At 69.0% G+C, this 55,151-nt stretch carries 54 protein-coding genes (2 of these 54 only partly in view); 36 read left to right on the top strand and 18 right to left on the bottom strand.

What is annotated here, in order from left to right; all coding sequences use genetic code 11:
* Together N5I32_RS01090 and N5I32_RS01095 are read left to right on the top strand one after the other, a co-directional pair.
* A protein-coding gene (locus N5I32_RS01090; RefSeq protein WP_261493547.1) for a serine hydrolase domain-containing protein crosses the window boundary here: on the top strand, positions 1 to 1,182 show its 3' portion. The gene continues 51 nt to the left of window position 1, outside the view; only the last 1,182 of its 1,233 coding nucleotides appear in the window; its start codon lies beyond the left edge, outside the window; the stop codon is at positions 1,180 to 1,182.
* A gap of 91 nt (positions 1,183 to 1,273) precedes the next feature.
* Positions 1,274 to 1,876, top strand: coding sequence for a superoxide dismutase (locus tag N5I32_RS01095; protein ID WP_261493548.1), 603 nt, complete (start codon positions 1,274 to 1,276; stop codon positions 1,874 to 1,876).
* A 70-nt stretch (positions 1,877 to 1,946) separates the two neighbouring features.
* Here N5I32_RS01095 and N5I32_RS01100 read toward each other — a convergent pair whose 3' ends face one another.
* The gene (locus N5I32_RS01100; protein WP_261493549.1) at positions 1,947 to 2,504 is read right to left on the bottom strand and encodes an LOG family protein; all 558 of its coding nucleotides are present in this window, start codon (positions 2,502 to 2,504) and stop codon (positions 1,947 to 1,949) included.
* Between the two features lie 96 nt (positions 2,505 to 2,600).
* Between N5I32_RS01100 and N5I32_RS01105 the strand changes: the two genes are divergently transcribed.
* Positions 2,601 to 4,067 carry a LysM peptidoglycan-binding domain-containing protein gene (locus N5I32_RS01105; protein ID WP_261493550.1) on the top strand — a complete coding sequence of 489 codons (1,467 nt, stop codon included), beginning with the start codon at positions 2,601 to 2,603 and terminating at the stop codon, positions 4,065 to 4,067.
* On the opposite strand, the gene N5I32_RS01110 is transcribed toward N5I32_RS01105, so the two are convergent.
* Positions 4,042 to 4,383 (bottom strand): ArsR/SmtB family transcription factor, encoded by a 342-nt coding sequence (locus N5I32_RS01110; RefSeq protein WP_261493551.1) that lies wholly within the window; start codon positions 4,381 to 4,383, stop codon positions 4,042 to 4,044. The genes N5I32_RS01105 and N5I32_RS01110 overlap by 26 nt on opposite strands.
* Positions 4,384 to 4,475: 92 nt before the next feature.
* Between N5I32_RS01110 and N5I32_RS01115 the strand changes: the two genes are divergently transcribed.
* Positions 4,476 to 6,389, top strand: a complete 1,914-nt coding sequence (locus tag N5I32_RS01115) for an ABCB family ABC transporter ATP-binding protein/permease (protein ID WP_261493552.1) — start codon at positions 4,476 to 4,478, stop codon at positions 6,387 to 6,389.
* 11 nt (positions 6,390 to 6,400) lie between these two features.
* Here N5I32_RS01115 and N5I32_RS01120 read toward each other — a convergent pair whose 3' ends face one another.
* Positions 6,401 to 9,982, bottom strand: coding sequence for an efflux RND transporter permease subunit (locus N5I32_RS01120; protein WP_261493553.1), 3,582 nt, complete (start codon positions 9,980 to 9,982; stop codon positions 6,401 to 6,403).
* Positions 9,979 to 11,082, bottom strand: a complete 1,104-nt coding sequence (locus tag N5I32_RS01125) for an efflux RND transporter periplasmic adaptor subunit (RefSeq protein WP_261493554.1) — start codon at positions 11,080 to 11,082, stop codon at positions 9,979 to 9,981. Before N5I32_RS01125 ends, N5I32_RS01120 begins: the two co-directional genes overlap by 4 nt.
* 243 nt (positions 11,083 to 11,325) lie before the next feature.
* Here N5I32_RS01125 and N5I32_RS01130 point away from each other — a divergent pair, with 243 nt between their 5' ends.
* Genes N5I32_RS01130 through der form a run of 3 tightly spaced genes read left to right on the top strand, consistent with a single transcriptional unit; the run spans position 11,326 to position 14,901 of the window.
* Positions 11,326 to 11,982 carry a tetratricopeptide repeat protein gene (locus N5I32_RS01130; RefSeq protein ID WP_261493555.1) on the top strand — a complete coding sequence of 219 codons (657 nt, stop codon included), beginning with the start codon at positions 11,326 to 11,328 and terminating at the stop codon, positions 11,980 to 11,982.
* Between the two features lie 44 nt (positions 11,983 to 12,026).
* A complete protein-coding gene (locus tag N5I32_RS01135) occupies positions 12,027 to 13,382 on the top strand; it encodes an outer membrane protein assembly factor BamB family protein (protein WP_261493556.1) in 1,356 nt (451 codons plus the stop codon).
* A gap of 52 nt (positions 13,383 to 13,434) precedes the next feature.
* Complete coding sequence (der, locus tag N5I32_RS01140) at positions 13,435 to 14,901, top strand: ribosome biogenesis GTPase Der (protein ID WP_261493557.1); 1,467 nt, start codon at positions 13,435 to 13,437, stop codon at positions 14,899 to 14,901.
* An 81-nt stretch (positions 14,902 to 14,982) separates the two neighbouring features.
* On the opposite strand, the gene serS is transcribed toward der, so the two are convergent.
* Positions 14,983 to 16,275, bottom strand: coding sequence for a serine--tRNA ligase (gene serS / locus N5I32_RS01145; protein WP_261493558.1), 1,293 nt, complete (start codon positions 16,273 to 16,275; stop codon positions 14,983 to 14,985).
* Between the two features lie 153 nt (positions 16,276 to 16,428).
* Here serS and N5I32_RS01150 point away from each other — a divergent pair, with 153 nt between their 5' ends.
* From N5I32_RS01150 to N5I32_RS01170, 5 genes are all read left to right on the top strand, one after another.
* The gene (locus tag N5I32_RS01150; protein WP_261493559.1) at positions 16,429 to 16,731 is read left to right on the top strand and encodes an antibiotic biosynthesis monooxygenase; all 303 of its coding nucleotides are present in this window, start codon (positions 16,429 to 16,431) and stop codon (positions 16,729 to 16,731) included.
* Between the two features lie 175 nt (positions 16,732 to 16,906).
* Complete coding sequence (yajC, locus tag N5I32_RS01155) at positions 16,907 to 17,248, top strand: preprotein translocase subunit YajC (RefSeq protein WP_261493560.1); 342 nt, start codon at positions 16,907 to 16,909, stop codon at positions 17,246 to 17,248.
* 6 nt (positions 17,249 to 17,254) lie between these two features.
* Positions 17,255 to 18,913, top strand: coding sequence for a protein translocase subunit SecD (gene secD, locus N5I32_RS01160; RefSeq protein ID WP_261493561.1), 1,659 nt, complete (start codon positions 17,255 to 17,257; stop codon positions 18,911 to 18,913).
* A gap of 10 nt (positions 18,914 to 18,923) precedes the next feature.
* Complete coding sequence (gene secF / locus N5I32_RS01165) at positions 18,924 to 19,904, top strand: protein translocase subunit SecF (protein WP_261493562.1); 981 nt, start codon at positions 18,924 to 18,926, stop codon at positions 19,902 to 19,904.
* A gap of 8 nt (positions 19,905 to 19,912) precedes the next feature.
* Positions 19,913 to 20,665, top strand: coding sequence for a sulfite exporter TauE/SafE family protein (locus tag N5I32_RS01170; protein WP_261493563.1), 753 nt, complete (start codon positions 19,913 to 19,915; stop codon positions 20,663 to 20,665).
* Here the strand turns inward: N5I32_RS01170 and N5I32_RS01175 are convergent.
* A complete protein-coding gene (locus N5I32_RS01175) occupies positions 20,640 to 21,401 on the bottom strand; it encodes a FadR/GntR family transcriptional regulator (RefSeq protein ID WP_261493564.1) in 762 nt (253 codons plus the stop codon). The genes N5I32_RS01170 and N5I32_RS01175 overlap by 26 nt on opposite strands.
* Before the next feature lie 114 nt (positions 21,402 to 21,515).
* Here N5I32_RS01175 and N5I32_RS01180 point away from each other — a divergent pair, with 114 nt between their 5' ends.
* From N5I32_RS01180 to N5I32_RS01200, 5 genes are read left to right on the top strand one after another with little or no spacing between them, the layout of a single operon-like run.
* Positions 21,516 to 22,322 carry a DUF2182 domain-containing protein gene (locus tag N5I32_RS01180; RefSeq protein WP_261493565.1) on the top strand — a complete coding sequence of 269 codons (807 nt, stop codon included), beginning with the start codon at positions 21,516 to 21,518 and terminating at the stop codon, positions 22,320 to 22,322.
* Between the two features lie 12 nt (positions 22,323 to 22,334).
* The gene (locus N5I32_RS01185) at positions 22,335 to 22,955 is read left to right on the top strand and encodes a DUF1326 domain-containing protein (protein ID WP_261493566.1); all 621 of its coding nucleotides are present in this window, start codon (positions 22,335 to 22,337) and stop codon (positions 22,953 to 22,955) included.
* Between the two features lie 42 nt (positions 22,956 to 22,997).
* Complete coding sequence (locus N5I32_RS01190; RefSeq protein ID WP_261493567.1) at positions 22,998 to 24,086, top strand: dimethylsulfoniopropionate demethylase; 1,089 nt, start codon at positions 22,998 to 23,000, stop codon at positions 24,084 to 24,086.
* 53 nt (positions 24,087 to 24,139) lie between these two features.
* Positions 24,140 to 25,132 (top strand): acryloyl-CoA reductase, encoded by a 993-nt coding sequence (gene acuI / locus N5I32_RS01195; RefSeq protein ID WP_261493568.1) that lies wholly within the window; start codon positions 24,140 to 24,142, stop codon positions 25,130 to 25,132.
* Entirely contained in the window at positions 25,129 to 25,416 is a 288-nt protein-coding gene (locus N5I32_RS01200) for a cupin domain-containing protein (RefSeq protein ID WP_261493569.1), read from the top strand. Before acuI ends, N5I32_RS01200 begins: the two co-directional genes overlap by 4 nt.
* A 4-nt stretch (positions 25,417 to 25,420) precedes the next feature.
* Here the strand turns inward: N5I32_RS01200 and N5I32_RS01205 are convergent, their stop codons facing one another.
* The 5 genes from N5I32_RS01205 to N5I32_RS01225 are packed head-to-tail and all read right to left on the bottom strand — an operon-like array spanning position 25,421 to position 30,224.
* Complete coding sequence (locus tag N5I32_RS01205) at positions 25,421 to 26,212, bottom strand: SDR family NAD(P)-dependent oxidoreductase (protein WP_439648167.1); 792 nt, start codon at positions 26,210 to 26,212, stop codon at positions 25,421 to 25,423.
* Positions 26,209 to 27,021: an ABC transporter permease gene (locus N5I32_RS01210; RefSeq protein WP_261493570.1), complete on the bottom strand. Its 813-nt coding sequence runs from the start codon at positions 27,019 to 27,021 to the stop codon at positions 26,209 to 26,211. Before N5I32_RS01210 ends, N5I32_RS01205 begins: the two co-directional genes overlap by 4 nt.
* 7 nt (positions 27,022 to 27,028) lie before the next feature.
* Positions 27,029 to 27,880 carry an ABC transporter permease gene (locus N5I32_RS01215; RefSeq protein ID WP_261493571.1) on the bottom strand — a complete coding sequence of 284 codons (852 nt, stop codon included), beginning with the start codon at positions 27,878 to 27,880 and terminating at the stop codon, positions 27,029 to 27,031.
* Between the two features lie 17 nt (positions 27,881 to 27,897).
* Complete coding sequence (locus tag N5I32_RS01220) at positions 27,898 to 29,061, bottom strand: ABC transporter substrate-binding protein (RefSeq protein WP_261493572.1); 1,164 nt, start codon at positions 29,059 to 29,061, stop codon at positions 27,898 to 27,900.
* Positions 29,062 to 29,072: 11 nt separating this feature from the next.
* Complete coding sequence (locus N5I32_RS01225; RefSeq protein ID WP_261493573.1) at positions 29,073 to 30,224, bottom strand: ABC transporter ATP-binding protein; 1,152 nt, start codon at positions 30,222 to 30,224, stop codon at positions 29,073 to 29,075.
* Between the two features lie 122 nt (positions 30,225 to 30,346).
* Here N5I32_RS01225 and N5I32_RS21305 point away from each other — a divergent pair, with 122 nt between their 5' ends.
* Complete coding sequence (locus tag N5I32_RS21305; RefSeq protein ID WP_261493574.1) at positions 30,347 to 31,144, top strand: helix-turn-helix transcriptional regulator; 798 nt, start codon at positions 30,347 to 30,349, stop codon at positions 31,142 to 31,144.
* Positions 31,145 to 31,169: 25 nt separating this feature from the next.
* Here the strand turns inward: N5I32_RS21305 and N5I32_RS01235 are convergent, their stop codons facing one another.
* The 3 genes from N5I32_RS01235 to N5I32_RS01245 form a co-directional block, all read right to left on the bottom strand.
* Positions 31,170 to 32,327, bottom strand: coding sequence for a mandelate racemase/muconate lactonizing enzyme family protein (locus N5I32_RS01235; RefSeq protein ID WP_261493575.1), 1,158 nt, complete (start codon positions 32,325 to 32,327; stop codon positions 31,170 to 31,172).
* A 69-nt stretch (positions 32,328 to 32,396) separates the two neighbouring features.
* Positions 32,397 to 33,878, bottom strand: coding sequence for an aldo/keto reductase (locus N5I32_RS01240; protein WP_261493576.1), 1,482 nt, complete (start codon positions 33,876 to 33,878; stop codon positions 32,397 to 32,399).
* Positions 33,875 to 34,546: a GntR family transcriptional regulator gene (locus N5I32_RS01245; RefSeq protein ID WP_261493577.1), complete on the bottom strand. Its 672-nt coding sequence runs from the start codon at positions 34,544 to 34,546 to the stop codon at positions 33,875 to 33,877. Before N5I32_RS01245 ends, N5I32_RS01240 begins: the two co-directional genes overlap by 4 nt.
* A 113-nt stretch (positions 34,547 to 34,659) precedes the next feature.
* Between N5I32_RS01245 and N5I32_RS01250 the strand changes: the two genes are divergently transcribed.
* The 16 genes from N5I32_RS01250 (at position 34,660) to N5I32_RS01325 (ending at position 48,676) form a co-directional block, all read left to right on the top strand.
* Positions 34,660 to 35,037, top strand: a complete 378-nt coding sequence (locus tag N5I32_RS01250; RefSeq protein ID WP_261493578.1) for a TIGR04076 family protein — start codon at positions 34,660 to 34,662, stop codon at positions 35,035 to 35,037.
* Entirely contained in the window at positions 35,034 to 36,119 is a 1,086-nt protein-coding gene (locus N5I32_RS01255) for an aldo/keto reductase (RefSeq protein WP_261493579.1), read from the top strand. Before N5I32_RS01250 ends, N5I32_RS01255 begins: the two co-directional genes overlap by 4 nt.
* Positions 36,112 to 36,885, top strand: a complete 774-nt coding sequence (locus tag N5I32_RS01260) for an ABC transporter ATP-binding protein (RefSeq protein WP_261493580.1) — start codon at positions 36,112 to 36,114, stop codon at positions 36,883 to 36,885. Before N5I32_RS01255 ends, N5I32_RS01260 begins: the two co-directional genes overlap by 8 nt.
* A complete protein-coding gene (locus tag N5I32_RS01265; protein WP_261493581.1) occupies positions 36,878 to 37,609 on the top strand; it encodes an ABC transporter ATP-binding protein in 732 nt (243 codons plus the stop codon). Before N5I32_RS01260 ends, N5I32_RS01265 begins: the two co-directional genes overlap by 8 nt.
* The gene (locus N5I32_RS01270; protein WP_261493582.1) at positions 37,606 to 38,520 is read left to right on the top strand and encodes a branched-chain amino acid ABC transporter permease; all 915 of its coding nucleotides are present in this window, start codon (positions 37,606 to 37,608) and stop codon (positions 38,518 to 38,520) included. Before N5I32_RS01265 ends, N5I32_RS01270 begins: the two co-directional genes overlap by 4 nt.
* Positions 38,517 to 39,488, top strand: a complete 972-nt coding sequence (locus N5I32_RS01275; RefSeq protein WP_261493583.1) for a branched-chain amino acid ABC transporter permease — start codon at positions 38,517 to 38,519, stop codon at positions 39,486 to 39,488. The genes N5I32_RS01270 and N5I32_RS01275 overlap by 4 nt, the downstream gene beginning before the upstream one ends.
* A 1-nt stretch (position 39,489) precedes the next feature.
* Positions 39,490 to 40,761, top strand: a complete 1,272-nt coding sequence (locus N5I32_RS01280) for an ABC transporter substrate-binding protein (protein WP_261493584.1) — start codon at positions 39,490 to 39,492, stop codon at positions 40,759 to 40,761.
* Between the two features lie 4 nt (positions 40,762 to 40,765).
* On the top strand, positions 40,766 to 41,467 hold the full coding sequence (locus N5I32_RS01285) for a DUF108 domain-containing protein (protein WP_261493585.1): 702 nt from the start codon (positions 40,766 to 40,768) through the stop codon (positions 41,465 to 41,467).
* Positions 41,468 to 41,543: 76 nt separating this feature from the next.
* A complete protein-coding gene (locus tag N5I32_RS01290; RefSeq protein ID WP_261493586.1) occupies positions 41,544 to 42,254 on the top strand; it encodes a GntR family transcriptional regulator in 711 nt (236 codons plus the stop codon).
* Positions 42,254 to 43,267: an ADP-ribosylglycohydrolase family protein gene (locus N5I32_RS01295; protein WP_261493587.1), complete on the top strand. Its 1,014-nt coding sequence runs from the start codon at positions 42,254 to 42,256 to the stop codon at positions 43,265 to 43,267. Before N5I32_RS01290 ends, N5I32_RS01295 begins: the two co-directional genes overlap by 1 nt.
* On the top strand, positions 43,264 to 44,241 hold the full coding sequence (locus N5I32_RS01300; protein ID WP_261493588.1) for a PfkB family carbohydrate kinase: 978 nt from the start codon (positions 43,264 to 43,266) through the stop codon (positions 44,239 to 44,241). The genes N5I32_RS01295 and N5I32_RS01300 overlap by 4 nt, the downstream gene beginning before the upstream one ends.
* Positions 44,238 to 45,269: an ABC transporter substrate-binding protein gene (locus N5I32_RS01305; RefSeq protein WP_261493589.1), complete on the top strand. Its 1,032-nt coding sequence runs from the start codon at positions 44,238 to 44,240 to the stop codon at positions 45,267 to 45,269. Before N5I32_RS01300 ends, N5I32_RS01305 begins: the two co-directional genes overlap by 4 nt.
* A 19-nt stretch (positions 45,270 to 45,288) precedes the next feature.
* Positions 45,289 to 46,152 carry an ABC transporter permease gene (locus N5I32_RS01310; RefSeq protein WP_261493590.1) on the top strand — a complete coding sequence of 288 codons (864 nt, stop codon included), beginning with the start codon at positions 45,289 to 45,291 and terminating at the stop codon, positions 46,150 to 46,152.
* Positions 46,149 to 46,934: an ABC transporter permease gene (locus tag N5I32_RS01315; RefSeq protein ID WP_261493591.1), complete on the top strand. Its 786-nt coding sequence runs from the start codon at positions 46,149 to 46,151 to the stop codon at positions 46,932 to 46,934. The genes N5I32_RS01310 and N5I32_RS01315 overlap by 4 nt, the downstream gene beginning before the upstream one ends.
* On the top strand, positions 46,934 to 47,962 hold the full coding sequence (locus N5I32_RS01320; RefSeq protein WP_261493592.1) for an ABC transporter ATP-binding protein: 1,029 nt from the start codon (positions 46,934 to 46,936) through the stop codon (positions 47,960 to 47,962). Before N5I32_RS01315 ends, N5I32_RS01320 begins: the two co-directional genes overlap by 1 nt.
* Positions 47,963 to 48,343: 381 nt before the next feature.
* Complete coding sequence (locus N5I32_RS01325) at positions 48,344 to 48,676, top strand: GNAT family N-acetyltransferase (RefSeq protein ID WP_261493593.1); 333 nt, start codon at positions 48,344 to 48,346, stop codon at positions 48,674 to 48,676.
* Here N5I32_RS01325 and N5I32_RS01330 read toward each other — a convergent pair.
* On the bottom strand, positions 48,673 to 49,371 hold the full coding sequence (locus N5I32_RS01330; protein WP_261493594.1) for an HAD family hydrolase: 699 nt from the start codon (positions 49,369 to 49,371) through the stop codon (positions 48,673 to 48,675). The genes N5I32_RS01325 and N5I32_RS01330 overlap by 4 nt on opposite strands.
* A 50-nt stretch (positions 49,372 to 49,421) precedes the next feature.
* Between N5I32_RS01330 and N5I32_RS01335 the strand changes: the two genes are divergently transcribed.
* Positions 49,422 to 50,228: an inositol monophosphatase family protein gene (locus N5I32_RS01335; protein ID WP_261493595.1), complete on the top strand. Its 807-nt coding sequence runs from the start codon at positions 49,422 to 49,424 to the stop codon at positions 50,226 to 50,228.
* A gap of 30 nt (positions 50,229 to 50,258) precedes the next feature.
* Here N5I32_RS01335 and N5I32_RS01340 read toward each other — a convergent pair whose 3' ends face one another.
* Genes N5I32_RS01340 through N5I32_RS01350 form a run of 3 tightly spaced genes read right to left on the bottom strand, consistent with a single transcriptional unit; the run spans position 50,259 to position 54,564 of the window.
* On the bottom strand, positions 50,259 to 51,329 hold the full coding sequence (locus N5I32_RS01340) for an ABC transporter ATP-binding protein (RefSeq protein WP_261493596.1): 1,071 nt from the start codon (positions 51,327 to 51,329) through the stop codon (positions 50,259 to 50,261).
* Positions 51,329 to 53,542, bottom strand: a complete 2,214-nt coding sequence (locus N5I32_RS01345) for an ABC transporter permease (RefSeq protein ID WP_261493597.1) — start codon at positions 53,540 to 53,542, stop codon at positions 51,329 to 51,331. The genes N5I32_RS01340 and N5I32_RS01345 overlap by 1 nt, the downstream gene beginning before the upstream one ends.
* A 5-nt stretch (positions 53,543 to 53,547) precedes the next feature.
* Entirely contained in the window at positions 53,548 to 54,564 is a 1,017-nt protein-coding gene (locus N5I32_RS01350; protein WP_261493598.1) for an ABC transporter substrate-binding protein, read from the bottom strand.
* 315 nt (positions 54,565 to 54,879) lie between these two features.
* Here N5I32_RS01350 and N5I32_RS01355 point away from each other — a divergent pair, with 315 nt between their 5' ends.
* Positions 54,880 to 55,151 carry the start of an LLM class flavin-dependent oxidoreductase gene (locus tag N5I32_RS01355; RefSeq protein ID WP_261493599.1) on the top strand. It continues 757 nt past the right edge of the window, so 272 of the gene's 1,029 nt are visible here — the first part of the coding sequence; it begins with the start codon at positions 54,880 to 54,882; the stop codon falls past the right edge of the window.

Consider the following 55,151-nt stretch of genomic DNA (forward strand, 5'->3'; position numbering starts at 1 on the left):
GAACTGGGGATCATGCAGGGGTTTCCGCCCCCGCCCGAAAAGATTCCGACGGCGTCGAACTGGGACCTGGCCCCGTTCAACCGCCACACCTTCCTGAATGTGCGCAGCTTCGTGCCCACGGTCGACGTGCGCGCCGATCCGGCCGCGGGCCGGCCCCTGCCGCGCGGCGAGCGTGACGTGGCGGACCTGACTTTCCTGGCCCGCGACGGCACGGTGAAGACCGTAGCCCAGATGCTCGCCGAGACCTACACCGACGGGTTCATCGCCCTGTCCCATGGCCGCGTGGTGACGGAGCAGTATTTCAACGACATGACCCCGGCCACGCTGCACCTGTCGCAGTCGGTGGCGAAGTCGGTCGTCGGCATCCTTGCCGGCGTCCTCTGGGGCGAGGGGCTTCTGGACCCCTCCGCGCCGCTGACGGAATACGTCCCCGAACTGGCCCGCTGCGGCTATCTCGGCGCGACGGTGGGCGACGTGCTGGACATGCAGTCGGGGGTGCGTTTCGTCGAGGAATACGCCGACCCGGAGTCCGATATCGGCCAACTGGACATCGCCTCCGGCTGGAAGCCCGCGCCTCCCCACTACACCGGGCCGACGACGTTGCGCGACCAGATCCTCGGCCTGCGCCAGACCCGCCCGCATGGCGAGGTGTTCGAATACCGCTCGATCGAGACCGACGTGCTCGCCTGGGCGATGGAGCGCGCGGCGGGGCAAGGACTGGCGGACCTGCTCAGCGACCGCATCTGGACCCGCATCGGGGCCGAGCGCGACGCCTCCTTCACCGTCGACCGGGCGGGAACCGCCCTGGCCGACGGCGGCTTCAACGCCACCTTGCGCGACTATGCCCGCTTTGCGCTGATGGTCGCCGCGGGGGGGCAGTGGGACGGCCGCCGGATCGTGCCCGAAGCCTGGGTCGAGGATATCGCGCGCTGCGAGCCGGCGAAGTTCCGCGGCGACTACCGGCTGCTCGCCCCCAACGGGGCCTACCGGCGCAAGTGGTGGGTGATGGATGCCGACCACGGCGATTTCACCGCCCGCGGCATCTTCGGCCAGATGATCTACATCGACCGCAGCACCGATTTCGTCGCGGTCAAGCTCTCGACCTGGCCCGACTACCTGATCCCCGCCTTCACCGCCGACGCCCTCGCCGGCATGCGCGCGATCCGCGACATTTGCCGATAGCGCCGGGCAGGCAGCGGCTTCGCCTTGACCTTGCCCCGGCCGGCGCGCTTAAAGGGGGCGACAGTTGTCCCCGCGCGAAAGGAGCACGACCATGGCTTTCACCCTTCCCGACCTTCCCTATGCGCACGACGCGCTGGCGTCGCTTGGCATGTCGAGGGAAACGCTCGAATACCACCACGACCTGCACCACAAGGCCTATGTCGACAACGGCAACAAGCTGATCGCCGGGACCGAGTGGGAGGGCAAGTCGCTGGAGGACATCATCCGCGGCACCTACCAGGCGGGTGCGGTGGCGCAGAACGGCATCTTCAACAACGCCAGCCAGCACTGGAACCACAACCAGTTCTGGGAAATGATGGGCCCGGGCGAGGGCAAGAAGATGCCGGGCGACCTTGAAGGCGCGATCACCGACAGCTTCGGGTCGGTCCAGAAGTTCAAGGACGACTTCGCCGCCGCCGGTGCCGGGCAGTTCGGGTCCGGCTGGTGCTGGCTTGTCAAGGACAAGGATGGCGGCCTCAAGGTCACCAAGACCGAAAACGGCGTCAACCCGCTTTGCTTCGGGCAGACCGCCCTTCTGGGCTGCGACGTGTGGGAACATTCCTACTACATCGACTTCCGCAACAAGCGCCCGGCCTATCTGACCAACTTCCTGGAAAAGCTGGTCAACTGGGAAAACGTCGCCTCGCGCCTCTGAGCCGGGCAGACCCGAACCCCGAAACCGCGGCCCGTCCGGAGCGATCCGGGCGGGCCGTTCCAGTTCGTCGCTAGGCGAATGCCGCCCCCAGGGCCGCCGCCATCGCCGGCACATCGGCCACCACCTGAACGAACCCGCGCAGGCTTGCGTCGGCAAAGCCCTCCTCCACGATCCGGTCCAGCGTGGCGATCAGCGGGTCCCAGTAGCCTTCGGTGTTCAGCACGATGATCGGCTTGGCGTGCAGGCCAAGCTGGCGCCAGGTCAGCACCTCGAAGAACTCGTCCAGCGATCCGCCGCCGCCCGGCAGCACCACGATCGCGTCCGAGTTCATGTACATCACCTTCTTGCGCTCGTGCATCGTCTCGGTCACGACGAAGGCGGTCAGGTCGCGCTTGCCGACCTCGCGCCGGAACAGGTGTTCGGGGATGACGCCGAAGGTCTGGCCGCCGGCCTCCTGCGTGGCGCGGGCGACCTCGCCCATCAGCCCCACGTCGCCCGCCCCGTAGACCAGCCGCCAGCCCCGTGCCGCCAGCAACGCGCCGGTGTCGCGCGCGGCCTGCGCATAGGCGGGCCGCCCCCCGTGGCGGGAGCCGCAGTAGACGCAGACGGATTTCGTGGTCGGGCTCATGGGCGCTCCTCAAGGTTCTTTTGACCGGTGATAGCGGCGTTGCTAAGGTCGCTCAAGCACCGCCCGAGGGGAGGGCGGCAAAGGGGATGGAAGGACATGGGCGAAGAAGGCAATCAGGCGCCGTCGGGCAAGCGGGCGCTGTGGGCGGCGGTGGGGGCAGGGGGCGCGGCGGCGCTGGCGCTGATCTGGTTCCTGATGCTGCGCCCGGAAGAGGCGCCGCCCGCGCCGCTGGCCGATACGACCGCGACCGCCCCGGCGAGCGAGGACGCCGCAACCTCCGCCCCGACGCAGGCCGAGACGACACAGGCCGAGCCCGAACCCGCAACGGCAACCGCCGAACCCGCAACCGCCGAACCTGCCGCCGAACCCGCACCAGAGCCTGCGGCCGACGAAGCTGCGGCGCCCGAGGCCGCGGAGCCGGAGACGCCCGCCTTCGACACCGTGCGGGTGGAGGCTGACGGCGCGACCCTGATCGCCGGGCGCGCGGCGCCGGGCGCCACGGTCGCGATTCTTGCCGACGGGGCCGAGGTCGCGCGGGTCGAGGCCGATGCCGGCGGCAACTTCGCGACCTTCGTGACCCTGCCGCCTTCGGCCGATCCACAGGTTCTGACGCTGTCGGCCGAGGCGGGCGGGGCTGCCGTCGCCTCCGCCCAGAGCGTGATCGTGGCGCCCATTGCCGAGCCCGTGGCCGAGCCCGAGGTTGTGGCCGATGCCGGCAGCGATGCTGCCGCCGGGGCTGCGGCGGAACCCGAAGCCGCCGCCGAAGCCACGCAGGTCGCTGCCTCCGAACCGGCTGCGCAGCCCGAACCCGCCGAGGCGCCGGACGTCCTCGTGGTGGACGACGGCGGGGTGCGCAAGCTGACCGATGGCGCCCCCGTCGCCGATGTCACCATCGACACGATCAGCTACGACACCGAGGGCAATGTCGTCATCGCCGGCCGCGGTACAGCGGATAGTTTCGTGCGCCTCTACCTGGACAACAGGCCGGTGGCGATCGTTCAGGTGGGGCCGGGCGGGACCTGGAGCGCGGGGCTGGCCGATGTCGCACCCGCCGTCTACCGCCTGCGCGCCGACCAGATCGACGCGGGCGGCAAGGTGATGTCGCGCGTCGAAACGCCGTTCCAGCGCGAGGCGCCCGAGGCGGTGGTGGCAGCACTGGACAAGACGGTGCCGCAGGCGCCGGCAACCGAAGCGCCGGCCGTCGCGGAAGTCGCGGCAGCGGCGCCCGCGGCGGAACCGGCCGTGGATGCCGCCCCGGCAGAAGCGGCGCCCTCTGCACCGGCCGCCGAACCGGCGCCCGCCGCGACCGCGGGGGACACGACAGCGGCCGAGGTCGCGGCGGCGCCCGCACCGGCCGCGGACACCGCCGCCGCGCCGGGCAAGGTGACGGGCGCCCGCATCGTGACCGTCCAGCCGGGCTTCACGCTCTGGGGTATCGCCACCGAGAACTACGGCGACGGCTTTCTCTATGTCCGCGTCTACGAGGCGAACCGGGACCAGATCCGCGACCCGGACCTGATCTATCCGGGCCAGATCTTCACGGTGCCTTCGCCCGGGAACTAGCGCCGGGCGCGCAGCAGGCCGAGACCTCGGGGTGCGATCGGCAGCAGTCGTTCAAGAGGTAGCCGATGACGCGGCCCACCTGCGCCGTGTCGACGGCATAGAAGACATGGCGCGATTCGCGGCGGCCGGTGACAAGTCCCGCCATTTCCAGTTGCTGGAGGTGGAACGACAGCCGCGAGGCGGAGATGCCGAGCGTCCCGGCGATGTCGCCGGCCGACATGCCCGCGGGCCCGCGGCCGATCAGCGCCCGGACAAGCTCCAGCCGGGTTTCATTGGCGAGCGCGGACAGGGCGGCGAGGACTCGACTCTGCTCCATCTTTCAACTACTCATGAACTGTTGAAATGTTCAGCCCTTGTTAACCCATGCCCGCCCTGCGATCAAGCGGCGGGATCACAGCGGACGGAACCATGACGGACAAGACCACCCGGAAAGGCAGCCACCTCAGGACCCTGCGCCGGGTCGCGCCCTACCTCTGGCCGAAGGGCGAATCCTGGGTGAAGCGGCGCGTGCTCCTGTCTCTGGTCGCGCTGATGGTGGCGCGCTTCGTGTCGGTGTCGACGCCCTTCTTCTACAAGGCCGCGGTCGACGCCCTAGGTGGCGAGGTGCGGGGCGATGCCTGGCTTCTGGCCGCCGGCGCGGTGGGCCTGACCGTCGCCTACGGTGTCGCAAGGCTGAGCGCGGTCGGCTTCAACGAACTGCGCGACGCGATCTTTGTGCGGGTGGGGCAGCGCGCGCTCAGGAAGCTTGCGCTCGAGACGTTCCGCCACATCCACCGGCTGTCGATGCGCTATCACATCACCCGCAAGACCGGCGGGCTGTCGCGCATCATCGAGAGGGGCGTCAAGGGCGTCGACTTCCTCCTGCGCTTCATGCTGCTGTCGATCGGGCCGCTGATCCTGGAACTGTCACTGGTCACGATCATCTTCGCGCTGGTCTTCGACTGGCGTTATGCGGTCGTCGTGCTGGTGACCATCGCGCTTTACGTCACCTATACGTTCAAGGTCACCGAATGGCGGGTGAAGATCCGCCGCCAGATGAACGAACAGGACACCGACGCGAACCAGAAGGCGATCGATTCGCTCCTGAACTTCGAGACGGTGAAGTATTTCGGCGCCGAGGCGCGCGAGGCCGACCGCTACGATGCCGCGATGGAGGGGTATGAGCGCGCGGCGGTCAAGACCGGCCTGTCGCTCTCGGCGCTGAACTTCGGCCAGTCGCTGATCATCACCACCGGCCTTGTCATCGTCATGGTGATGGCCGCCTTGGGCGTGCAGGCGGGCGTGCTGACCGTGGGTGATTTCGTCATGGTCAACGCCTACATGATCCAGATCACCATGCCCTTGAACTTCCTCGGCACCGTCTACCGCGAGATCCGGCAGGCGCTGGTGGACATGGGCGAGATGTTCGACCTTCTCGGCCAGCCGGCCGAGATCATCGACAGGCCCGGCGCCCCCGACCTGAAGGTGACGGGCGGCGAGGTGGAACTGGACCGGGTCTCCTTCGCCTACGATGCCGCCCGGCCGATCCTGAAAGGCGTCAGCCTGAAGGTCGGCGCGGGGCAGACGGTCGCCATCGTCGGCCCCTCCGGCTCGGGCAAGTCGACCATCGGCCGGCTTCTCTTCCGCTTTTACGACGTCACGGGGGGCGCGCTCCGTATCGACGGGCAGGACGTGCGCGAGGTGACGCAGGACAGCCTGCACCGCCTGATCGGCGTGGTGCCGCAGGACACGGTCCTGTTCAACGACACGGTCCTTTACAACATCGCCTACGGGCGCCCCGACGCCAGCCGCGAGGAGCTGATCGCCGCGGCGAAGGCGGCGAAGATCCACGACTTCATCCTGTCCCTGCCCGATGGCTACGAGACCAAGGTGGGCGAACGCGGGCTGAAGCTGTCGGGCGGCGAAAAGCAGCGCGTCGGCATCGCCCGCACGATCCTGAAGAACCCGCCGATCCTGCTTCTGGACGAGGCGACATCGGCGCTCGACACCCAGACCGAACGCGACATCCAGGAAAGCCTGAAGGAGATGGGGCAGGGCCGCACCGTCATCACCATCGCGCACCGGCTGTCGACCATCGCCGATGCCGACTGCATCGTGGTGCTGGACCGGGGCGAGATCGTCGAGGAGGGCCGGCACGAGGATCTGCTGGCGCGCGGCGGGCGCTATGCGGCGATGTGGGCGCGCCAGTCCGCCGACGAGGACGCGCCGCGCGGTCCCCGGCTCGTCGCGCTGGAAGAGGCCGCGGCGGCGGGCGAGGCGGATATCGACAGCGGCGCAGACCTGCCGCCCGGCCGCAACTGGCGCTTCGCGCCCAAGGTCTGAGCGGGGCCGGCCTACTCGGCCGCCCGGAGCGGCGGAGCCGGGACCCTGTCCCCCGCGGCCGCTTCTGCTGCCGGGTCGCTGGGGGCAGAGGCGTCCACGTCGTCCCAGATCAGTTCCGGCCCGCGCACCCGGCGCGCGGCGCTGGCCAGCGCAAGGTCACGCGCGGCCATGCTGCCCGACCCCATCGACAGCGCCTTGAGCCGGCGCAGCGACCGGAAGGCGCCGGTCTCCACCCAGACGCGCAGCGCCAGGAGCGAGGGCGTCAGCACCAGCGTCAGCACAGTGGCGATGCCAAGGCCGAAGACCACGGCCGTCGCCAGCTGCTTCCACCAGAGCGCGGTGGGGCTGTCGACCGAATAGCCGCCACCCATGAAGTCGAGGCTGAGGCCGAACATCATCGGCGCAAGGCCCGCCATCGTGGTGATCGTGGTCAGCAGGACCGGGCGGATGCGCGCCTCGGCGGTGCGGGTGATTGCCTCGATCCGCGGCATGTACTGGCTGAATTCCTGGTAGGTGTCGATCAGCACGATGTTGTTGTTCACCACGATGCCCGCCAGCGCGACGATGCCCGTCCCGGTCATGATGATGGAAAAGGTCTGGTCCATCACCAGCATGCCGATCAGCACGCCTGTCGTGGACAGGACCACGGCAATCAGCACCAGCGCGGTGTTGTAGAACGAGTTGAACTGCGCCAGCAGGATCACGAACATGAGGCCGAGCGCCCCGGCGAATGCCTTCATCAGGAAGGCCTGGCTTTCGGCCTGCTCCTCCTGGTCGCCGGTCCATTGCCAGTCGACGCCCGCGGGCAGCGGCTTTTCCTCCTCGAGCCAGCGGGTGACAAGCGCGATGCGTTCGTTCGCGTTGATGGGCTGGCCCTCGGCGTTGGTCAGGCCATCCTCGACGCCGGCCTTCACGTCGAAGAACCGTTTCTGGTCGAAGCGGTCGATGCGGCCCAGCTTCGGCACCGGGTGGCGGCTGACGAAGTTCGCCAGCGGCACCAGACCCTCGGCGGTGCGGACCTTCATCGTGTCGAGGGTGGAAAGATAGCGGTCCCCCTCGGGCAGGCGCACGCGGATCTCGATTTCCTCGTCCGAACTGTCCACCCGCATCGTGTCCAGAAGGATGCCGCGCGTCACCAGTTGCACCATCCCCCCCACCGTCGCCACGTCGGCGCCGTAGCGGCCGGCCTTTTCGACGTCGACGTCGATCTGCCAGTCGATGCCGGGCAGGGGGCGGGTATCCTCTATCCCGGTCACGCCCTCAAGCGAGGCGAGCTTTGCCGTCACCGTTTCCACGGCGCTGTCAAGGGCGGCGAAATCGTCCCCGGTCAGGCGCAGATGCAGGGGTTTGCCCGAAGCCGGCCCGCGCGACTGGCTGAGCGATTCCACCCGGATTCCCGGGATCTGGCCCAGCCGCGCCACCAGCCGGTCAAGGACGAGGTCGCCGTCAAGCTCGGGGTTGTCCTTGCGCGTCTCCCAGCGCTGCATCTCCACCTGCACCTGTGCCACGGTGTCGAGGGGGGCCTGCGCGCCGCCGTTGTTCTGGTCAAGCCCGCCCGAGCCGGCAAAGGCGAAGACCGAATGGACGCCAGGCGTGTCGAGCACGATCGCCTCGGCCTCGGCCAGGATCGCGTCCTTTTCCTGAAGCGACAGGTTGCCGCGCGCGCGCAGGTAGATGATCGCCTGCTCGGTCTCGCTTTCGACGAAGAACTCCACCCCCCGCGAATGCTGGCCGTAGTAGCCGAAGACGGAGATGACGACGAAGACCACCCCGGCGATGGTCACGACCGGCATCACCGGGTTGCCGGCGATGAAATGGATCAGGTGGCCGAACGGCGTCCGGCGATAGCCGGCGCGGATGGGCCGGCGCCGCGCCGGCGGGCGCGCCGCCTCGAGCGTGATCGAGCCCAGCATCGTGCCAACGATGAAGACGAGCGCGCCGGGCACCGACTGGACAAGGCCGGCATCGGCCGGGCGCGTGCCCGACAGGTAACCGGGGTTCAGCGTCAGCATCGCGCCCGCGAAGATCGTGGCCATCGCCGGAACGACCAGCGCCGCGCGCACCGCCCAGGGCAGGGGCTTCAGAAGGGCAGCCACCCGCTCCAGCTTGCGCGTCATCCGGCCCGCGACGCCGCCCATCACCGGCAGGTAGATCAGCGCCACGACGAGCGAGGCCGACAGCACGAAGATCAGCGTGACCGGCAGCATCCCCATGAACTCGCCGGGGATGCCGGGCCAGAACAGCATGGGCAGGAAGGCACAGAGCGTCGTCGCGGTCGAGGAGACGACCGGCCAGAACATCCGCCGCGCGGCCTCGGTATAGGCGCGCATCGGCCCCTGGCCCTCGGAGATCCGCTTGTCGGCGTATTCGACAACGATGATCCCGCCGTCGACCAGCATCCCCACGGCAAGGATCAGGCCGAACATCACGATGTTGGAGATCGAGATGCCGAACAGCGCCAGCAGCGCGAAGGCCAGCAGGAACGAGGTCGGGATCGAGAAACCCACCAGCAGCGCCGAGCGGGAACCGAGTGTCGCCAGCACCACGATCATCACCAGCGCGATCGCGGTCAGGACCGAGCCTTCCAGCTGGCTGACCATGGCGCCCACGGTCACCGACTGGTCGAGCGAGGTGCCAAGGTCGACCGCCGCGCGCAATTCCGGCGGCCAGCTTTCGCGCGCCTCTTCGACCGTCTCGCGCACCAGGTTGGCGGTGTCGATGATGTTGTAGCCCTTGCGCTTCACGACCTGCAGCGCCAGCGTCGTCTCGCCGTTGAAGCGCGCGGTGCCGGTCCGGTCCTCGAAGGTCAGGCGGATGTCGGCCAGATCGCCCAGTGTCACCACCCGGTCGCCATTCTTCTTCACCGGCAGGTCGTAGACGTCCTGCGGCGTGTCGAAGGACGAGGGGATCTTGACCGCGAAGGTGCCGGTGGCGCTGTCCACCTCGCCCGCCGCGATCAACTGGTTGTTGTTGCGCACGACGGAAATCAGCTCTCCGGCGGTGACGTTGTAGGCCTCGAGCCGGAGCGGGTCGATCACCACCTCGAGCATTTCGTCGCGCTGCCCGGCAAGGCCCGCCTCCAGCACCGGCTCCAGCGCCTCGAGCCGGTCCTGAAGGTCCTTGGCCAGCCTGATGAGCGTACGTTCCGGCACCTTGCCCGAAAGGTTCACGATGATGATCGGGAACTGGGAAAAGTTGATCTCGTTCAGCGTGTACTTGTCCGCGCCCGAAGGGAACTTCGCCTCGGCCGTGTTCATCGCGTCGCGCACGTCGGCGATGGTCTTGGTCTTGTCCCAGCCGAACTCGAACTCGAGCGCGACGCCGCCGTAGCCTTCGGCGGCGGTGCCGGTCATCTTCTTCAGCCCGTCCAGATCGGACAGTTCGGTTTCCATCACCCGGACCAGCAGCTTTTCGCTGTCGGCGGCCGAAATGCCGGGGAAGGGGACCGAGATGAACAGCGCCGGGATCTCGATGTCCGGCTCGCCCTCCTTGGGCAGGCCGATATAGGCCACCAGTCCCGCCGCGATCGACATGGCGATGAAGGCAAGGACCATCCTTGCCCGCGCGGCGGCCCAGTCGACGATGCCGGTCATTCGGCCGCCTCGCGGAAGGTCGGCGCCACCGGCACGCCGTCGGTGACGTATTCCTGCCCGCGCACGATGATGTCGGCGGTCGCTGGCAGGCCGGCGACATAGACGCCCTCGGCGCTGTCGCGGATGACCTCGACGGGGACGAAGACGGCCCTTGTCTGCGCGTCGATCATGCGCAGGCCCAGCCGGCCGCCGTCATCCAGCGTCAGGGCCGAGGCCGGCACCAGGTGGCCCTCGGTCCCCTCGGCGGCGATCAGAATCTCCACCGTCTGCCCGTCGCGGATCGCAAGGTCGGGGTTGGCAACCTCGACCTCGACGCGGAAGGTGCGCGTCTCGGGGTCGGCCGCGCGCGACAGGAAAGTGACCCGGCCCATGACCTCGCGCCCGGTCAGCAGACGCGCGCCTGCCACGGCGCCGGGGCGGATGCGGTCCACCTCGGTCTCGGGGACGAACCCCACGAGCTTGATCGGGTCAAGCGCGATCACCGTGGCGCAAAGCCCGCCCGCCGACAGGAGCGCGCCGGTTTCTGCCGCATCGGTTTCCAGAAGCCCGGCGAAGGGCGCGCTGACGCGGGTGCGCTCGATCTCCTTCCGCGCGGCCTCGACCCCGGCCTGCGCGGCCTGCAACGCCGCCGCCGCCCCCGCCGCCGCGGTTTCCGAGGCATAGCCCCCCGCCTGCAGCTTGGTGGCCGCATTGGCGCTGATCTCGGCCTCGGCCAGTCGTGCCTCGGCCTCGGCCAGCGCGGCGGGGCGGGTGCCCGCGTCGATCTCGCACAGAAGCGTGCCCGCCTCGACCACCGCGCCGCGGCGCAGGGGGGAGGAGATCACCGGGCCGGTGGTTTCCGCCCGCACCTCGACCTGACGCGCGGCCTCGGTCTGGCCGCGCAGGCGCACGCCGGTTTCGATCGGCCGGGCCAGCGAATGCAGCGCCACGACCCGCACCGCCTCGGCCGCGGCTTCGGCCTCGGGTGTCTCGGCGGCGACGGCGGCGGGGGCCGGTTCCACCTCGCGCCCGGCCAGCCCGAACAGACGGTCCCGCTCGAAGATCAGGAAGTAAAGCGCACCGCAGACCAGGGCGGCCGTGATGATCGGAAGAATGCGCATGTCGTCCCCTGCCCGAACGGGCGGCACTCAATCCGCGCGAGGATAGGACACCCGCGCGAATTGGCAAGGTCCGTCGCGGGGCTGGCCGGCCGTTTTTGAACTGCACGGTTCAGAATACGGGCAGCCGCGGGCGCTTTCAAGTGGCGACGAGGTCGGGGCGAAGGCTTGGCAAGCCCGTTCGCTTGCGTGTAAGACGGACAGCGAAAGACGCCCGCGCAGGGGCGCGGAACGGCGGAGACGGGCGTGAGCGAAACCGACAGCTTCATCGAGGAAGTGACCGAAGAGGTCCGCCGCGACCGCCTGTTCAAGCTGATGCGCAAATATGGCTGGATCGGCGTTCTCGCCGTCTTCCTGATCGTGGGCGGCGCAGCCTGGAACGAATGGCAGAAGGCCAGCGCGCGCGCCGAGGCCGAGGCCTTCGGCGATGCGATCCTGACCGCGCTTTCGGCGGACGACCCGGCAGGGCGCACCGCGGCGCTGGCGGCGGTGCCCACCCCTGCCGAGGGGCAGGCCGCACTCCTGTCCTTCCTGGCCGCCGAGGAGTCGCTGGCCGCAGGCGACACGGGTGCGGCTGAGACAGCGCTGGCGGGCGTGGCGGCGGATGCGACGGCGCCCGAGCTTTACCGCCAGATGGCTCAACTCAAGCTTCTGATCCTCAAGGGCCCGTCGATGAGCGCGGACGAGCGCGACCAGGGTCTGGCGGCGCTTGCCGCGCCGGGCGCGCCGTTCCGGCCGCTGGCGCTGGAACAGCAGGCGCTGGCGCTGGCCGGGGCCGGCAAGGCAGAAGAGGCGCGCGCGCTCTACGCGCAGATCATGCAGGAGGCGGGCGTGCCCGCGGGCCTGCGCCAGCGCGCGGCTCAGATGATCGTGGTGCTCGGCGGCGATCCCGCGGGGCAGTGACCATTCCGCGCGAAGCGGGGCGGAAACAGGAAAGGGCAGGGGCCGTGAAGATTACCCGAGGGTTGTGCACCGTGGCGGTTCTGGCGCTTATGGCCGGGTGCTCGGATGGCGAGTTGATCCTGCCGGGCGAGCGGCTCGCGCCCCGCGACGCGACCCTGCCCGAGGGCGAGGCCGGCCTGCGGGTGTCGGCGACCTCGAACGCCTCGGGTCCGGCGACGGTCCTGCCGGCTGCGGTACCGATCTCGCTGCCGGGGACGGTGGCGAATGCCGACTGGCCGCAGCGCGGCGGCGGCGGCACCCACAAGGCCCCGCACGCCGCCCTGTCGGCCGCGCCCGCGCTGGCTTGGAGTGCCGCCATCGGCGCCGGCGACAGCCGCAAGAACCGCATCACCGCCAGCCCCGTCGTGGCGGGCGGGCGCATCTACACGCTTGACGCCCGCGCGACGGTCGCCGCGACCGGCACCAACGGCGCGCCGCTCTGGCAGGTCGACCTCACCCCGCCCACCGACCGCGAGGGCGAGGCTTCGGGCGGCGGGCTGGCGGCCGACGGGGGGCGCCTCTTCGCCACCACCGGTTTCGGCGAGGTTGTCGCCCTCGACGCCGCGACCGGGGCGATCGCCTGGCGTCACCGGCTCGACGGCATCGCGGCGGGCGGGCCGGCGGTGTCCGACGGGCTGGTCTACGTCACCTCGCGCGACGGGACCGCGACCGCGCTTTCGGCCGCGAACGGGCGCGTCGCCTGGCAATTGCCCGGCGCGGCCAGCCAGTCGGGGATCGTCGGCGTCGCCGCCCCCGCGTTCGACGCGCGCCAGGTGATCTTCCCCTTCGCCAGCGGCCAGATGATCTCGGTCGAGAAATCCTCCGGCACCGGCCTCTGGGCCGGGCAGGTCGCCGGGCGCCGGCTGGGCCGGGCCTATACCTCCGTCGGCGACCTCTCGGGCGATCCGGTCATCGACGGCAGCACCGTCTACGCCGGCACCGCCTCGGGCCGGCTGGCGGCCTTCAGTGCCGAGACCGGGCAGGAAACCTGGACCGCCGAGGACGGCGCGGCCGGGCTTTTCGCGGTGGCGGGCGGGGCGATCTTCCTTGTCAACGACGAATCCCAGCTTGTCCGGCTCGACGCCGCCACGGGCGAGGCCGTCTGGCGCGCGGACCTGCCCTATTTCACCAAGGCCAAGGACAAGCGCCGGTCGCGCATCTTCGCCAACTACGGGCCGCTTCTGGCCGGCGGGCGCCTCTGGATCGCCTCCTCCGACGAAAGCCTGAAGGCGTTCGACCCGGCCTCGGGGGCGCTGGTGGCCGAGATCTCGCTGCCGGGCGGCGCCGCCTCGGGGCCCGTCGTCGCCGGCGGTACGCTCTACGTCGTGTCGAAGAACGGCAAGCTTCTGGCTTTCCGCTAGGGCGAAACCCGTGTAAGGGGGCGGCTTGCCCCCTGTCGCAGGACCCGGACCCATGAGCTTTACCCTGGCCATCGTCGGCCGCCCCAATGTCGGCAAGTCGACGCTGTTCAACCGCCTGGTCGGCAGGCGGCTGGCGCTGGTGGACGACCAGCCCGGCGTCACCCGCGACCTGCGCGAGGGCGACGCCCGCCTCGGCCCGCTCCGCTTCATCGCCATCGACACGGCGGGGCTCGAGGATGCGAAGGACGACAGCCTTCAGGGACGGATGCGGCGGCTGACCGAACGCGCGGTCGAGATGGCCGATGTCTGCCTCTTCGTCGTCGACGCGCGCGCCGGGATCACGCCGACCGACCAGATCTTCGCCGAGATCCTGCGCCGCAAGAACGCCCATGTCATCCTCGCCGCCAACAAGGCCGAGGGCCGCGCGGGCGAGTCCGGCGCGCTCGAGGCCTATGCACTCGGCCTTGGCGAACCCCTGCGCATCTCGGCCGAACATGGCGAGGGGATGGACGACCTCTACAGCGTGCTGGCGCCGCTGGCCGAGGGCTTCGCCGCCCGTAACAAGTTGCAGGTGCCCGAAACCGACGTCGACGTGAGCGGCGAGGACGACGAGGAGGGGCCGCGGAAGCCCACGAAGGAACGCCCGCTCCAGATCGCGGTCATCGGCCGGCCCAACGCGGGCAAGTCGACGCTGATCAACAAGATCATCGGCGAGGACCGCCTGCTCACCGGCCCCGAGGCCGGGATCACCCGCGACGCAATCTCGGTTTCGGCCGACTTCATGGGCACGCCGATGCGGATCTTCGACACGGCGGGGATGAGGAAACGCGCGAAAGTCACGGACAAGCTTGAGAAACTGTCGGTCGCGGACGGCCTGCGCGCGGTCCGCTTCGCCGAGGTTGTGGTGGTGCTTCTCGACGTCGGCATCCCGTTCGAGCAGCAGGACCTGCGGATCGCCGACTTCGCCGAGACCGAGGGCCGCGCGGTCGTCCTTGCCGCCAACAAGTGGGACCTCGAGGAGGACAAGACCGAAAAGCTGAAGGAACTGCGCGAGGCGTTCGAACGGCTGCTGCCGCAGCTGAAGGGCGCCCCCCTCGTCACCGTGTCGGCGAAGACCGGCAAGGGGCTCGACCGGCTGAACGCCGCGATCCTGAAGGCCTACGACGTCTGGAACCGCCGCGTCACCACGGCAAAGCTCAACCACTGGCTCGGCGCCATGACCGAGGCGCACCCGCCCCCCGCGCCGGGCGGCCGCCGCATCCGCCTGCGTTACATGACCCAGGTGAAGACACGCCCGCCGGCGTTCGTCGTCATGTGCACGCACGCCGACCAGATTCCCGAAAGCTACGGCCGCTACCTCACCAACGGGTTGCGCGAAAGCTTCGACATGCCCGGAACGCCGATCCGCCTGACCTTCCGCGACCAGGGGGCAAAGAACCCCTACAAGGACCGCAAGAAATCCATCCCCTCGCGGCTCCGCAAACACGTCGAAAAGGGCGAAACCGGCCGCAAGGACTGAGTCCGGGGGAAACGGCCCCCTTACCCCTTCATTCTGGCTGAAATACTCCGGGGGTGTGGGGGCTGGCCCCCACTCCGCCCGTCAAACCAGCGCGCCCTCGGCCGTCAGGCGCGTCTTGCCACCGAGATACGGGACCAGCGCCGCCGGCATGGTGACCGACCCGTCCGCCTGCTGGCCGTTTTCCAGCACCGCGATCAGACAGCGCCCGACGGCCAGGCCAGATCCGTTCAGCGTATGGACGAAATCCGGCTTGCCGCCGCCTGCGGGGCGGTAGCGCGCGTTCATCCGCCGCGCCTGGAAATCGCCGCAGACCGAGACCGAAGAGATTTCGCGATAGCGGTTCTGCCCTGGCAGCCAGACCTCGATATCGTGGGTCTTCCTCGCGCCAAAGCCCATGTCGCCGGTGCAGAGCACGACCGTGCGGTAGGGCAGACCCAGCCGCTCCAGCACCGCCTGCGCGCAACCGGTCATGCGCTCGTGCTCGGCCAGCGAGGTCTCGGGCGTGGTGATCGACACCATCTCCACCTTCTCGAACTGGTGCTGGCGCAGCATCCCCGCCGTGTCCTTGCCGGCACTTCCGGCTTCCGAGCGGAAGCACTGGGTATGCGCGGTCATGCGCAGGGGCAGCGCGGCCTCCTCCACGATCTCTCCCGCGACGGTGTTGGTCAGAGTCACCTCGGAGGTGGGGATCAGCCACCAGCCGTTGGTGGTCTGATAGCTGTCCTCGGCGAATTTCGGCAACTGGTTGGTGCCGTACATCGCCTCATCCTTGACCAAAACCGGCGTCATCGTTTCGGTCAGCCCGTGTTCGGTCGTGTGCAGGTCCAGCATGAACTGCGCCAGCGCCCGGTGGATGCGCGCGACCGCGCCGCGCAGCAGGACGAAACGCGCGCCCGAGAGTTTCGCGGCGGTCTCGAAATCCATCCCCGGTCTGACGCCCGCGATCTCGTAATGCTCGACGGGGCGGAAGTCGAAGGCGCGCGGCGTGCCCCAGCGGCGAATCTCCACGTTGTCATTCTCGTCCGCGCCCGCCGGCACGTCGTCATGCGGCAGGTTGGGGATGCCCATCAGGATGTCGCGCAGCCGCGCGTCCTCTTCGCCCGCCTCGGCGGTCAGCCTTGCGATCTCGGCCTTCGTCTCGGCCACGAGCGCGCGCAGACGCTCGAACTCCCTCTCGTCGCCCCTCGCCTTGGCCGCGCCGACCTCCTTCGAGGCCGCGTTCTGCGCCGCCTGTGCGGTTTCGGCGGCCAGGATCTTCGCCCTCCGCGCCTCGTCGATGGCGAGAATCTCGGACGACAGCCCCGACAGCCCCCGGCGCGCAAGCGCGGCGTCGAAAGCGGCGGGGTTTTCGCGGATGGCGCGGATGTCGTGCATGATCGTGTCCTCGGGACTGGCTTTCGGCTGCCTATGCCATATCGGCCGGGCATGTGGAAGCGGCACGACGCGGCGCGGAATGTGCTATGCTGCCCCACGCGGGGCCGGCCGGGCATGCCGCGCGCGCCGCCCCGCCGGTGGGGAGGGTAAGCCATGACAGCGATGAACGTCGTCCGGATGCGCGTGCAGCCCGGACACGAGGCGGACTTTGTCGAGTTCCACAGGTCCCGCGATCTTGCGCCCCTTGACGGGATGCGGGCGATGCGGCTGGTCCGGACCGGAGAGAGGGAATACCTGGTCGTCGGCGAATGGCGCGACATGGCGGCCCTTGCCGCCGCGCGCCCGGCTATGATCGCCATGCTCGACCGGTTCCGCGGCACGCTCGAGGATCTGGGGGGCGGTCTTGGCGTCACCGACCCGCGTTCGGGCGAGGTGGTCGTGGACCGCACGGCCTGAGGCAAGCCGGAAACGGACGGGCGGGAGCGGGCAAGCCAGAAACGGGCAGGGCGGGGGAGGCCGCCCGCCCGCACCCCCCTGCTTGCCGCGCTGCCTTGCAAAGCCCCCTTGGCGCCTATAGGTTCCTGCCCGACCCAACGGGCGGAAGCGCCCGATCTGACGAGAGGACGCCTCCATGCTCATTTCTCCCGCCTATGCCCAGGCCGCCGGCGCCAACCCCGGCGCGGGCGCGCTGCTGTCGCAGCTTCCGTTCCTGCTTCTGCTGTTCGGGATCATGTATTTCTTCCTGATCCGCCCGCAGCAGAAGAAGATGAAGGAACATCGCGCCATGGTCGCGGCGCTGCGCCGGGGCGATCAGGTGATCACCCAGGGCGGGATCATCGGCAAGATTTCCAAGGTGAAGGACGGCGACGGCGAGATCGAGGTGGAGATCGCCGACGGCGTGAAGGTTCGCGTCGTGCGGTCCAGCATCGCCCAGGTCGTCTCCAAGACCGAACCGGCTGCCAACTCGAACTGAGCCGTCATGCTGCAGATCCCCCTCTGGAAGCGCATCGTCATCCTGGGGCTCTGCGCCCTGGGGCTGATCGGTGCCGCGCCGAACCTGTTCTACGACCGGGTCGAGCGTCACAACGATGCCGTCGCCGCGGTCGAACGCACGGGCGTGGAGTCCGAGGACCAGACCGCCGCCATTGCGGCCTGGCCGTCGTGGCTGCCCTCCGCCATCGTCAACCTCGGCCTTGACCTTCGCGGCGGCGCGCATCTGCTGGCCGAGGTGCAGGTCGAGGATGTCTACAAGCAGCGCATGGACGCGCTCTGGCCCGAGGTGCGCCGCGCGCTGGTGAGCGAGGCGAAGGTCGCCGTGCGCCGCATCAAGGGCGCGGAAGGCGAGCTTCGGGTCGAGATCGACAATCCCGAGGCGATGGAAAAGGCGGTCGAGGTCGTGCGCGGCTTCGCGAGCCCGGTGGTGACGCTGACCGGCGTCGGTCAGAACGACCTCGACATCCGGACCGAGGGCAGCCAGATCATCGTCACCCTGTCGGAGGCCGAACGCACCGTCACCGACGACCGCACGATGAAGCAGTCGGTGGAAATCGTGCGCCGCCGGGTCGACGCGGCGGGCACGCGCGAACCGACGATCCAGCGCCAGGGCCAGGACCGCATCCTGATCGAGGTGCCGGGCATCGGCTCGGCGGCGGAACTGAAGGAACTGATCGGAACCACCGCGCAGCTCACCTTCAACCAGGTCATCCGCCGCAGCGCGAACAAGGACGAGCCGGCCGGGGTCGGCAACGTCAACTACCCCTCGGCCGAGGAGGAGGGCGTCTACTACATCCTCGACGAGCTGCCGGTCGTGACCGGCGAGGAACTGGTGGACGCGCGCCCCGACTTCGACCAGAACGGCCGCCCCGCGGTCGGCTTCCGCTTCAACGCCTCGGGCGCGCGCAAGTTCGGCGACTACACGGCCGAACATGTGGGCGAGCTTTTCGCCATCGTGCTTGACGGCAAGGTGATCTCGGCGCCCCAGATCCGCACCCACATCGGCGGCGGATCGGGCATCATCACCGGCACCTTCACGCCGGAAGAGACGGACAAACTTGCCGTTCTCCTGCGCGCGGGCGCGCTTCCGGCGAAGATGGAGTTTCTCGAGGAACGCACCGTCGGCCCGGAACTTGGCCAGGACAGCATCGACGCCGGCCGCGTCGCCGCCATCGTCGGCACCGTCGCGGTCGTGGTCCTGATGATCGCGTCCTACGGGCTGTTCGGGGTCTTTGCCGCGGTGGCGCTCGGCCTCAACATCTCGATGATGTTCGCCGTGCTCTCTGCCATGGGGGCGACACTGACGCTGCCTGGCATCGCCGGCATCGTCTTGACGGTGGGCATGGCGGTGGACGCCAACGTCCTGGTGTTCGAGCGGATCAAGGAAGAACTGAAGACCGCGAAAGGGCCCGCGCGCGCGATCGAACTGGGGTACGAGAAGGCCATGTCGGCGATCATCGACGCCAACCTGACCACCGTGATCGCGGCGCTGATCCTGTTCTTCCTCGGCTCTGGCCCGGTCAAGGGCTTTGCCGTCACGCTGATGGTCGGCCTGATCACCTCGGTCTTCACTGCCATCTTCGTGACGCGGCTGTTCGTCGTCACCTGGTTCGCGCGCAAGCGCCCCAAAACAATCACTGTCTGAGGGTCCGGCCATGGCATTCCGTCTTCGACTGGTCCCCGAAAAGACCAACATCGACTTCTTCCGCTGGGCCCCCGTCACCTTCGGCGGGTCGGTCGCGCTGGTCGTCGCGGCGATCATCCTGACCTTCTTCATGGGGCTGAACTTCGGCATCGACTTCCGCGGCGGCACCACGATCCGCACCGAATCGACCCGGGCAGTGGACGTCGGCGCCTATCGGCAGGCGCTGTCGCCCCTGAACCTCGGCGACGTGACCATCACCGAGGTCTTCGACCCGACCTTCCGCGAGGATCAGCACGTCGCGCAGGTCCGCATCCAGGCGCAGGAAGGCGACGAGGCGATTACCCCCGAAACCATCGCCAGCGTCGAGGCCGCGCTCCAGGCCTACGACCCGGCGATCACCTTCCCATCGGTCGAATCGGTGGGGCCGAAGGTGTCGGGCGAACTGATCAAGACCGCGGTCTATTCGGTGCTGGCGGCCACGCTGGCGATCTGCGGCTACATCTGGCTCCGGTTCGAGTGGCAGTTCTCGGTCGGCGCGGTGGTCGCGCTGATCCATGACATCGCGCTGACGATCGGCATCTTCTCGCTCTTCCAGCTCAAGTTCGACCTGACCATCATCGCGGCGCTGCTGACGATCCTCGGCTATTCGATCAACGATACCGTCGTCGTCTTCGACCGGCTGAGGGAGAACCTCATCAAGTACAAGTCGATGCCGCTCCGCGACGTGATGAACCTTTCGGTCAACGAAACGCTGAGCCGGACCGTCCTGACCTCGGGCACCACGCTCATCGCGCTGATAGCCCTTCTGGTCTTCGGCGGTGACGTGATCCGCGGCTTCGTCTTCGCGATGACCTGGGGCGTCATCGTCGGCACCTATTCCTCGGTCTATGTCGCCAAGAACGTGGTGCTGATGCTGGGCGTCAAGCGCGACTGGGGCAAGAAGCCCGAGGGCGGTCCGGGCGGGACGCAGTTCGCCGACATCGACGCCTGAGCCACACCATGGCCGGGGCCCTTGCCGAGGCGCTGGCGACCGGGGGCTTGGCATGGCTTTTCGCGGCGGTGCTTGCCGGCGGGCTTGTGCGCGGCTTCTCGGGCTTTGGCGGGGCACTGATCTACATGCCCGCGGCGGCGGCTGTCCTGCCGCCGGTCTGGGCGCTGATCACGCTCACGCTGATCGACATCGCGGGGCCGGTGCCCAACCTTCCCGGCGCCTGGGCGGGCGCGCGCCGGCGCGAGGTGGCGGTCCTGCTTGCCGGCGCGATCCCGGCGCTGCCGCTTGGCGTCTGGGCGCTGTCGCGGCTGCCGCAGGATCCGTTCCGCTGGGGCCTGTCGGCCTTTGTCGGGCTCCTCCTCGTGGGGATGATCATGGGCTGGCGCTACCGCGGGCCGCTGGGCGATGCGCTCGTGGGCATGATCGGGGTAATCGGCGGCTTTCTGGGCGGGCTGACCGGCATGGCGGGGCCCCCGGTCATCGTCTTCTACATGGCCGCCGGGCACGCGCCCGCAGTCATGCGCGCGAACCTTCTGGTCTTCTTCCTTGCCGTGGATCTGCTGGTGCTGGCGACGCTGGCCGTCTCGGGCCTGCTCGAGGCGGTGCCGGTCGCCATCGCGGCCCTGCTGGCGCCGGTCTACATGATCGCCAACATGGCCGGCGCCCGGCTGTTCAACCCGGCCCTTGCGGGCGTCTATCGCCCGCTGGCCTACGGCGTGATCGCGCTTTCCGCGGTCATCGGCCTGCCGCTGTGGGACTGACCCCGGCGCGTTCGCGCCGCGCGCGCCGCACATCCTCGGCCAGCGCGACCGTGTAGTCGGCAAGCGCTGCAAGGGCGTCCTCGGCGGTGGCGGCATCGCCCGCCTCGACCGCATCGGCGATCTGCCCATGCAGTGCCACGATGCGCGCGCGCGACCGCGCCGGGAAGGTGATCATGTTCATCAGGGGCTGCATCGCCTCGACCGCGCCGGCAAGCTGGTAGGACAGGACCGGATTGCCCGCGGCATCCACCAGCGCACGGTGAAAGGCCACGTCCGAGGCGCAGAAGCCTTCGTCCGACAGCCCCGGCTGGCCCTGGCGGAAGATCTCGGCCCGCATCGCGGCCAGGTGGTCGGGCTTGCGGCGCTGGACGGCGAAGGGCACGCAGGCGCGTTCGAGCGCATAGCGCGCCTCGCAGGCGGTCTCGAAATCGACCGCGTTCATCGACAGGAGGAGGGTGGAGGTGGTGATCTGCTGGCCTGCCGCCTCCTCGTAGGACAGCCGGTTGACGAAGGCGCCGCCGGTGGCTCCGCGCTGGGTGCGGATCAGGCTTTGCGCCGCCAGCCGCTTCAGCGCCTCGCGCACGGTGGGGCGGGAGACGCCGAACTGCTCGGCCAGTTCCTGCTCCGAGGGCAGTCGCTGATCCACGATCAGCCGGCCTTCGACGATCGCATCGCGGAGCGCCTGGGCGATGCGCACGGGCAGTTCGCCCTCGGTGCCAAGTGTCAGCCGCTCCATCTTCCCCTCGCGTTCAATTGTCAGACATTAATTGTTTGACATTTGCCCCGGACCCGTAGACCCTAGGCGCGACGAGGCAATCCGTCCATCCCTTTCCTGGCCCCGGGGGCATCCATGTCCGCACCGCTTGTCAATGATGGAAGGCGCGCATCCGCGTGGCCGACGCCACGGGCGGCGGGATGGCTGGGCTTCTACGCCACCATCCTCGCGGCCTGGGTCGGCGTGGCGCTGATGGCGCAGGGCCTGCCGGGTGAGGGGTTCGACGGCGTGCCCGCGGCTTTCTGGGACGCGCTCTGCGCCTCGGCGGCAGAGGCGCGGCCGGCCGCGCTCTGGGCGATGTGGGCGATCATGGCCGCGGCGATGATGCTGCCCACCTTCGTGCCGGCGCTCCGGACATTCACCGACCTTTCGGCCACGGGCGCCACCACCGGCGCCGGCGCCGTGGCGCTGGTCGCGGGCTACCTTGCCGTCTGGCTGGCCGCCTCGGCCCTGGGTGCCGCGGCGCAATGGGCACTGGCGCGATGGGGCCTCCTGACCCCGGCGGGGGCCAGCCTGTCGCCCTGGCTTTCGGCCGGACTTCTGCTGTTCGCGGGCGCCTACCAGTTCTCCTCCGTCAAGGCGGCGTGCCTGTCGCGCTGCCGGATGCCGCTGACCTTCTTCCTGCAGCACTGGCGCCCCGGCGCCCCCGCGGCGCTCGCCATGGGGCTGCGCCTGGGCGCGCTCTGTCTTGGCTGCTGCTGGGCGCTGATGGCGCTGGGCTTCCTCGGCGGCACGATGAACCTGGCCTGGATGGGGGCGGCGACGGTCTTCATGACGCTTGAGAAACTGCCCGACATCGGGCGTCGCCTGACCCGCCCCGCGGGCCTGGCCCTGATCCTTGCGGGGGGCGCGCTGGCCCTTCGCGCCCTGACCCTCGTCTGACGGAGAGACGCGATGGCCGACCACCTGCCCGAATGGACCCTCAAGGGGGAATTGATCCTGAACTGCAACTGCACCGTCTTCTGTCCTTGCGTGATCTCGCTTGGCGATCACCCGCCGACCGAGGGCTATTGCATGGGCTGGGCGGGCATCCGCATCGACGAAGGGCATTTCGACGGCGAAAGCCTGGCCGGGCTCAATGTCGGGCTGCTGCTCGAAATCCCCGGCAAGATGGGGCGCGGCAACTGGAAGGCCGCCGCCTATATCGACGAACGCGCCAGCGACAAGGCCTATGAGGGGCTGCTGAAGGTCTTTACCGGGCAGGCGCGCGGCACCACCGGGCTTTTCAAGGTGCTGGTGAGCGAGTTCCTGGGCGCCGAACGTGCACCCGTGACCTTCGAGACCGAGGGCAAGACCCGCCGCCTGACCGTGGGCCGCGCCATCAAGGGCGAAATCGCGCCGGTGCCCGGACACGGCGGCAAGGACATCGTCGTGACCAATTCGGAATACTGGATGGGCCCCGACATCACCGTGGCCAAGGCATCGAAGGGCCGCGTGCGCGCCTTCGGCCGGGTCTGGGATTTCGACGGCCGCTCGGCCGAGATCTGCCAGATCGACTGGCACGGCCCGAACTGAGCCCCGCGGACCCCTATCGCCACCCAGATCGACGGACACGACATGGCCACCATATTCCCCTCGCGCCGGGTCAGGCGCACGCCGTTCTCCGCAGGCGTCGACGCCGCGGGCATGACCGTCTGCACGGTCTACAATCGCATGATCCTGCCCTCGGTCTTTGCCGGGCAGGAAGAGGACTACCGCCACCTCAAGACCCATGTGCAGGTCTGGGACGTGGCCTGCGAGCGGCAGGTGGCCGTGCAGGGCCCCGACGCGCGCCGGCTTCTTGACCTGATCAGCCCGCGCGACCTTGACCGGATGGCGGCGGACCAGTGCCACTACATGCCCGCGGTCGACCGCGACGGCGGCATGCTGAACGACCCCGTGCTGGTGAAACTGGCCGAGGATCATTTCTGGATCTCGGTCGCCGACAGCGACTACCTGCACTATGTCCTCGGCATATCGGACGCGCTTGGCCTTGACGTGCGGGTGTGGGAACCCGACGTCAGCCCGCTCGCCGTGCAGGGGCCGAAATCCGACGACCTGATGGCCCGCGTCTTTGGGCAGGAGGCGCGCGCGATCCGCTTTTTCCGCTACCGCCGGCTGGCGTTCCAGGGGCAAAGCTTCGTCGTCGCGCGGTCGGGCTATTCCAAGCAGGGCGGGTTCGAGATCTATGTCGAGGGGGCCGAGAACGGCATGCCGCTCTGGAACGCGCTGATGGAGGCGGGGGCGGATCTGCAGGTGCGCGCCGGCTGCCCCTCGACCATGGAACGGGTCGAGGGCGGGCTTCTGAGCTACGGCAACGACATGACGCGGGAAAACACGCCCTACGAATGCGGCCTTGGCAAATACGTCAACTCGCCGCGCGACTACATCGGCAAGGCGGGGCTGCTGGCGCGGTCGAACCCGGCCCGGCAGATCCGCGCGGTCGAGATCGGGGGGGAGATCCCGCCCATCACCGCGCCCTGGCCGCTTCTGGCCGACGGCCGCAAGGTCGGGCAGGTGACCACCGCGACCTGGTCGCCCGATTTCCGCACCAACGTCTCGATCGCCATGGTCGATCGGTCGCATTGGGACGTGGGCCGGGTTATGGAGGTGGAGACGCCGCTCGGGATGCGCCGCGCCGAGGTGAAGGCCGGATTCTGGATTTGACGCGCCCTGCCGGGCGCTACGACAGCGGGCCGATCCCGCAGGAAGGAGGCGAGATGGTCAAGGCATTGGTGGTGCGCAAGGAGGGCGAGGAAAAGCCCGTCGCGGCGGTCGAGGACATCGCGCTCGACATGCTGCCCGAGGCGGAGGTCACGGTCGCGGTGGAATATTCCACCGTGAACTACAAGGACGGGCTCTGCATCGGGCCGGGCGGCGGGCTGGTGCGCAGCTACCCCCACATTCCCGGCATCGACTTTGCCGGCACGGTCGAGGCGTCCACGGACGCGCGCTATCGCCCCGGCGACAAGGTGGTGCTGACCGGCTGGCGCGTGGGCGAGGCGCATTGGGGCGGCTATGCGCAGAAGGCGCGGGTGCGCGCCGACTGGCTGGTGCCGCTGCCCGCTGGGCTTTCGACCCGGCAGGCAATGGCGGTGGGCACGGCCGGACTGACCGCGATGCTCGCGGTCATGGCGCTTGAGGATCACGGGCTCAGCCCCGGCCACGGCCCGGTCCTGGTGACGGGCGCCGCCGGGGGCGTCGGCTCGGTCGCGACCGCGATCCTGGCCCGGCTTGGCCACGAGGTCGCCGCGGTGACCGGCCGGCCGGAGACGGCGGAATACCTGACCGGCCTCGGCGCCAGCCGCATCGTCGCGCGCGAAGAGTTCGCCGAGGTGACGCGCAAGCCGCTGGAAAGCGAGCTTTGGGCGGGATGCGTGGACGCCGTGGCCGGCGCCATGCTCGGCCGCGTGCTCAAGCAGATGAAATACGGCACATCGGTTGCCGCCGTGGGTCTGGCCGGGGGCGCCGCGATCGAGGGCGCGCTGATCACGCCCTTCATCCTGCGCGGGGTCAACCTGCTGGGCATCGACAGCGTCATGCAGCCCTACGCAAGCCGTGTCCGCGCCTGGGAACGGATCGCCCGCGACCTGCCGATGGACCGGCTCGAGGCGATGATCCAGCCCGCGACGCTCTCCGATCTGCCGCAGCTTGGCCGCGACATCCTGAAGGGGCAGGTGCGCGGGCGCGTCGTCGTGGACGTGAACGCATGACCCGGCCCGCCGCGCGGGCAACCCTGCTGGTCGAGGATGACGCGGTCCGGGTCACCCGCTTCGACTTCGCGCCCGGGGCGGAGACCGGCTGGCACCGCCACGAGCACGACTATGTCATCACCGCGATCACCGAATGCCGGATGCTGCTGGAGGAACCCGGCGGCGCCCGGCGCGAGGTCACGGTGCGGGCGGGGGAGGCCTACAAGCGCCCCGAGGGGGTGGAACACAACGTCATCAACGCCGGCAATGTGCCGATGAGCTTCGTCGAGGTCGAGCTGAAATAGCCGCTCAGATCGATTCGCCGCCGTCGATCACCAGCGCGTGCCCGGTCATGAACGAGGACGCGTCGGAGGCGAGGAAAACGATCGCCTCCGCGATCTCGCGCACCTCGCCCCAGCGGCCCATCGGGATCGCGGAGGCGACGTAACGCTCCAGCGCCTGCCGCCCGCCCATCTGCACCTCGAAGCCCGCGTTGAAGGGGGTGTCCACGAAGCCGGGGCACAGCGCGTTGATGCGGATGTTGAAGCGCGCGTGGTCGGCCGCCATCTGCCGGGTCATGGCGACGGCGGCGTGCTTGGTCGTCGCATAGGCGATCATCCCGCGGTCGAACTGCACGCCCGAGTTCGAGGCGGTGATGATGATGCTGCCGCCGCCCTGACGGCGCATCTGGCCGACCACCGCGCGGGCTGCGACGAAATGGGCGCGCACGTTGAGCGCCCAGGACAGGTCCATGTCCGCCACCGTCACCTGCTCCAGCGCGCCGTGGATCTGCACGCCCGCGTGCGAATGAAGGATGTCGAGCCGTCCGTGCCGCGCGACGGTATCGCCGATGGCCGCCTCGACCGCCCCATCCTCGGTGACGTCAAGCGCAAGCGGCGTTGCCGCGCCGCCCGCCTCTGCGATCGCCGTCGCCGCCTCGGACGCGCGGGCGCCGTCGCGGTCGGTCAGGACGACATGCGCGCCTGCCTCTGCCAAGGCGATGGCCCCGGCACGGCCGATGCCGGAGCCCGCCCCGGTGACGAACGCGACCCGCCCGGCCAGCGGCAGAGGTGCTGCTGCGGTCGCGGCCAGCCCGCTCATCCCCGCCTCCGCCCGGTGCGCAGCAGCACCTGCGCGGTCACCAGAAGGATCAGCGAGGCCGCCAGCACCATGGTGCCGATGGCGTTGATCTCGGGCGTGACCCCGCGCCGGATCGAGGAGAAGACGTAGATCGGCAGCGTGGTTTCAGACCCCGCGACGAAGAAGGCGATGATGAAGTCGTCGAAGCTGAAGGTGAAACTCAGCAGGAACCCGGCCAGGATCGCCGGGAAGATCAGCGGCAGCGTCACCTGCCGGAAGGTGCCCATCGGCGTGGCGTAGAGGTCCGACGACGCCTCGGTCAGCGCGCGGTCCATGCCAGCGAGGCGCGCGCGGATGATGATGATCACCAGCGCCATGGTGAAAAGCGTATGCGCCGCGATCAGCGAGCCATAGCCCATCGCCAGTTGCGGCGGCGCCGCGCCGGGCCAGAGTGCCGCCAGGATCGGGTTCAGCTGGCCGAAGATGGTGACAAGGCCGATCAGCGTGGCGATGCCGATGACGATGCCGGGAACCATCACCGCGACGTAGATCAGGAGGTCGAAGGCGGCGCGCACGGGCCCCCGGATGCCCTGCAGCGCGACCGCCGCCATGGTGCCGAAGACGCTGGCGCACAGTGCGGAGACGAAGGCGACCACAAGGCTCGTCTGCAGCGCGTCCATGACGAAGGGATTGGCCAGCGCCTTGCCGTACCACTGGACGGAAAATCCCTGGAACTGGCTGGCGTGGCGCCCGGCGTTGAAGCTGAAAAGGGCGATCACCCCGATCGGGATGTAAAGGAAGAGATAGACGAAGGTGGCGTAGATGCGCATCGGCCCCTCACATCAGCGCGACGTCTTCGCGCTGCGCACCAAGCCGCCGGATCAGCCGCATGTAGGCGGTCACCGAAACCAGCATCAGAAGCACGAGCGTCGCCGCGACGGCCGAGCCGAAGGCCCAGTTGCGCGATTGCAGGAACAGGTCGACCAGCGCGTTGCCGACGAAGAAGACCTTGCCGCCGCCAAGGATCGCCGGGATCAGGAATTCGCCCATCAGCAGGATGAACACGAGAAGGCAGCCGGTCGCGATCCCCGGAAGCGACATCGGCAGCGTCACCTGCAGGAAGGTCCGCCAGGGCGAGGCGCCGAGGTCGGCCGACGCCTCAAGCAGGCGCTTGTCGAGCCGGTCGAGGTTCACGAAGATCGGAAACACCATAAGCGGCAGATAGCCGTAGACGATGCCGATCAGGACGGCGAAGGGGGTGTTGATCAGGCGCACGTTGTCGATCCCGATCAGGTCGAGCAGGGCAGGGATGCCGCGCCCGCCCAGAAGGAAGATCCAGGCGTAGCTGCGGATCAGGATCGAGGTCCAGAACGGCACGATGACAAGGACAAGCAGCACCGTCTTCCAGCGCGGATCGGCGCGCACCGCCAGGTAGTAGGCGAGCGGATAGGCGATGAGGAGCGAGGCGAGCGTGCCCGCCGGCGCCAGCATCAGCGTGTTCTTGAACGCCGCCCACCGCGCCGGCAGGTTCGCGTATTGCTCCAGCGTGAAGGCGGGGACATAGCCGCCGGCCGGCCCCCGCTCTCCGAAGCTGAAGATGATGACGACGGCCAGCGGAATGACGAGCATGACCAGGAACCACGCCCCCGCGGGTGCAAGAAGCAGCAGGTTCCGGCCGCGCTGTGTCATTCCGCCCGGTCTTTCGCTCAGGCCGACTTGAAGCGCGCCATCAGTTCGGCGCGGTTCGGGTCGGTCAGGGTGACGGCCGCGCCGAATTCGAGCGCGTCGAGAAGTTCCGCCGCCGGGTAGAGGATCGGATCGTTCAGGACCTCGGCCGGCATCAGCGCGTCCACCCGCTTGTCCGGCGTCGGATAGCCGTGGAAGAGCGATTCCTTGGCGTTCACCGCCGGGTCGAGCAGGAAGTCGATCAGCGCATAGGCGGCGTCGAGGTGCGGCGCCCCCTTCGGGATGGCGTAGAAGTCCGACCAGAGCTCGCCACCCTCCTTGCCGAGGACATATTCGATCTCGGGCATGTCGCGGTTCATCTGCTTGCCGTCACCGGTCCAGCAGATCGTCATCCAGGCATCGCCAGAGCGCATCGAGGGCTGGTAGTCGGAGTTGATCGCGAAGAGATGCGGCTTGGCGTCGAGCAGCAGTTTCTCCGCCTCGGCCAGTTCGGCGGTATCGACCGAGTTGAAGGAATAGCCGAAGTATTTCAGCGCGTTGCCGATGGTGGTCAGCTGGTAGTCATGCACCATCGTGCGGCCCGAGAAGGCATCGCGCGTGATGTCCCAGAATTCCTTCCAGGTGGTGGGCTTGGGCAGGCCGCCCAGGTTGGCGGTGTTGACGGCAAATCCGGTCGTGCCCCAGTTCTTTGGCACCGCGTAGACGGTTCCGTCCACGGTGCCCGGCCCGGCAAAGCGCGGGTCGAAGGCGGCGGCGTCGTAGTTCGGGATCCGCGCCAGGTCCAAGGGCTCGATCAGGCTTTCGCCGACATAGGTGGTGATAGTGTAGTTCGTCGGCACGAAGACGTCCCAGCCGGAACCGCCGGCCTGAAGCTTGGCCAGCATTTCCTCGTTCGAGCCGAAGACGTTCATGTCCACCGCCGCGCCGGTCGCCGCGGTGAAGGCCTCGAAGTTGGCGGGGTCGTGGTAGTTGGGCCAGGTCGCGAGCACGACGCGGTCGCCGATGTTGCCCTGTGCCCAGGACCGGCGCGGGCGCAGCGCGGGCACGCTTGCGGCCAGGACCGCGGTCGCGGTGCCAAGCCCTGTGACGCCCAGGAAGTGGCGGCGCGTGACCGAGCCGCGTCTGTAGCGATCAAGCTCTTCCATGAACGCGCGCTTGGAGATGTAGTCTTTGTCCTTGGTCATGGCTTTCCCCGTCAGTTGGCTTGCGGTGCCTGATCGTTGTCGAGGACGAGCGCGCTTGTGGCCTCCCAGGAGGCCGTCAGACGCTCGCCGGCATTGAACGGTCCGTCGCTCAATTCCGCCTGTCTTGGCGTCAGCACCATGAATTCGCCAAGACCGTCGTGCTTCACCAGATACTCGGTATGCTCACCCAGGAAGATCCGGTTCAGGATCGTCACCTCCCAGCCGGTCTCGCCGCCGGTCGCGGTGCGGGCGAGGCGGATCTGCTCCGGTCGGACACTGACCGAAACCGCCTGTCCGGCCGCGACCGGGGCGAGCACGCGACCCTCGAGTGCGATGCCGCAGCCGAGCGTCACGCGTGCGCGGTAGGCATCGGCGCGCTCCACCACACCGTCGAAGAAGTTCGAGGTGCCGACGAACCCCGCGACATAGCGGTTGCGCGGCTGGTCATAAAGCTCGCGCGGGGTTCCGGTCTGGACGATGCGGCCGTCCCGCATGATGCAGATCCGGTCGCTCATCGACAGCGCCTCTTCCTGGTCGTGGGTGACGAGGATGAAGGTGATGCCGAGGCGGCGCTGGATGTTTTGCAACTCGATCTGCATTTCCTTGCGCAGCTTGCGGTCGAGTGCCGCCATCGGTTCGTCCAGAAGCAGCAGCTTCGGTTCGTTCACGATGGCGCGGGCGAGCGCCACGCGCTGCTGCTGGCCACCCGACATTTCCCAGATGCGGCGGTTCTCGAACCCCTCCAGTCGCACGATCTCCAGCGCGGCGCGGACCTTGCGCGCGATCTCGTCGCGGGGCGGCTTCGGGCGACGCTGACGCAGGCCGTAGCCGATGTTCTGCGCGACGGTCAGGTGGGGGAACAGGGCGTAGTGCTGAAACACCATGTTGACCGGGCGGCGGTAGGGGGCCAGGTCGTTCACCACCTCGCCATCCAGGAACACCTCGCCCGAGGTCGGGCTCTCGAACCCCGCCAGCATGCGCAGCGCGGTGGTCTTGCCGCAGCCCGAGGGGCCGAGGAAGGACAGGAATTCCCCGGTCCGGATCGACAGGTTCAGGTCATCGGCGGCAAGGACCTCGCCGAATCGCTTCGACACGCCCCGGAATTCCGCGATGGGATGCGCGGCGGGTTCGGCGGATGGCGGTGCGTATGCCGCTTCGCTCATTATTTGACTTCTTTTCCCTGTCGGGTACATACACCCGTTATCGCAAAAACTGTAAGAAATTTGCGATATCCTGTATATATCCCGAATTGGGTATTTCCTGATCCGTGCGACGGGGGGAAGGCGTGAAGGACTGGCTCGAACCGACCGGCCACGTGGTCGCCGCCATCGGGCGTGCGGAGTTTCCGCGCCGCCTGTCCGAGGCGCTGCGGGGGATCGCCGCCTATGACTACACGGTCATCTTCGGCTATCGGGGGTCTGCACGGCCGCTTGACCTTTTCGACGATTTTCCAAAGGGAAAGCGGCGTGTCTTCGTGCAGGATTACCAGGAAGGGCCCTATCTTCTCGACCCGTTCTACCTGGCCAGCACCCAGTCCGTCGCGGCCGGGTTCTACCGCATGCGCGATCTGGCGCCTGACCGGTTCTACCAGGGCGAGTACTTCCGCAACTACTACGTCCAGACCGGCCTGGCGGAGGAGGCGGGCTATTTCGTCGATGTGGCCGGCGGGGCGACGGTGGTGGTATCCCTGATGCGGGCGAAGAAGGCGTTCTCGGCCCGCGAGATCCGAGATTTCCGCCAGTACCTGCCGATCGTCAGCGCCGCCTGCCGTCAGCACTGGCACGACCTGCACCCCCCGTCCGAGGCGCGCACGGATGCGGCGCCGGGGCCGCGCATGCACGACAGCGTCGAGGCGGCGTTCCTGAACTTCGGCGAAGGCACGCTGACCCCGCGCGAACGGGCGGTCGCGGAGTACACGCTCAAGGGCCACTCGGCGGACGCGGTGGGCCGCATCCTCGGCATCTCGCCGGGGACGGTGCGCATCCACCGGCGCAACCTTTACGCCAAGCTGCGAATCCGATCCCAGGGGGAGCTGTTCTCGCGCTTCATCGGGACGCTGTCGGAGACGGGCGAGGGGCGGTGAGCACGCCCCTCAGGCTGCACGCCTCTCAGGCTGCGGGGGGCTTGTGGTAAAGCGCGCCGTAGGCGCTGGGGCGGAAGCTGTCCAGCGCGGCTTCGGTGCGGGTTGCACGCTCCAGCCAGGCCGGGTTGATCTCCACTCCCCAGCCCGGCGCGTCGGGCACGGTCACATGCCCGTCCGTCACCGCGAAGGGCCGGCCCAAGAACAGGTCGCGCTGCCAGGGATAGTAGTCATCGCCCTCGATCGACAGTTCCAGATACTTGCCCGCGTTCGGGATCGCGGCCAGAAGGTGCATGGTGCAGATCGTCACCAGCGACAGGTTTGCCGCGTGCGGCGTGCAGGGAAGGCCGGCAGCAGCGGCCATGCGCGCCACCTCCAGCGTGCGGGCAAGGCCGCCCATGTACATCACGTCGGGCTGGACGATGTCGACCGCGCGCATGTCGATCATGCGGCGCCAGGTGCCCATGTCCCAGTCCTGCTCGCCCCCGGTCACGTCGATGGCCACAGCCTCGGTCACCGCGCGGGTTGCCTCGAGATCCCAGTAGGGCACGGGTTCCTCGTAGTGCCCGATCCCGTTGTCGGCGAGCATCCGGCCGACCTCGATCGCGCGCGGGACGGAAAAGCCGGAATTGGCGTCCACCAGCTTGTCGATCCCGTCACCAAGCGCGCGGGCGAGGGTGGGGATGATCTCTTCCGTCCGGCCGGGCCATTCGTCCACATCAGCGCCACATTCCGCGCCGATGCGCCACTTGGCGGCGGTGAAGCCCTGTTCGGCGCAAAGCCGCACCAGCCGTTCGGCCTCGTCCTTCGGGGTGATGTCGCGCTTCATCGAACTGGCGTAGGCGCGCACGCGGCCCGGCCCGCCGCCGATCAGGCTGGCGACCGGCTTTCCCGCCCGCCGTCCCGCCATGTCCCAGAGCGCGGTATCGAGGCCCGCCAGCGCGCGGCAACGGTAGCTGCCCGGATACTTGTGTTCGCGCCGTTCGATCAGGCCGACCAGCCCGGCGATGTCGCCCGCCTCCGCGCCCAGCGCCCAGGGCACCACCTGGCGGTGGAAGACCTGCGCGGTGATGTCGGCGTTGTAGGTCGAGGTCTGACCCCAGCCGAAGGCGCCATCGTCGGCGGTGACGCGGACGAAGCAGACGAACTCGTCATGGAAGGTTTCGATGCGGGCGATGCGCGGCATGGGCGGACCTTGGCGGACTCATCCGCCAAGGCATAGCGGGGCTGCGCGGGGGCGGCAATGCCCGGCGTCTCAGGAGGGCGCGCGCAGCAGCGCCTCGGCCTCGATCTCCACCTTGTAGTCGCCGATCAGGCCCGCGATGACGACCAGCGTGTTGGCGGGTTTGATGGCGCCGAAGACGCGGCCATGGGCGCGCGACACCGCCAGCGCGTCGGCCGCGTCGGTCACGAAGATGCGGGTGCGGATCACGTCCTCGGCGCCGGCGCCAAGCGCCATCAGGGCGGCGAGGATCTTGTCGAGGATGAAGGTGGTCTGTGCCGCCGCGTCGCCCGGCGCGACCGGGCGGCTGGCACCCGCCGTCGCCGTGGTGCCCGAGACCAGGATGCGGTCGCCGATGCGCTGTGCGCGGCAGTAGCCGGCGATCTCCTCCCACTCCGACCCCGAGGCGACGCGGGTGGCGTCTTCGCGGTGCGGCACCGGCGCGGTCTGGCAGGCCAGCGGCATGGTGTCGAGGTGGTGGCTGAGATCGCCCGAGGCGGTCAGGAACGGCGGCTTGCGGTATTCGTCGCCGCAGTCGCCGGGGATGGGCCGGGTCGCGGCAAAGGCCTCGTCCAGGCGCGCGGTATCCTCGGCGTCGAGCGCGAAGGAGAACGGGCGCAGGTTGTCGGCCCGGTGCTCGCTTTCGCCAAGCCGCGCGCCGACGATCGTGCCGGCCACTCCGGTCTGCTCCAGCACCCAGCGCGTCGCCACGTTGGAGAGCGAGACGCCATGCTTGCGCGCAATCTGGGCCGCCGCCGAAAGTATGCCCTGGAAAGGCGCCCAGCCGCCCGCCGCGTCGATGAAGCGCTTGTATTTCATCTTCGACCAGTCGGCGATGTCCTTCGGCTCCGGCTGGCCGAGCCAGCGTTCCGAGAGGAACCCGCCGCAAAGCGTGCCATAGGCCAGAAGCCGCACGCCCGTGCGCGCGCAGAGATCGGCGAGCGGCCCCGCCGCGCGGCGGTCCACCAGCGAGAAGGAGACCTGGTTGGTGCAGATCGGCACGCCGTCCGCGAGCGCGAGGTGCAGGTGCGCGGCGTCGAAATTGGTCACGCCGATTTCCCCGATCAGCCCCTCGGCGCGCAGTGCCGCCAGTTCGTGCAGCGCGTCGAGCCAGCCGGGGTGTTCATAGGCCCACCAGTGGAACTGCAGCAGGTCGACCCGGGCGACGCCCAGCCGGTCAAGCCGGTCCTGCACGCCCGCGCGCACGACCTCGGCCGTCATCGGGCCGGGGGCGGGGCACCACTTGGTGAAGGCGAGCGGGCGGCCCTCGCCGCCACCGTAGCGCGCCAGAAGCCGCCCGGCGATGATCTCGGACGTGCCGTAGTGATCGGCCATGTCGAAGGTGGTAAATCCCGCCTCGACATAGGCGGCCAGCGCATCGGCGCCACGGTCGGGGTCGATGGCGGGGCCGTTCCGCTCGATGTCGGCGACCTGCCAGAGGCCGGTCAGCACGCGCGAAATCTCCAGCCCCGGCGCAAGCCGGTAGCGGTCCGGCCGTTCGATCGTCCCGTTCATGCGCGTGTCCTGTCCTTCTGGTCGGCGGCGATGACCTGGAAGCTGCGTTCCACGTCGGCGGCAAGGGCCCGGTGGGCCGCGGCCCCGTCGCCGCGCCTGAGGGCGGCGATGATCTCGTGGTGGTGCTTGTGCTGGTCGATCCGGGTAGCGTCCCGGTGGTGGATGATCAGGTTCAGATAGGCGCCGTATTGCAGCCACAGCGCCTCGACCAGCGGCAGAAGCACCTCCGACCCGCTCTGGCGGTAGAGGGCGAAGTGGAAGTCGTAGTTCTGCTGCAGGTCGGGCATGGCATCGCCGCCACGCGGTTCGGTGGCCAGGATCGCCTCCATCCCGTCGAGGCAGGCATCGGTCATGCGCGCCATCGCCTGGTCGAGCACCAGTGCCTCGAGCGCGAGGCGCGCGGCCTTCAGATCCTCCATCCGGCGCCCGTCGAACGGGGGCACCATCAGCGTGCGGCTGGGGGTATCGACCAGTGCGCCTTCGGCGACAAGGCGGCGCACCGCCTCGCGCACCGGCGTCATCGAGGTGCCAAGCTGGTCGGCCAGTACCCGCAGGCTGACGATGTCGCCGGGCGCGAATTCGCCGCGCGTGAAGGCGTCGCGCAGCGCGAAATACGCGTTCTCGCGCAATTTCGACTGGTCGATCCGGGCGATGCGGGGGGCGGTCATGGCGGTTCGCTCATCGGGGGCGGTTGGGGGACAGTCTAGCCGCAAGAAGCGGATTGACAAGTCACAGATCACATACCTACGATCAAATATCACAGATAACAATGGGGGCGCCTGTGACCGCCGCAGGGGAAAACGGCTTCTGGCTTTACGACCTGAAGGTGGAAACCGTGCTCGACGGCCGCACGCCGGTCTGCCGCCATGTCGAGGGCGAAAGCTTCCGGGTCGAGGGCGAGGCGCTGGTGTTCGAGGCGGGGCAGCGCGTGTCGATGTATGCGCTGGCCGCACTCCTGCCGCTGCTGCCCGCCAAGCAGCGCGCGACGGACGCGCACGACTGGATGACGACGGATGCCGAGATCGCCTGTCCCGATCCCCATTGTGGCGGCCGTTTCCGGGTGACGCGGCAGGGCCGGCGCTGGTTCGGCCATGCCGAGACCACGGGCCTGCCGGAGGCGCGCGCGACACCCTACTGGCAGAAGGAGGGCGGCGAATGACCGTGGTGGAAACCGCCGGGCTGCGTCCGGGCTACGAGATTTCCCGTGTCATCAAGGGGGGCTGGCAGCTCGCCGGCGACCATGGCGCGGTGGACCGCGAGGCCGCCATCGCCGACATGGAGGCGTTTCTGGACGCCGGCATAACCACCTTCGACTGCGCCGACATCTACAAGGGTGTCGAGGAGATGATCGGCAGCTTCATCGCCGATGTCCGCCGCCGCCGCGGCGCCGCCATCGCGAACCGGGTGCAGGTCCACACCAAGCTTGTCCCCGACCTCGGCCGGCTTGCCGACCTGCGTGCCGACGAGGTGGAGGCCATCGTCGACCGCTCACTCAACCGCCTCGGGATCGAGCGGCTGCATCTGGTGCAGTTCTTTTGGTGGGATCTTTCGGTCGGCGACCCGCTCGCGGCACTTCAGGTGCTGCGGCGGTGCCAAGACAAGGGCAAGATCGCCCATCTCGGCATCACCAACTGGGACGCGCCCGCCATCGCCCCCTTCGTCGCGGCGGGCAGCGACATCGTGTCGGCGCAGGTGCAGTATTCGCTGCTGGACCGCCGCCCTGCGAACGGCCTTGCCGACTGGGCGCGGGGGCATGACATGCACCTTCTGTGCTACGGTACGCTCGCGGGCGGGTTCCTGACCGAAGGCTGGCTGGGCCAGCCTGATCCGGGCTTTGCCTTCGAGAACCGGTCGCTGGTGAAATACCGGCTCATCATCGACGAATTCGGGCCATGGAGCCTGTTCCAGGAGCTTTTGTCGGCGCTGAAGGCCGTGGGCGAGCGTCATGGTGTGTCGCTGAGCGCGGTCGCGACGCGCTGGGTGCTGGACCAGCCGCAGGTGGCCGCGGCCATCGTCGGCGCGCGCTATGCCCGCCACCTGCCCAAGACGCTGCAGGTCTTCGACGTCGCGCTCGACGCGGAGGACCGCGCCCTGATCGGCGCGGTGCTGGCGCAGGCGGCGGGGCCGAACGGGCCGGTCTACGGGCTGGAATCCGACCGCGGCGGGCGTCACGGGCGAATCATGAAATACAACCTCAACACACGGCCCGACGACCGTATCCACGGCGCCACCCATGGCTGAGCCGATCCTGTCCATCCGAGGCCTGACCCGCGATTTCGGCCCGTTCCGGGCGGTCGACGGGGTTTCGCTCGACATCCGCGCGGGGTCGATCACCGGCCTGATCGGGCCGAACGGGGCAGGAAAGTCGACGCTTTTCAACCTGTTGACGGGTATGCTCAAGCCCACGTCCGGAACCGTCCGGCTGAACGGGCAGGACGTGACGGGCCTCCCGCCCGACCGGCTGTTCGCGATGGGTCTTGGCCGCACCTTCCAGATCCCGCGCCCCTTCGCGCGAATGAGCGTTCTGGAAAACGTCATGCTTGCGCCGCAGGGGCAGCGGGGCGAGGGGATCCTCGGCCCCTTCCTCGCCCCCGCCCGCGTGCGCGATCAAGAGGCGCGGATCCGCCGCCGCGCGCTGGAGGTGCTGGATTTCGTCACGCTCGCGCCCCTTGCCGATCATCCGGCGGGCAAGATCTCGGGCGGGCAGATGAAACTGCTGGAGCTCGCCCGCGTGCTTATGGGCGCGCCTTCGGTGATCCTGCTCGACGAACCGGCGGCCGGGGTGAACCCCGCGCTCACGCGTATCCTGATCGACAAGATCGAGGAGTTGAACCGGGGTGGCACGACCTTTGTCATCATCGAGCACGACATGGACTTCGTCATGAGCCATTGCGACCCGGTGATCGCGCTGGCCGAGGGGCGCGTGGTGTTCCAGGGCACGGCGGACGAGGCCAGGGCCAACCCGGTGCTGCTCGACGCCTATCTGGGGGCGATGGCCGATGGATGAGGTCGCGCTGAGGGTCGAAGGGGTCGTGTCGGGCTATGTCCCCGACCTGCCGATCCTGAGGGGCGTCGACATGACGGTGCGCCGCGCCTCGGTGACGGTGATCATCGGGCCGAACGGGGCGGGGAAATCCACGCTGATCAAGACCATCGCGGGGCTGGTGCCGATGTCGGCGGGGCGCATCGCCCATGACGGGGCGGACATCGGCGGCATCCGGCCTGACCGGCTGGGGGCCAAGGGCATCGCCTATGTCCCGCAGATGGACAACATCTTCCGCACGCTGACGATCCGGCAGAACCTCGACCTTGCCCTGCGCCATGCCGGCGCCGAGGCCCCCGCCCGGCTTGAGGAGCTTTACACCCGCTTCCCCCCGCTCGCCGCCAAGCGCCACGACAGGGCCGGCGCGCTGTCGGGCGGCCAGCGGCAGTTCCTGGCGGTGGCGATGGCGCTGGCATCGCGGCCCTCGCTCATCCTCATGGACGAGCCTTCGGCAGGCCTCTCGCCCAAGGCCGCGCAGGAGGTGCTGGAATGCGCCCGCGGCCTGACCGCGCAGGGGGTGACGATTCTTCTGGTGGAACAGAACGTCAAGCAGGCGCTGCGGCTTGCCGATCACTGCTACATCCTGGCCGAAGGGCGGAACCAGATCGACGGCACCGCGGCCGACCTTCTGAACGACCCGGTGGTGGGGGAGATCTACCTTGGCGCGCGGCGCAAGGGGGCGGCATGATCCAGAACCTTGTCGACGGCATCCTCGTGGGTTCGGTCCTGTCGCTGGGCGCGATCGGGCTCACGCTGGTCATGCACATGCTGCGGTTCGCCAATTTCAGCCATGCGGAACTGCTCTCGATCGGGGCCTATGCGGCGCTGGTGTTCGACGCGGTGTTTTCGGCGCTCCTGCCGCCCTTGGCCGCCAGCATCGGGCCCTTGTCTATGACCTGGGCGCTGGTTCTGGCGCTGGTGGCCGCAGTGGGCGTCACCGGCGCCTCGGCGCTCGCGATCGACCGGCTGGTGTTCCGGCGGGTGAGGGCGAAGGGGTCGGAACTCTCGATGGTCTTCGCCTCGTTCGGGGTGGCGATGATCATCCGCAACGTCATGGGCCTCGTCTTCGGGCTGGGTACGCATCTCTATTCCAAGGACATCGTCTTTGCCGTGGTGGTCAGCCGCGACCCGATGCTGCTGATCAAGCCCGATCAGGTCTTCGTCCTGGGCGCGGCGCTGCTGGTGATGGTGGCGCTGCACCTGATGCTGTCGCGCACGACGCTGGGCTTCGCGCTCCGCGCGGTGGCGGAGAACCCGACGCTCGCGCAGGTGAACGGTGTCAACCTCGGGCGCATGATCGCGCTTGTCTGGGTGCTGGGCGGCGGGCTTGCCGCCATCGCCGGGGTCTTCTACGGGCTGACCAACCAGATCAGCCCGATGATCGGGCGCGACCTGGTCCTGCCGGTCTTCGCCGCCACCATCGTCGGCGGCATCGGCAGCGTCTACGGCGCGGTCCTCGGCGGCTTCGTCGTCGGCATCGCGGCGAACCTGGCGCTGGCGGTGCTGCCTTCGGGCTACAGCCCCTCGGTCCCCTTCCTCATCATCCTTGCGGTGCTTCTGGTGCGGCCCAACGGACTTTTCGGCGAGGCGCGGGCATGATCGGCCTTCTCTCCTACGCGGTCTTCTTTTCCACCGTGGCCTCGATCCTGGCCATCGCGGTCCTCGGGCTCAACCTGCAATGGGGGTTCACCGGGCTTTTCAACGGCGGTGTCGTGGCCTTCTTCGGCGCCGGCGCCTATGGCACGCTGATTCTCGGCGGCACGCCGCAGGCCGATCACCTCGGCGGCTTCGGCCTGGCCTATCCGCTGGCGCTTGCGGGCGGGGCGGTGGCGGCGGGCGCGCTGGCCTGGGTCGTGGGGATTCTGACGCTCCGCCTCAGGCACGACTACCTGGCCATCGCCACCTTCGGCATCGCGGTGACGTTCGAGAACGTGATGCGCAACGCCGAGGCGCTGTCGGGCGGCGCCAAGGGGTTCCGCGGGTTCGAGCGCCCGCTGCGCGATCTTTTCGGCGACGGCTTTGCCTACAACCTCTTCTTCTTCTCCCTCGTCCTGACGCTGCTGGTCGCGGTCTACCTCTTCCTCGAACGCCTGGTCCGGTCGCCCTTCGGCCGGCTCCTGCGCGCCATTCGCGAGGATGAGGACGCGGCCCGGTCGCTGGGCAAGGCGCCCGCGCGGGTGCGGCTGACCTCGTTCGTGACCGGATCGGTCATCATCGGGCTGGCGGGCGGGCTTTACGCCACCTTCTACGCCTTCATCAGCCCGCAGGACGTGCTGCCGACGCTGACCTTCCAGATCTGGGCCATGCTGATCGTGGGCGGCGCGGGCAACAACCGTGGCGCGGCCCTGGGCGCATTCCTTATCTGGGGCGCCTGGACGGCAAGCGGCTGGGCGCTGTCGCGCTTCGCCCCGGTCGAGGCGCAGCTTTACACCGGCTCGATTCAGTACATCCTGATCGGGTCGATCATCGTCGCCATGCTGCTCTGGCGTCCCCAGGGTCTTCTGCCAGAGCGGCTGGTCCTATCGCAATCGGGTCAACCCGTGAAACCACGACAACAGGGAGCATGACATGACAGACCACACCATCAGACGCGCCGGCCGCTTCGCGCTGGCCATGGCGCTTGCCACCACGGCGCTGACGGGCGCCGCCTTTGCGCAGGACTGCACCACCAAGATCGGCGCGGTGCTGCCCACCTCGGTCGACTGGGGCAAGCCCATCGCCGAAACGGCGCAGTTCGTCGTCGACCAGGTGAACGAGGCCGGCGGCGTGCAGGGCTGCAAGATCGAGATGATCCTGCGCGACACGCAGGTCGATCCCAAGGTCGGCGTCGACGCGGCCAAGGCGCTGGTCGACCTCGACGGCGTGCAGGTGCTGATCGGCGCGGTGTCGAGCGGCGTTTCCATGCCGATCCTGACCTCGGTCACCGTGCCCGCGGGCGTGGCGCAGTTCTCCTGCTGCTCCTCCTCGGGGGCGTTCACGGCGCTGGCCAAGGAAGGCAAGACCAAGGGTCTGTGGTTCCGCACCTTCGCCACCTCGAACGTGCAGGCCGTGGTTGGCGCCAAGGTGGCGAAGGACAAGGGCTACAAGTCCGTCGCCGTCCTCTACAAGAACGACGACTGGGGCCAGGACATCGGCAAATTGGTGGCCGAACACCTTCAGGCGCAGGGCATCACCGTGACCGCCTCGGTTGCGATCAACGATGCCCAGCCCTCCTACCGGGCCGAGGTGACCGAGGCGCTCGCCGGCCAGCCGGAGGCGGTCTACCTCGCGCTTTACCCGACCGAAGGGATTTCGGCGGTGCGGGAGTGGCTGTCGCTCGGCGGCACGCAGAACATGATCCTCGCCAATTCGCTCAAGTCCGACGAGTTCCGCGATGCCGTCGGGCTTCAGTATCTGGGATCGACGCAGGGCACCGACACCTCCTCGCCGCGGGTCGCGTCGGCGGATGCGTTCGTCGCCAGCTACAAGGCGCGCTTCAACGCCGAGCCGAACGGGCCGGGGCTTGCCAACAGCTATGACGCCACGATGATCGCGCTTCTGGCGATGGAGGCGGCGGGCAAGGACGCCAAGGGCGCCGACATCGCCGCCGCGGTGGCGCGCGTCACCGACCCGGCGGGCACGCCGGTGACCGCCGATGCCGCGGGCTTTGCCGCCGCGCGCGATGTCCTCGCCGGGGGCGGGACGGTGCTTTACCGGGGCGCGACCGGCAACGTCCGCTTCGACGAGAACGGCGACGTCTCCGCCCCCGCGGTGATCTGGAGCTTCACCGAGACCGGCACGCAGGAAGACACCTACATCACGCTCGAGGAGGTGGACGCGCTCGTCGGCGGGTCCAACTAGGCCGATGGCGGCCGGGGCGCGGACCGTCAGCGTCATCGGCGCCGGACGGATCGGCCGGGCGGTGGCGGAGTTCGTCCGCGCCTCGCCCGGCCTGACGCTCGGCCGGGTGCTGAGCCGCTCGGGCGCGCCCGACACGGCTGACGCCGGGGCCTTCCTCGCGGCCCCCGCCGAACTTGTCATCGACACGGCCGGCCCGGGGGCGCTCCGCGCCTTCGGGCCGCGCGCGCTGGAACGCTGCGACCTCTGGACGGTCGGCGCCGTGGCGCTGGCCGACGCGGGGCTCCGGGATGAGATGATGGCCGCGGCGCGCGACCATGGCACCACGATCACGCTCTTTTCCCCCTGGGTCGCGGGACTTGGCCACGGGCGGCCGGAGGATGCGCGCCACCTGCACATCCGCGCCGAACGGCCCGGCATCGGCGCTGCCTGGGCTGGCCCCCTGGCTGAGGCGGTCCTGCGGTTCCCCGACGATCTGAACTCCGCCGTCGCCGCCGCGCTCTGCGGGCCGGGGATCGCCGCCACGACGGTCGAGATGGCCGACAGCGGCCCCCGCGGGGCGCACCGGATCGAGGCGCGGCTGGTCACCGCCTTTGCCACCTTTACCTCGGTCGCGGAGTTTCACGACACGCCGGGCACCCTCCACCCGACCGCCGCCGCGATCATCGGGGCGCTCAGGCGCCGCACCGCGCCCCTGCGCTACGGCTGAGTTCCGCAGATCCTCTTTGACATCGGGGGGCGCTGAATTATGGTACAGGTAGGAACAGGTACCAAGGCTGCCCCCCGTGTCCACGCGAATCGGACTGCCGAAATCGGAGCTTGTCGCGCGCACGCTCGAACGCGAGATCCGCGATGGCCGCCTTCTTCACGGCGACCAGCTCGACAGCGAAGGCGGGCTGATGCGGCGCTTCTCGGTCAGCCGCAACACCGTGCGCCGGGGGCTTGAGATCCTTGCGCGGCAGGGACTGATCACCACCCGCACCGGCATCGGCTCGTTCGTCACCTACGACGGCACGACGATCGATTCGAACCTCGGCTGGACCGTCGCGCTGTCGCATGGCGAGGGCGCGGTCGAGACCCGGCTTCTGGGCATCGCGCGCGGCAGCAGCCAGCGCGCCGAGGCGCGGCTCGGGGCCGGCGGCAGCTATCTCAGGATCGACCGCCTGCGGGTCTGCCGCAAGGCCGGCTGGGGCATCTCGCTCGAACGCAGCCGCCTGCCCTGGCGCGACGGTTTCGCGCCGATCCTGACCGGCGGGCTGCAGGGCGGCTCGCTCAACGCCACACTCGCCGCGATCGGCCTTGCCGCCGCCAGCGGGCAGGAGGTGGTGGGCGTGATCCCCGCGCTTTCGCCCGTCGATGCCGGCATCATGGCACGGCCGGCCGGCGCGCCGATGCTGCGGCTGGAACGGGTGACCCGCACGGCCGAGGGCGACACGCTCGAATATGTCGAAAGCATCCTCGACCCAACCCGCTTCGGCCTCAGGATCGACTTCTGATGGCGGGCGGGGCCGACATGCGCGACCGGGCGATGGGGGCGCTGGCGGGGGTGGCGGTGGGCGATGCGCTGGGCATGCCCGCGCAGACCTTCACCCGCGCCGAGATCGCGGCGACCTACGGCCGCGTCACCGATTTCGTGGCGCCCTGCCGCGATCATCCCGTCTCGCACGGGCTTGGGGCGGCGATGGTGACCGACGACACCGAACAGACGCTTCTGCTGGCCGACCACCTGTTGCGGGGCGAGGGCCAATTCGACGACCGCGCCTGGGCCGCCGCGCTTCTGGAGTGGGAGGCGGGGGTGCGCGCGCGCGGGTTGCGCGACCTTCTGGGGCCCTCGTCGCGGCGCGCGCTCGACGCGCTGATGGCCGGGACGCCGGCGGAGGAGACGGGCCGGACCGGCACCACCAACGGCGCGGCGATGCGGATCGCGCCGGTGGGGATCGCGACGCCGCCGGGCGCCCCCGCCCGCCTTGTCGCGCGCGTGGCCGAGGCCTGCCGCGTCACCCACAACACGCGCGAGGCGATCGCGGCGGCGGCGGCGGTGGCGATGGTGATCAGCCAGGGCGTGGAGGGGGCGACGTTCGAGGCGGCGCTTCCCGCGGCGATGGAAGCCGCGCGGCTGGGCGCCACCTGCGGCGCGGCGGTGGGCGAGGCGGACATGGCCGGGCGCATCGCGCTGGCGCTTGAGGTCGCCCTGCGGGGGGACGAGGCGGCGCTTGCCGCGGAAATCGGCACCTCGGTCGCCAGCCGCGCCTCGGTCGCGGCGGCTTTCGGGGTGGTGCGGCTGGCCGCGGGCGACCCTTGGCGCGCGGCGGTGATCGCGGCGAACATCGGCGACGATACCGACACGATCGGCGCCATCGCCTGTGCCATGGCGGGGGCCTGTGCCGGCATCGGCGCCTTTCCGGCCGAACGCCTCGCGCGGGTGGTCGCGGCAAGCCGGCTCGACCTTGACCCGGTCGTCGACGGCTTGCTGGCTCTCCGCATGCAGCAGGGCGGGGAGCAGCCATGACCGGGCGGCTGATCCAGGTTTCCGGTGTCATCGTCGATCTGGTCTACCGGGTCGATGCCGTGCCGGCGCCGGGCACCGAGGCCATCGTTCACGGCTTTGCCATCGCGGCGGGCGGCGGCTTCAACGCGATGGTCGCGGCGCGGCGCATGGGGGCCGCGGTCGCGCATGCCGGGACGCTGGGCACCGGCCCCTTCGCCGACATCGCCGCGGCGGCCCTTGCGCGCGAGGGGATCGCGCAGATCGGCGCCCGGCTTTCCGGGTGCGACCAGGGGCTTTGCACGGTGCTGATCGACAGGGGCGGTGAGCGCAGCTTCATCGCCGCCGAGGGGGCAGACGGGGTGCTGACCGACGCCGACCTGGCGCGAGTCACGCCGGGGGCGGAGGACTGGCTCCTGCTGTCGGGCTACGCGCTCCACTATGCCGGCAGCCGTGCGGCGCTGGTCCGCTGGCTTGCCACGCGGCCGCCGCGGCTGGTCTTCGACCCGAGCCCGGTGATCGCGGCGATCCCCGAGGCGGCGCGGCAGGCGGCGCTTTCGGCGGCGCACTGGATCACCGCGAACCGGGAGGAGGGGGCTGCGCTGACCGGCCTTATCGATCCCGGCGCCATGGCTGCCGCGCTGGCACAGGGCCGCCCGGCGGGGGGAGGCGCGATCCTGCGCGATGGCGCCAACGGTTGCCACATCGCGCTGGCGGGCGCACCGGCCCGCCATCTGCCCGGTTTCCCCGTCCGGGCCATCGACACCAACGGCGCGGGCGACGCCCACACCGGCGCCTTCATCGCCCGCCTGCTGGTCGGGGACACCCCGGAGCGGGCCGCGCATCTCGCCAATATCTGCGCGGCGCTTTCGACAACGACAGAAGGGCCGTCCACGGCCCCCGACCTGACCACGGTCCTGGCGGCGACGGGCACCCCGCCCGCAGCGCCCGCGACCACCCCCAGACAAGCCACCGCAACGACAAGGAGGAACACATGAGAAAGCTGCTTTTGACATCCGCCCTGATCCTGGCCGCGCAGGGCGCGAGCGCCGACGAGATCCGGGTGCTGAACTGGCAAGGCTACGGCACCGACCTCGACTGGGCGCTCGCGGCCTTTACCGAGCAGACCGGGCACACGGTCGTGCACGAATACTTCACCTCCGAACAGGAGATGCTGACCAAGCTCAGGACCAACCCCGGCGCCTATGACGTGGTGCTGATCAACTCCGCCTATACCGCGCAGGCCCAGGCCGAGGGGCTGATCGCCCCGATCGACACCGCGAAGATCACCAACTTCGCCGATCTCGACCCCGGCCTGACCGGCAACGCGGATCTCAATCCGGCCGGCGCGCTCCACGGCGTGCCCTGGACCTGGGGCCTGACCTCCATCGCCGTCAACACCAACGATTTCGCCGAATTGCCGACCTCTCTCTCGGTGCTCTGGGACCCGGCCTGGACCGGGCGCGTCTCGATCCGCGACGACGGGCTGGAGGCGGTGCAGTTCGCCGCGATGGCGACCGGGCAGAACATCAACGCGATCACCGACATGGAGGCGGTGAAGGAAAAGCTGGCCGCCCTGATGCCGCAGATCACCACCTTCTGGAGTTCGGAGAACGACTGGAACCAGTTCATGTCGGCGGGCGATTTCGCGGTTGCCACCTATTGGTCGGGCTCGGCCGCGCGGTCGCAGGCGGCGGGCCTGCCGGTCGCCTTCGTGGTGCCCGAGGAAGGCGCGATCGGCTGGCTCGACGGGCTGTCGATCCCGGCCAGTTCGACCCATCAGGACGCCGCGCATGCCTTCATCGACTGGATGGTGGACCCGGAGTTCTACGTGAAATGGGAACCCGACGGGGCGCCCGCCACCTCGAACACCAAGGCTGCGGCGGCGCTGCCGGAAACCAGCTTCAACCGCGCGGTCCTGGGCGACCCGGCGGTTGTCGCCAAGGTCCAGTTCATGCAGCCCGTCTCCGACGCCGACCGGGAGGCGTATCTGAAGCTCTGGCAGGACCTGAAGGCGGCGCAGTAGGGCAAAGGGGGGAAGCGGCATGGGCGGCAGCCTTGCCCGCAAGGATCGGACGCGCGCAGCCCTGCTGCTTGCCCCCGCCTATCTGTGGCTGACGCTGGCGGTTTTCCTGCCGCTGTCGGCGATGGCCTTCTTCAGCCTGCTTTCGGACGTGCCGTTCGGGGATCGCGAATGGCACGTCACGCTCGACAACTACCGCGCCTTCCTCGAGACGGGAACCTACGCGGCGCTCCTGTGGAAGTCGGTCAAGCTGGGCGTGACCGTCACCGCGCTTTCGGTGCTGGCGGGCTTTCCCTGCGCCCTTGTCCTGGCCAAGGTGATCCGCGGCCGCGCGCGCGAGGCGATGTTCCTTCTGGTGATCCTGCCGTTCTGGTCAAACTCGCTCGTCCGCATCTTCTCCTGGGCGATCGTGCTGCGCGGCAATGGCGTGCTGTCGGCCGCCATCGACGCGGTCCTGCCCTGGGACGTGCGGGTGAACCTGATGTTCAGCCCCACCGCGATCGTGATCGGCCTTGTCCATTCCTACCTGCCCTACGTGATCCTGACCTCCTACCTGGCACTTCAGGCCATCGACGACAGCCTGATCGAGGCGGCCCGCGCGCTCGGCGCGCCGCGCCGGACGATCCTGATGCGGATCATCCTGCCGCTTGCCGCCCCCGGCATCGTCGCCGGCGCGGTCCTGATCTTCGTCCCCGTCGTCGGCTCCTTCATGGAGCCGCGGCTGCTGGGCGGACGGCTCGGCACCTATTACGGCACGGTGATCGAGGATCAGTTCGTCGCTGTCTTCAACTGGCCGCTCGGCGCGGCGCTGTCGTTCATCCTGCTTGCGGTCGTGCTTGCCATCCTCGCCGCGGCCAGCCCCGCGCTGCGGAGGGCGCTGCGATGACGCACCGCACGCTGGCCCGCCTGGGGCGCGCCTATCTGGGCCTGATCCTCGTCTTCCTCTACGCGCCGATCCTGGTGATGGCGGCGATGTCGTTCAACGCCTCGGCCTTCTACCAGTTGCCCTTCAGCTTCTCGACCGAGTGGTACCAGAAGCTCTGGCACAACCGCGAGATCCTCGCCGCCGCCTGGCGGTCGGTCTGGATCGCCTGCGTGGTCACGGTGCTGGCCACGGCGACCGGCACCGCCGCCTCGATCGCGCTTTACCGCCACGACATTCCGGGCAAGCGCCTGTTGCAGGCGCTGCTCTTCCCGCCGATCGCGATTCCCTGGCTGATCACCGGCACGGCGATGCTGATCTTCTTCTTCGGCATCGGCATCGACCGCGGCACCCCGGCCGTTATCCTCGGCCATGTGGCGCTGGCGCTGCCGTATGTCATCGTCGTTGTCACCGCGCGGCTTGCCACCTTCGACCCCGCGCTGGAGGAGGCGGCACGGTCGCTCGGCGCGCGGCCCTGGACGGTGACGATGCGGGTGACGGTGCCCTGGATCCTGCCCGGCATCGTCGCGGGCGGGCTGTTCGCCTTCGCGGTCAGTTTCGACCAGTTCGTCGTGTCCTACTTCCTGTCGGAACCGGGCGACACGACGCTGCCCGTCCTCATCTACACCTCGATCCGCAAGGGCTTCACGCCCGAGATCAACGCCGTCTCGACCGTGATCATCGCGGTGTCGATGGGGGTGATGCTGCTGGCCGCGCGCTATTCGAAGTTCGGGGGGGACCGCTGATGGCAGAGGTGCGGGTCGAGGGGCTGACAAAGACCTACGGAACGGCCCGCGCGCTCGACGCGGTCACGCTCGCCTTCCCCGACGGCGGGTTCTTCGGGCTACTGGGGCCGTCGGGTTCGGGCAAGACCACGCTCCTGCGCGCCATCGCGGGCTTTGTCGAACCCGAGGCGGGCCGCGTCCTGATCGGGGACGCGCCGGTGGAAAACGTGCCGGTGGAGGCGCGCGAGATCGGCATGGTGTTCCAGTCCTACGCGCTGTTTCCGAACATGACGGTGGCCCAGAACGTCGCCTTCGGGCTTGAGGTGCGCAAGGTGCCCGCAGCCGAGCGCGCCCGCCGCGTGGCCGAGGTGCTGGAGCTTGTCCGCCTGGGCCCCTACGGCGCGCGCAAGCCGCACGAGCTTTCCGGCGGCCAGCGCCAGCGGGTCGCGATGGCGCGCGCCATCGTCACCCGCCCGCGCGTCCTCCTGCTCGACGAACCGCTCTCGGCGCTCGACAAGGCCCTGCGCGTCGAGATGCAGATCGAGCTGAAGCGGATCCAGCGCGAGGTCGGCATCACCACGATCTTCGTCACCCACGACCAGGAAGAGGCGCTGACGCTGTCGGACCGCATCGGCATCTTGCGGGACGGCCGGCTGGTGCGCGAAGGCCCGCCGCGCGCGGTCTACGACGACCCGCGCGACGCCTTCACCGCGCGCTTTCTGGGTGAGGCGAACCTGTTTTCCGGGGTGCTGGAGCCGGGCGGGCTGCGCCTGGGCGACGGGGTGCTGGTTGCCGGCGCGCGCACCGCGACGGTGGCGGTGCGGCCGGAAAACCTGCGCATCTCGCTTACCGAGCCGCCGGCGCCGATCCGGTTGCGCGCGCGCCTTCGTCAGCGCATCTTCGCGGGCGCGATGGGCACCTGCGTGCTCGACTGGCAGGGAGAGACGCTGAAGGCGGTGGGACGGGACCGCGACTTTGCCGATCTTCCGGCCGAGGGCGAGGTCTGGCTGTCCTGGGACGCGGCCGACACGATCCCGCTGGAGGGGTAGCGGCCCGGCCGGGTCTTTCTGGACCTGGTCTGCGGTTCTTCCGTCGGGTTCCGACAGCCAGACCCTGCAATGGCATTCGCTGGGCGTGAGGTCCGCGGCCGTCCGCGCCTGCGGGCAAGGCCCTGTGCGATCCAGAGGTGCGCAATATACATGCGTAACCGGCCGTGCCCTTCATGGCGGAACCCCATCTTGCAACAGTTGCGCCAATGTCGCATGTCAGCGGCAGACTCGCCCCGGAATAGCGTATGGGGCGTTGCACGCCCGGTCTCGGGAAGAAGGGCCACTGCGGTGTCGATAGATCACATACGGTTCGAGGAGCGGCCACCAAGCCCCGAAGATTTCGTTCGTCTGCGGGCGGAATGTGGCTGGGGCGAGATAGGCTTGGAGACCGCCAGAAAGGCACTGGGCGGAAGCATCTTCGATCTGACTTGCTTCGATGGAACGGAATTGATCGGTTTTGGCCGGGTCGTCGGCGACGGCGCGCTCTACTTCTATCTCCAGGATGTCATTGTGCGACCCTCCTATCGGGGGCGCTCGATCGGCAGACAGATCGTCTCAAGGCTAACAGAGGCGGCCCTTGCACGCGCCGAAATCGGGGCCACCATTGGACTTATGTCAGCGAAGGGCAAAGAAGAACTCTACCGGCGATCGGGCTTTCAGGAACGACCGACAGAAAACCTTGGGGCTGGCATGACACGCTTCGTTCTGACCTAGCGGTTCACTCCGGGCGCCGGGCGCGGTGCGGGGTGATGCAGCCCGGCGTAGCTTTCGGCGCGCAGGTGGCAGAAGTCGTAGGCAGGCCCGGTGCAGCCCGGACCGATGGCCAGCGTGAACAGCCCCGCCCCCGTCGCCGCCCGCGCGCCCGGCACCGAATCCTCGATGGCGAAGGCATCGGCCGCGGCCAGCCCCAGCCGGTCGAGCGTGGTCAGGAACGGCAGGGGATCGGGCTTGCCCACCGGCAGTTCCGCCCCCGACACCGCCAGTTCCACCACATCCGTCACGTCGAGCATCTCGAGCGCGCCCTCGATGTGGCGGCGGGGGGAGGAGGAGCAGATCGCGATCCTCAGCCCCGCCTCGGCGAGCGAGACCAGCCATTCGCGCGCCCCCGGCACCGGCTCGCGCAGCTTGTCGAGCCAGAGGTCCGCCTCGGCCCCGATCTGCTCGCCGATGGCGCGGCGCATGTCCGGCGTCAGCGGCATCCCGAACAGCTCGTCGAGAAAGTCCTTCAGCCCGCGCCCGACATGGGCATCGAGCAGCGCCTGCGAGGGCCGCTTGCCGTAGCGCGCCGTCACCTCGACCTTCGCACGCTCCCAGACGTGTTCGCTGTGCACCAGCGTTCCGTCGAGGTCGAAGATCGCCGCGCGGAAGCGCGTGGGCTCGAACATCGTCTCTCGCGCCGCTCCGGTCATGCTGCTAACCTCGGCCCCGACAGGGCTATTTTGCCCGCAGGGGAAAGGACATGCAGGACAGCGAGATCGACCGGAGATATGCCGAGGCCCGCCGTATCGCGGCGGAGGCGGGGGCGCTCGCGCTCGATTATTTTCGCCGCTTCGACGGGCTGAACGTGGAAGTGAAGGGTCATCAGGACTTCGTGTCCGAAGCCGACAAGAATGTCGAGAGCTTCGTGCGAAAAGCCATCGCCGCCGCCTTCCCCGAGGACGGCATCGTGGGCGAGGAAGAGGCGCCGAAACCGGGCGCCAGCGGGATGGTCTGGGTGATCGACCCGATCGACGGCACCACGAACTTCATCCACGGCATTCCCGGCTGGACGGTCGTGCTTGCGGGTGCTGTCGGCCGCAACACCGAGTTCGGCGTCATCCATGACCCCAACCATGGCGAGATGTATCACGCCCGCCGGGGCCGGGGCGCCTTCTGCAACGACCGGCGGCTTGCCGTGCTCAGCGGCCGCGACCTCAGGCGCGGGTCGCTGGGCGTCGGCTTTTCGGGCCGCACCAGCGCGGGCGGGATCAAGCGCCTTGTCCCCGCGATCATCGACGCGGGCGGCATCTTCTACCGCAACGCCTCGGGTGCGCTGTCCCTGGCCTATGTCGCGGCCGGCAAGCTTCTGGGTTATGTCGAGGAACACATGAACGCCTGGGACTGCATCGCGGGCCAGCTTCTGGTGGCCGAGGCGGGCGGCGTGGTCGAGGATCAGGACGCAGGCGACATGATCGCGCGGGGCGGCCGCGTCATCGTCGCCACGCCCGAGGCCTGGGACGAGGTGCTGGCAATCGCCGAGGCCGCCTACGCGCCCGGACAGGACTGAGGCGGCAGGACTGACCGGCGGGGCAGGCGCCTACCGGGCGTCGGGCACGAGGACCGGGCCCGATGCCGCGAGCCCGACGGTGACCGCGTCGCCCGCGCGATAGGGCGTGTCGACATTGTCGCTGACCGCGAAGATGCGGCCGAAATCGCCGGCAAGCGTGTATTCCATGCGCGGGCCGACATAGGTGACCTTTTCCACCGTCGCCGCCAGCCCTTCGCCCTCGACCAAGCGGATGCGCGAGGGGCGCAGCGCCAGCGTCGCGCGGCCCGGCTTCAGCCCCCGCGCGGGCAGGCGATGGCGCACGCCCGCGACCGCGACCTCCGCCATCTCGCCGGCGACCGACAGCACCTCGCAGCCGATCAGGTTCGCCTCGCCGATGAAATCGGCCACGAAGGTGTCGGCGGGCGCGTCGTAAAGCGCGCGTGGCGGGCCGATCTGGGCGATGGCCGCGTTCTTCATCACCACGATCTCGTCCGAGACGGCCAGCGCCTCTTCCTGGTCGTGGGTGACATAGACGACTGTCAGGCCCAGCTTCTGCTGGATCTCGCGGATCTCCTCGCGCACATGGCGGCGCAGCTTGGCGTCGAGGTTCGACAGGGGTTCGTCGAACAAGAGCACCTCCGGCTCCAGCACCAGCGCGCGCGCCACGGCGACCCGCTGCTGCTGGCCGCCCGAAAGTTCCGACGGCAGCCGCCCGCCGTAGCCGTCAAGCCCGACCAGCGACAGCCCCGCCATCGCCCGGTCCCGCGTCTCGGTGCGGGAGTAGCCCGAGAACTTCAGCCCGTAGCTGACGTTTTCCAGCACCGTCATGTGCGGGAATAGCGCGTAGGACTGGAACACCATCGACACGTCGCGGTCGGTCGCGGGCAGGGTGGTCACGTCCTTGTCGCCGATCAGGATGCGCCCCTTCGAGGCCATTTCCAGCCCCGCGATCATCCTCAGCGTCGTGGTCTTGCCGCAGCCAGAGGGGCCAAGCAGCGTGACCAGACGCCCCGGCTCGATCCTCAGGCTGACGTCGTTCACGGCGACGACATTGCGCCCGTAGATCTTCGTCACGTTCTCGAAGACGACGGATGCCGCCCTTGACCCAACCCCGGCCATCAGCCGCCCCCCTGTTCATGCGACATCCTGCGCCCGATCCGGGTGCGGCCCACCATCAGCTGCAAAAGCCCCACCGCCGCCAGCATCACGAAGATCAGCGCGGTCGAATAGGCGATCGCCAGCCCGTAGTCGTTGTTTTCCACCCGCCCGATGATGTAGCTCGTCGCCATGTCGTAGCGGGCGGAGACAAGGAAGATCACCGCCGAAATGGCCGTCATCGCGCGCACGAAGCTGTAGACCAGGGCGGCCAGGATCGCGGGGCGCAGAAGCGGCAGGATCACCGCGCGGAAGGTCTGCCAGCTGTTCGCGCCCAGCGTCAGCGAGCTTTCGTCGAGCGAGCGGTCAAGCTGGCTCATCGAGGCGATACCCGCGCGCACGCCCACCGGCATGTTGCGGAAGATGAAGCTGATGACGAGGATCAGGCCCGTCCCGGTGATCTCGATCGGCGGCACGTTGAAGGCGAGGATGTAGCTGACCCCGATCACCGTGCCGGGGATGGCGAAGGACAGCATGGTGCCGAACTCGAACGACCGCTTGCCGGCGAAGTCCTGCCGCGTCAGCAGGTAGGCGGTGATCAGCCCGACCGCCGCCGTCAGGGGGGCCGCGACCGTGGCGATCATCATCGTCGTCCAGAAGCTGTCCCAGGCCGAGCCGGTCCAGCGGATGCCGCCATCCTCGATCCGGACCGCGAAGGCGGTGAGGTAGTGCTTGAAGGTCAGCGTGTTGTCCACGCCCCAAAGCTGCACGAGAGAGCCGTAAAGGATCATGCCGTAGATCACCAGGGTGAAGGCGCCCCAGATCGCGGCGATGGCATAGACCGGGATGGCAAGGCCGCGCGGCATTTCCGGGTGCACGCCCGCGTCGCCCTTGCCTGTGACGGTGGTGTAGCTTTTCCGCCCCAGCCAGAAGCGTTGCAGGTAGAAGGCCGCAAGCGTGAAGGCCAGAAGCACGATCGCCAGCACCGCCGCCCGGCCCTGGTCGTACTGCGCGCCGACGATGGCAAAGAAGATCTCGGTCGACAGCACGTCGTAGTTGCCGCCAAGGACCAGCGGGTTGCCGAAATCGGCCATGCTCTCGATGAAGCCCAAAAGGAAGGCGTTGGCGAGCCCCGGCCGCATCAGCGGCAGCGATACGGTGCGGAAGGTCTGCCAGCGGTTGGCGCGGAGCGTCTGCGCCGCCTCCTCCATCGAGGGGCTGACGCCCTCGACCACGCCGATCAGGACGAGGAAGGCGATGGGCGTGAAGGCCAGCACCTGCGCGATCAGGATGCCGGGCAGGCCGTAGACCCAGCGCGTCGGCCGGATGCCGAAGAGGTCCGCAACCCAGGTGGTGACGCCGCCGGACAGCCCGAACAGAAGGATGATGGCAAGGCCGATGACGAAGGGGGGCGTGATGATCGGCAGCACCGTGATCGCACGCAGGCTGCGCTTGAAGCGGAAGCCCGACCGCGTCAGCACCAGCGCGAAGACAAGGCCGAGCGCGGTGGTCAGAACGCCGACGAGAACGGCAAGGAAGAGCGAGTTCCACGCCACCCCGCAGCGTGATCCCGTCAGGCAGCCAAGGCCCCAGATGCGGTCGTCGAAGAACTTCGACAGGAAGACCATGACGGAATGCCCGCCCTCCTCGGTGACGAAGGCCGCGAGCAGCATCTTGGCGATGGGGAAGAAGACGAAGATGGTGACGACGGCGATGACCCCGCCGATGGCGCCGGTCACGAAGACGTCGCCGTTGATCGCGCCGCGCGCGGCAATCCCCTGCGTCAGGATGAAAAGGAAGGCCGAGGCGACGACAAGCGCGCCATAGCCCATGCCGAACTGCCGGTCGTCGAGCGGCCCGAACAGCGCCTGAAGCCAGTCCGCGTTCCAGCCGCGCAGGCCGATCCCCATGCCTTGCGCGATCAGCCAGGCAAAGCCGAAGCCGCCCGCCGCCAGAAGGACGCGCGCGAAGGCCGGGTCGGTCTTGCGCCGCCCCGCCACCAGAAGCGGCGCCGCTAGTGCTGGCAGAAGCGGCCAGAGCCAGGGCCTTTCACCCTGCATCAGCAGGAACAGCGCGGGCGCATAGTCGCTGTCGGTCGGCCAGCCGTCGGTCAGCCAGCCGAAAAACCAGAACTCCTCCACCCCGTACCAGGGCAGAAGGGCGAACCCGACCCACCCGGCAACGATCCAGAGGATCAGTGCCGGGTGGGTGGTCTTGTCGGTCGTGGACTGTCGCACCAAGCTTACTGGGGCAGGGTGGACACGTCGCTGTCCCACTTGGACAGAAGCCGCTTGCGCTCATCGCTCGACCCGTACTTCTTGAAGTCGTAGTCGATGAGCTTGATGGCGGCGAAGTCGGGCGCCTTGTCCGAGGTCTCCGCGTTCATGTTCGAGGGCACCTGGAAGGCATTGACCTGAAGCGCGAGGTTCTGCGCCTCGACCGACAGCGCCCAGTCGTAGAACTGCTTGGCCTCGTCCATGTTGCGCGCGCCGGCGATGATCGACATCGACCCGATCTCATAGCCGGTGCCCTCGCAGGGGGCGACCGTCACGATGGGAAAGCCCGCCACCGTCTGCGCCACCGCGTCATGCATGAAGACGATGCCGACCGTGGTTTCGCCCTGCGCCGCGGCCTTGATCGGGGCGGAGCCGGACTTGGTGTACTGGTTCACGTTCGCATGCAGCCGCTTCATGTAGTCGAAGCCGCCGTCCTCGCCGAACAACTGCACCATTGTGGCGAGCGTGGTGTAGGCGGTGCCGGAGGAATTGGGGTTCGCGATCTGGATATGGCCCTTGAACTCGGGCTTGGTCAGGTCTTCCCAGCACTTCGGCTCCGGCAGCCCGTTCGCGGCCAGCAGGTCGGAGTTGTAGCCGAAGCCGAGCGCGCCCGAGTAGATGCCGATGGTGCGGTCGCCGGCGCTTGCCGCCTGCGCAAGCGACCAGGGGTGAAGCTGGTCGCGCATGGGCGAGACGTAGGCTTCCGTCAGACCTTCCTCGGCGGCCTGAAGGTGCGGGTCGCCGGTGCCGCCCCACCAGATGTCGCCCTTTGGGTTGGTGGCCTCGGCCTTCACTTGCGCGAAGGTCTCGCCCGAGGACTTGCGCGTCATGTCGACGTCGATGCCGGTGGCCTCCTCGAAGCCGCGCGCCATGATCTGGCACCATTCCTCCTGCGCGGAGCAGTAGAAATTGAGTTTGCCGGCGGCGCTGGCCGCGCCGGCCGACAGGGCAAAGAGCGATGCCCCGACGAGAATTGTCCGCATGGTGTCCTCCCATTGTGAAGTTTTTGTAACAGTTTTCAGACAGGCTATTCACGACCCTTGATCCGGGCAAGCGCCTTCTGTCCCGGACCGGGCGAAAATGTTCGTGGGCCAACGGTTCCCCGGATCGGGGCAGGGATAATTCGGAAAGATCGAAATTAAGGTCGCGAAATATTCAATTTCTTCCGCTTTCGGATTTTGCAAGACTGCCCCCCGAAGGCGGACAAGGGCGGCCCCTTCCCGATACGGCACCCGATGCGGCGCCCGATCCGGGCCCGGTCGCGCGACCGGAAGCAGCCCGGCAGAACCAGAGGTGCCATGGAGTTTTCCCACTTCCTCAACAGCCATCTCCTCGATCCGGCGCTGGGCGGCCGGCAGCTTTACCGCAACATGGTCGCGCAGGCGGTGCAGGCGGAGGCCTGCGGCTATCGCGGCGTCTCGATCCCCGAGCATCACCTGCTCAACATCCTGCTCGTGCCCTCGCCCCTGCAACTGGCCGTCAAGGTGGCCGCGCACACCAGCCGGGTCGAGATCGCGACCTCGATCTGCCAGCTTCCGCTCCGGGACATGCGCGTCTTCGCGGGCGAGGT

The organism is Albidovulum sediminis, from assembly GCF_025380365.1.
GTDB classification, from domain to species: domain Bacteria; phylum Pseudomonadota; class Alphaproteobacteria; order Rhodobacterales; family Rhodobacteraceae; genus Albidovulum; species Albidovulum sediminis.

Bases quoted from the DNA above. Each gene is read 5' to 3' on its own strand.
- N5I32_RS01095 (WP_261493548.1), top strand. From the start codon at position 1,274: ATGGCTTTCACCCTTCCCGACCTTCCCTATGCGCACGACGCGCTGGCG.
- N5I32_RS01100 (WP_261493549.1), bottom strand. From the start codon at position 2,504: ATGAGCCCGACCACGAAATCCGTCTGCGTCTACTGCGGCTCCCGCCAC.
- N5I32_RS01105 (WP_261493550.1), top strand. From the start codon at position 2,601: ATGGGCGAAGAAGGCAATCAGGCGCCGTCGGGCAAGCGGGCGCTGTGG.
- N5I32_RS01110 (WP_261493551.1), bottom strand. From the start codon at position 4,383: ATGGAGCAGAGTCGAGTCCTCGCCGCCCTGTCCGCGCTCGCCAATGAA.
- N5I32_RS01115 (WP_261493552.1), top strand. From the start codon at position 4,476: ATGACGGACAAGACCACCCGGAAAGGCAGCCACCTCAGGACCCTGCGC.
- N5I32_RS01120 (WP_261493553.1), bottom strand. From the start codon at position 9,982: ATGACCGGCATCGTCGACTGGGCCGCCGCGCGGGCAAGGATGGTCCTT.
- N5I32_RS01125 (WP_261493554.1), bottom strand. From the start codon at position 11,082: ATGCGCATTCTTCCGATCATCACGGCCGCCCTGGTCTGCGGTGCGCTT.
- der (WP_261493557.1), top strand. From the start codon at position 13,435: ATGAGCTTTACCCTGGCCATCGTCGGCCGCCCCAATGTCGGCAAGTCG.
- serS (WP_261493558.1), bottom strand. From the start codon at position 16,275: ATGCACGACATCCGCGCCATCCGCGAAAACCCCGCCGCTTTCGACGCC.
- N5I32_RS01150 (WP_261493559.1), top strand. From the start codon at position 16,429: ATGACAGCGATGAACGTCGTCCGGATGCGCGTGCAGCCCGGACACGAG.
- yajC (WP_261493560.1), top strand. From the start codon at position 16,907: ATGCTCATTTCTCCCGCCTATGCCCAGGCCGCCGGCGCCAACCCCGGC.
- secD (WP_261493561.1), top strand. From the start codon at position 17,255: ATGCTGCAGATCCCCCTCTGGAAGCGCATCGTCATCCTGGGGCTCTGC.
- secF (WP_261493562.1), top strand. From the start codon at position 18,924: ATGGCATTCCGTCTTCGACTGGTCCCCGAAAAGACCAACATCGACTTC.
- N5I32_RS01170 (WP_261493563.1), top strand. From the start codon at position 19,913: ATGGCCGGGGCCCTTGCCGAGGCGCTGGCGACCGGGGGCTTGGCATGG.
- N5I32_RS01175 (WP_261493564.1), bottom strand. From the start codon at position 21,401: ATGGAGCGGCTGACACTTGGCACCGAGGGCGAACTGCCCGTGCGCATC.
- N5I32_RS01180 (WP_261493565.1), top strand. From the start codon at position 21,516: ATGTCCGCACCGCTTGTCAATGATGGAAGGCGCGCATCCGCGTGGCCG.
- N5I32_RS01185 (WP_261493566.1), top strand. From the start codon at position 22,335: ATGGCCGACCACCTGCCCGAATGGACCCTCAAGGGGGAATTGATCCTG.
- N5I32_RS01190 (WP_261493567.1), top strand. From the start codon at position 22,998: ATGGCCACCATATTCCCCTCGCGCCGGGTCAGGCGCACGCCGTTCTCC.
- acuI (WP_261493568.1), top strand. From the start codon at position 24,140: ATGGTCAAGGCATTGGTGGTGCGCAAGGAGGGCGAGGAAAAGCCCGTC.
- N5I32_RS01200 (WP_261493569.1), top strand. From the start codon at position 25,129: ATGACCCGGCCCGCCGCGCGGGCAACCCTGCTGGTCGAGGATGACGCG.
- N5I32_RS01205 (WP_439648167.1), bottom strand. From the start codon at position 26,212: ATGAGCGGGCTGGCCGCGACCGCAGCAGCACCTCTGCCGCTGGCCGGG.
- N5I32_RS01210 (WP_261493570.1), bottom strand. From the start codon at position 27,021: ATGCGCATCTACGCCACCTTCGTCTATCTCTTCCTTTACATCCCGATC.
- N5I32_RS01215 (WP_261493571.1), bottom strand. From the start codon at position 27,880: ATGACACAGCGCGGCCGGAACCTGCTGCTTCTTGCACCCGCGGGGGCG.
- N5I32_RS01220 (WP_261493572.1), bottom strand. From the start codon at position 29,061: ATGACCAAGGACAAAGACTACATCTCCAAGCGCGCGTTCATGGAAGAG.
- N5I32_RS01225 (WP_261493573.1), bottom strand. From the start codon at position 30,224: ATGAGCGAAGCGGCATACGCACCGCCATCCGCCGAACCCGCCGCGCAT.
- N5I32_RS01235 (WP_261493575.1), bottom strand. From the start codon at position 32,327: ATGCCGCGCATCGCCCGCATCGAAACCTTCCATGACGAGTTCGTCTGC.
- N5I32_RS01240 (WP_261493576.1), bottom strand. From the start codon at position 33,878: ATGAACGGGACGATCGAACGGCCGGACCGCTACCGGCTTGCGCCGGGG.
- N5I32_RS01245 (WP_261493577.1), bottom strand. From the start codon at position 34,546: ATGACCGCCCCCCGCATCGCCCGGATCGACCAGTCGAAATTGCGCGAG.
- N5I32_RS01255 (WP_261493579.1), top strand. From the start codon at position 35,034: ATGACCGTGGTGGAAACCGCCGGGCTGCGTCCGGGCTACGAGATTTCC.
- N5I32_RS01260 (WP_261493580.1), top strand. From the start codon at position 36,112: ATGGCTGAGCCGATCCTGTCCATCCGAGGCCTGACCCGCGATTTCGGC.
- N5I32_RS01265 (WP_261493581.1), top strand. From the start codon at position 36,878: ATGGATGAGGTCGCGCTGAGGGTCGAAGGGGTCGTGTCGGGCTATGTC.
- N5I32_RS01270 (WP_261493582.1), top strand. From the start codon at position 37,606: ATGATCCAGAACCTTGTCGACGGCATCCTCGTGGGTTCGGTCCTGTCG.
- N5I32_RS01275 (WP_261493583.1), top strand. From the start codon at position 38,517: ATGATCGGCCTTCTCTCCTACGCGGTCTTCTTTTCCACCGTGGCCTCG.
- N5I32_RS01280 (WP_261493584.1), top strand. From the start codon at position 39,490: ATGACAGACCACACCATCAGACGCGCCGGCCGCTTCGCGCTGGCCATG.
- N5I32_RS01285 (WP_261493585.1), top strand. From the start codon at position 40,766: ATGGCGGCCGGGGCGCGGACCGTCAGCGTCATCGGCGCCGGACGGATC.
- N5I32_RS01295 (WP_261493587.1), top strand. From the start codon at position 42,254: ATGGCGGGCGGGGCCGACATGCGCGACCGGGCGATGGGGGCGCTGGCG.
- N5I32_RS01300 (WP_261493588.1), top strand. From the start codon at position 43,264: ATGACCGGGCGGCTGATCCAGGTTTCCGGTGTCATCGTCGATCTGGTC.
- N5I32_RS01305 (WP_261493589.1), top strand. From the start codon at position 44,238: ATGAGAAAGCTGCTTTTGACATCCGCCCTGATCCTGGCCGCGCAGGGC.
- N5I32_RS01310 (WP_261493590.1), top strand. From the start codon at position 45,289: ATGGGCGGCAGCCTTGCCCGCAAGGATCGGACGCGCGCAGCCCTGCTG.
- N5I32_RS01315 (WP_261493591.1), top strand. From the start codon at position 46,149: ATGACGCACCGCACGCTGGCCCGCCTGGGGCGCGCCTATCTGGGCCTG.
- N5I32_RS01320 (WP_261493592.1), top strand. From the start codon at position 46,934: ATGGCAGAGGTGCGGGTCGAGGGGCTGACAAAGACCTACGGAACGGCC.
- N5I32_RS01330 (WP_261493594.1), bottom strand. From the start codon at position 49,371: ATGACCGGAGCGGCGCGAGAGACGATGTTCGAGCCCACGCGCTTCCGC.
- N5I32_RS01335 (WP_261493595.1), top strand. From the start codon at position 49,422: ATGCAGGACAGCGAGATCGACCGGAGATATGCCGAGGCCCGCCGTATC.
- N5I32_RS01340 (WP_261493596.1), bottom strand. From the start codon at position 51,329: ATGGCCGGGGTTGGGTCAAGGGCGGCATCCGTCGTCTTCGAGAACGTG.
- N5I32_RS01350 (WP_261493598.1), bottom strand. From the start codon at position 54,564: ATGCGGACAATTCTCGTCGGGGCATCGCTCTTTGCCCTGTCGGCCGGC.